The following is a 40,483-nucleotide window of genomic DNA, read 5'->3' on the forward strand; positions in this document are numbered from 1 at the left end:
GATCGCCGGTTAGTGGACCAGCCCCGCGCGCTGGGCGAAGGTGCGTACGCCCGCGCGGTCGCTGAAGCCCCCGGACTCGATCCGCAGCCCGCTGCGGCGGTCGGCGTACAACAGCGTCGCCGCCGGTCCGACCCCGACGAACACCGGCGTATCGGCCAGCGAGGTGGCGCCCCCGGACCGCCACCGCGCGATGGTGTCCGCCGCCTGCAGCGCGGACTCGACCTGCACCGTCAGGGTCAGGGCGCGACCGTCGGTGATGCCGCCCGCCAGCAGCGGCGAATTCGCCTCGACGACACAGCTTTCGGCGCCCGCGGCGCCGCCGGAACGGCAGGTCGAGGCATTCCGCAGCGATTCCGGCAACGACTTCGGATTCCCACCGGAGATGCCGGTCCCGGGATCGGGCAGCCCGTTGAAGGACGGCGGGGCGAAATCGCACGAGCGGAATATGAAGATCGCCAGCACCAGCAGGACGCCCAGGATGATCGACGCCGTCTTCCACGACATCGAGTCGAGGCGCTCAGCGAGGTGTTCCGCGCCGAGGGCCGTGCGCTCCGCTCGCTTCGCGACCCGGCCCGCATCCTCCGCGACGTGCTCGGCACCGGTGAGCGCCCGCTTCGCGGTCCGCTCCGCGGACTTCTCCATCGCCGAGAGCGCGGTGTGGGCGGGATGCTCCGGGTGGGGACTCGTCGGAGACGAGCTCGCGACCGGAGCCGGACTCGCCGCCGGGAGCGGTGCGCCGCAGTGTGCGCACTGCGACTCCGCGCCGCCGTTGCGGTGCGAACAGTACTGGCAGATCAGCGGCGTCACTGTCCGGTGATCACAATCGAGGAGATGGCGGTGGTGTTGACGGACGGATCGCCCTTCGACTCGAGGATGGTCAGCGTGATCTTGGAGGCGCTCACCGCCGGTGAAAGATCGGTGACCACCAGGCTGCGCTGATCCAGGGTCTGCTGGGTGTAGGTGCTCGAATTGGAATCGTTGAACTGGTAGGAGACCCTGCTGACCGTGCGGTACTTCTCCCACTGATCGGCGCCGTCGGAACCGACGCCGTCCCAGCCGGGCACGATGCCGATCGAATCCACCTTGTAGTTCTTGCCGAGATCGATGGTCAGCACCTGGCCGTCGAGCTTGTAGGCCCGCACACACGACCAGGCCTTCCCCGCCTGCCCGGCGAAGGCGTCCATCGGGTCGGTGCTGCCCGACGGGCAGTGCGCTCGTGCGGACTTCACCTGGATCACCTGCCCGGCCGCGTCCGCCTTGGACGGCTGCGGCGAGGGCGGCGCGGCGGCCACCGGCGTCACGACCACCGGCTGGTCGGACCCCTTCTCCTTGCCGCCAGTGGTGACCAGCACCAGCACCAGCAGCACCGCCAGCACTCCGGCGGCGGCCAGCGCCACCTTCGGCTTGCGTAACTGGATCAGGACATCGTTGGCGACACCGGCCGCCCCGGCCGGTCGCTGCTCCTGCGCCGGTTTCGCCCGCTCCGGTTCCGGCTCCGACTGCTCCGCCTTGGGCGGCGTGGACAGCCGATTACCGGCCGTCTCGGCGAAGTCCGAGGTGAATTCGATGCCCCCGGACCGACTGTCGGGCGACTGCCCGTTCAGCAGCGCCATGATCCGGTCGCTGGCCTTCGGGCCGCCGCTGGGACGGCGCGGGACCGACACCGGCTCGGAAACCGGGCCGCCGGTTACCGGCTCGCTCAGCTCCACACGGGTCGAGGCGACTTCGGGATCCGGCTCGGCCGCCGTCGGGGCGGACTGACCGAACGAGGGGTCGGACAGCAGGGCGTCCAGGACAGCGCCCCGGTGGCGGAGAAACACGTCCTCGTCCGGCATGGTCGGATGGTATCCGTCCAGGTCCGGGCACCGTCACGACGCTATTCCCGCTGCTGAGAAAGCCTAACCGGCACAGGACGATCCACACGCGGAGGCGGTCAGCGCCTGCTCTCGGCGGTGACGAAGTACTCGGGCGGGACGTCGAAGACCCGGGCCAGAGCGATGATCAGGTCCAGCCGGGGAATGGCCTCGCCGTGAATGAGCCGGTAGAGGCCCGACTGCGAGACCGGGACGTCCGGGTAGGCCAGTTCCAGGTGCTGCGCAAGCGAATACAGCGTCAGACCCCGCGTGGAGCCGTCCTCGGTGGACACCACCGACTCGGCGATCAAACCGGATAGTCGGCTCGAGAAGATCGCCGCCGCGGCTTGCCGGGGAGTCTGTGCGTCCTCACCGCCCTGATGCTGGAAGTCGCCGCCCTCCGACTGGGAATCCGCTACCACGTTGACCAACATTACCGTCTCGAATCTCCTAACCCACTCGACGGTCGCCGGGCGGTAGCGGCACCGTCGTCGCGACGGACTCGTAGGGCACCGAGACGCCGGATGGCGGCGGCTGGACCGGGGCATCGTAGTAGCGGGTCTCCCCGCGCGGCTCGATCAGATCCACCCGGACCGTGCGCATCGGGATATTGACGTCGACGGACGTCGCGCTGACCTGGTTGATGGCCAGATCGGCGGACCGCCGCCGCGGCGTACCCGGATCACTGATCGTCACCGTCGTATGCGCGGCGGAACCCTGCGGCGGCACCTGGTCGAAGACGGCGATCGTCGCGTGGTTGGAGGGCGGGGCCGCCGGGCCGCCGCCGTCCGGGTCGGAGGCCAGACGCAGCGAGTCCGTATCGCCGACCGCCGATACCAGCTGCGACCACCGGTGCGGCCGGGCCGAATGCACCTCGACATCCGCGCCGACGACCATGGCGCGCAGGACGATCTGCTGTGCCACAGGCAATTCCGCCTGTACGTCGACCGTGCGCCGCCTCGGGTTGTACCGCACCGGATCGAACAGCGGCAGCGCGAGCGTATGCCGCGGCTGCCCGCTGATGGTGCCGAGGATCTGCCCGTTGGGGCCGATGGCGATCGGCAGTTCCGCGAGCAGGTCGAGCGGCGCGACGTCGTTGCCGGTGTCATCGGGCGGCACGTCCTGCACCGATGTCCCCGTCGGCAGCGTCGCGAGGAGTGCGGTGGACTGTTTCCCACCCAGGCGGCGGAGGTAGTCGGGCGGATCGGTCATCGCCGCGGGGCCGACATAGCGCACTAGGCCGCGCGGCCCGAGCGCCCCGCCCGCCAGGCTCACCACCAGTGTGGTGCGGCCCCGGTTCCAGGCCCAGCAGTCGTCGAGCCCGGCGCCGGCCAGGCGGGTCCAGTCGATGGCGAAGCTGGTCACGAATCGCCCCGGGGTGGAGGGCTCGAGATGCCCCCACTTCTCCCGCAGGTCCGGCAGTTCCACGCCGGCGTGCAGCAATCGCATCGCGCCGCGAAACGCCTCCGCGGGCAACGCCTGTGCGGCGATACCGCGTTCGCGCAGCCGTCCGGCGATCCGATGCGCCGCGGTCGCGAGGGCCTTGGGCCCCGACACCTCGGCCGGGCCCCGGCGCGCCAGCGCGGACAGGTTGCGTTCCTGGTTCAGTCGGAGCACCAGCCAGGTCGACCGGTCGCCGACCACAGGATGTGAACCGATCAGCTGGTCGTAGAGCATGCTGTACCCGGTGCTCGGGCGGACCCGCTGGCCGGTGGTGACGATGTCGATGTCGACGGCGAGACCGAATTGGTCGAGCATCGGCAGCAGGTCGTCGAGCGGCACGATGTCCTCGGTGTAGACGGTCCGCTCGGCGATCACCGTGGGCAGGCCCAGGTCCGGGGCGAGCTGAACCATGGCCACCAGCGTCGATCCGGCCTCGTGGATACCGCAGACACCGGCGGCGACCGTCACGTCGCGCACCTCGGGCACCGCCGCGCGGGCCTGCGCACGGGCCTCCCGGCCGAACCGGAACTCGCCCCAGTCCAGCAGCCAGCGGACCGTGGTCCGGCCACCGACCCGGACGGTCACCGTGACCAGCAGCAGACCGACGATCGCCGGTCCGACCCAGAGCGGGGTGCGGGCCCACAGCCCGGCCACCACGAAGCTGCCGCCGATCACCACCGTGGCGACCGGACCGCGCTCGAGACTGCCGACTCGAATGCTGGGAAAGCTCACCCACGTCTCCCGATCCCATATTTCGCCCGACTGGCGATCACACCGAAGATCACGGCCGCCAGTATCACCGCCGTCGCGATCAGCGCCGGGCGCTGGTCCCGGGGACGCGCGGGCGGCTGCAGCTGCAACTCCGACGCCCGGAACAATCCGACCGGCGGCTTCGGCGGGGTCCGGTAGCTCAGTGCGGCCGCCGGATCGATCACCCCGGCGCCGACGGCGTTATCTATGCCCCGGGCCGGGGCGTGCGCGGAAGCCTGCAGGCGCGCACCGATTTCGGACGGGGTCTCGTTCGGGAACCGCGATCGCAACAGGGCGGCGACACCGCTGACGTAGGCCGCGGCGAAGGACGCGCCGCCGACCGGTACCAGCTTGCCGGGCTCGCCGATGCCGTTGATCAGTCCGCCGCCGCCCGGACCCACCGACTCGATGCCGGTGCCGGGCGCGGCCACCGAAACCCACGGCCCCGACAGCGAATCCGGCATCGGAGCACCGGTCGGCGTGGTGAACCCGACGGTCAGCACCTCGGGAGCGAACCACCCCGGCGCCGAAATCGTCTTGACCGCACCCCAATTGCGCGAATCGCGGGGGCGGCTCGGATCGATGGGCGGATTCTGTTCGCAGCCGGAGCTCCCGGTATTTCCGGCGCCCGCCACGATCAACGCGCCGCGGACGTGCACGGCGTGTCCGATGGCGGCCGACAGCATCGACTGGTCCAGGCCCGTGTCAGCCGGTACGCAGATCGGCAGCGCCACCGTGATGACCTGGGCGCCGAGATTGGCCGCGTGAGTGATCGCGCGGGCCAGCGTCCGGAGCTCGAGCGCCAGCCGCTGCGCCTGGTCGCTGCTGCCCGCACGTTCGGGACTGAACGCACCCGAGCGGTATCGGATGGAGATGATCTCGGAATCCGGTGCGACACCGGCGAATCCGTCACCGGCGTCCGGGGCGGCACCGATGATCCCGGCGATCAGCGTGCCGTGCGCGTCGCAGTCGGACAGGCCGTCGCCGCCGCTGGACACGTAGTCGCCGCCACCGGTGAGGTGGGGCAGGCGCGAACTGGGCGAGACACCGGTGTCGATCACCGCGACCTTCACCCCGGCGCCCCGGCTCAGCGCCCGCGTCCGGGTGAGATCCAGCGCGCGCTCGGGCGGAGGCGCCTGCGACAGATCGCTGTCGGGCAGCACGCCCACCGCGAGACAGCCCTTGTCCTGCTTGGTCGGCGCCTCCGGGCCGGGCGCGCCGTCCGGCGGCGCCGCACCGACGGCGACCTCCGGCGGTTCCAGCGCCGCGGCCGGCGCCGCGCCGGTGGCCAGCGCCAGCGTAGCCATCGCGACGGCCACGCCCCTGCCGAAACCCATCACAGAGCTCGCATCGCCGTGTAGATGCCCATCACCCAGCAGGCGATGATCGGCACGATGAGGATCAGCGCGTACTCGATCAGGTCGATGACCCGGCGGGTGACCGGTGACAGCCGTTTGCCCGGCAACCGCAGCGCCGCAACGCATCCCGCCCCCGCGGCCAGGGCCACCACCAGCGCGACCGCGAGCCGGGCATAGCCCGTGCCGTACGCGTCCACCAGCACGAACCCGATGCCCGCGACCGTGACCGCCGCCGCCGAGATCAGCGAGATCGCCTGCACCAGATCGGGGTACCAGCGCGCGCGCATCGCCAGGATCCCGGCCACGGCCGTGCCCATGACGATCTCGCGAATGCCGCCCGGCGCAGTCGCCACGGAGACGATCACCGACACCGACAGCAGCACCGATACCGCGGCGATCAGCCCGCGCAGACTGGTCACGGCCAACCGGGCCCGGCCCTCGATACCGGATTCGGCCAGGGCGCGCCGCTTTTCGGACTCCTGGGTCTCGGCCTGGTCGGGATCCGCCTCCCTGGCGGATTCGGCGTCGAAGATGTCGGCCAGGGTAGCCGGGGCCACCTCGTTGCCCGGGTCGGGCAGATCGGGCGGGCGGATCCGGGCGGAGACCACGGCCAGCCGCGGCGCCGCTGTGAGCAGGATGATGCCGACGAACACCGCGCCCCCGGCCACCTGCTCCAGGGATATGTCGAGGTAGGTCAGGGGCAGCACCACGGCGCAGACGACCACGCCGAGTACCGTCACCGCCATCAGCGTGGCGATCCCCAGCCTGGTCAGGCGCAGCATCGTCGCCGCGGCGACGGCGGCCACGACCGAGCCCGCAGCCACATTCGCCGCGGCGAACGGTCCGGGCTCACCGTAGGCCGGAGGCACCAGCATGGCGCCGCCCGCGAACAGCAGCGGCAGCGCCGTCAGGGCCAAGCCGAGGCAGATGCCCGGCGCGACACGCTTGCGTCCCGCGGACAACGCGGCGGCCCAGGCGATCGCGCCCAGCAACAGCGCGGGCAGCCCGCACCACAGCAGCGAGCCGGTCTCGGTCCACGACAGCGACAGCAGCGCCGCCGTGGCGGCCGCGCCGAAACCCAAGACCGCGAGGCCGACGATAACGGCTGTGCCACTGTCGAATTCGGCGAACTCCCGCTCGTTGATGCCCGCCAGCGCGTCGGTGATGTCCTCCACCACGGGCGTGAAGACCTCGGCCGATTCGATCACCGACAGCATCAGCACGGCGCCGTCGACGACGTCGTGATCGGCCAGACTGCGCCAGCGGGGAATCGGCGGCTCCCCGGGCCGGGCCAGGCTCCACTGACCCGTCGGCGGGACGAAATCCACCGTCTCGTCGTTGATCGCGCGCGACAGCACGCCCAGCAGATCGTCGATGAAGGTCTCGATCGTGAACTTGGTGGGCACCACCACGTCCACCTGGTAGCTGCCGACCATGACGGCGATTCGCGCCCGCGCCACCTCGGCGGACGGCTGCTGCGTCGGCGCCGCGGGCGGCGGGGCCGGGGCGAACGCGGTGCTCATCGCCACCCGCCGCGATCGCCGGGCGCGCCGCCGCCCGGATGACTCGGTATACCGTCGGCCAAGGCGGCGGCGAGTTCCTCGAAGGCGAGCAGCGTGTCCTTCTCGAGCAACCGCAGATCGATCTCACCGCCCTCGGCGAGGTGGGGGTCGTAGGGCACCACCTGGGTGGGCCGCTGGGCGCTCGCGAACAGCTTCTCGATCTGGTCGACCTCCACGGTGGGCTTGACCGGCTGATGATGCACGATGGCGACGATCGACTTGGCGATCAGGTGCTGCAAACCGTGCGAGTTCAGCCAATTCAGTGTCGCCACGGCCCCTTTCACGCCGCCGACGGTTGCCGGGGTGACCACCACGACCGCGTCGCTGGTGTGCAGCACGGCCCCCGTCACCGAATCCAGCACACCGGTGCCGCAGTCGACCATCACCAGATTGTAGTGGCGCCGCAGGATTTCCACCGCCGCCGCGTACTCGTGGCCCGACAACGCCGCGGTGGCTTCGGTGTTCCACGGAGACGCGAGCACGGCGAGGTCGGAATCGTTGATCGAGGTGAACGAATGCACCGCCGAGAACGCGTCGAGATTCTGTGACTGCGCCAGGTCTCGCAGGGTCAGGCCGTACGGATGCGGGGCGGTGCGCGAGGGCAGGTCGCCGAAATCCGGGTTGCCGTCGATGGCGACGACGCGGTCGGGCCGCAGGCTCGCGAAGGTGGAGCCGAGTGCGGCGGTCACCGTGGTGCGGCCGACGCCGCCCTTCACGCTGACGACCGCGATCTGATAGGTCGAGGTGAGCTGGCGGCGGATGCGGCCGCGCCGGTTCTCCACGCGCTGCTCGGCCGGGGACAGTCCCAGGTTGAAGCCCACCTTGTTGAGGGCGCCGCGCATACCGCTCTGGGACTTCAGCTGCGCGCGGCGGGCGGCCGCGATATCGGCCAACAGGTCCGCGGAGGTGAGTGCGGCGGGGAGCACCTCCACGCGCGGGTGGTCGTAGGAGGTGCGCTCGATGCGATCGGGCACCCAGGAGGTGGCCGGTTGTCCTGTCGCCCTGGTGGTTTCGGGACTGCTGTCGGCGGATCGCCACGGGGCCGCCGTGGTCTCGGACTGCGCCTCCGCCGATTGCCAGGTGGTGCCGGAGCCTTCGCTCGACGGGCGGGCCTGGGCGTAGGACTGGGCCTGAGCCTGGCCGGACTGCGCTTGGCCCGACTGCCCCGGAGCGGGCTGCCCATGGCCGGACTGGGCTCGGCCCGACTGCCCCTGGGCAGGCTGCCCCTGGCCGGACTGGGCCTGATACGGCTGGGCCTGGGCGGACGAGTACGAACGATCCTGCCGCTGAGACTGTGCGGCCTGGGATTCGGTGGATGCCTGGGACGGACCGGCGGCGTCCGAGGGGGTCTGCGCGGCAGGCCGTGGCGCCTGCGCGGTCGCCGAGGGCGGGCTCACGGCGCCGGAAGTGGCCGGTGGCCTGTCGGATCCGTTCGCCTCGGGTGGCCGCGGCGCGCCGATCACCGGCTCGCCGTGGTCGTAGCGTGGACCAGCCTGTGCCGCAGCCGATCCCGCGGCTGTGCCCTGCCCACCGGCTCCGGCCGACTCCACCTGCTCGGCGGGTGCGAAGAACGCGTCGTACCCACCCCGAGCCCGGACTGACTCGGCGGTATGACCGTTCGTACTCGGTGCTCGGTTCATTCCCTCATCCTCTCGACGAACCCAGCGAAAACTCAACCGGTGCGGGTGGTTTCGAACCAGCTGCGGCCGGGTAATAGCTCGACCAGCGCCGCGACGCCGGAACGGATGGCAGCATCGTCGCCCGGCGCGTAGGTCGACCAGATCTCGCCGTCCATCGCGACGCTGGGGGTCACGACGATCCGGCCCGACAGGGTGTCCAGCACGCTGAGGCACACCTCGGTCTGTGCCGAACCTCCGTCACGATGTTCGATCAGCAACACCTCCGCCCGCCGCGCCACCTCGTCCAGCACACGGGTGAGCACACCCGCGGTATGCGGCTGCGCGCCCATGTCCACCAGCGCCCGCCGCCGCTCGTCCGCGTCGGAGGGCACCTCCTGGAACTGCACCAGCGGCGCGGACATCGGCTCGAACCGCAGGGCCTGTCCGGGCCCGAGCGCGGCGGTCAGGGCGTCGGCCACCGTGTCGAGCTGCTGGCCCTGCTGGAACACCGACTGGATCACGACATGATCGTCCGAACGCACCGCGAGCACATGCGTGTCACCGGCACGGACCAGCGACATCCGCAGCATGCCCCGCGGTTCGCCGTCCAGGCCGTTGTCCAATACTCGCGCGACCAGTTCCGTATCCGGCCGGTACAGGCACTGCAGCCAATGCTCGACCACCGGATGGACCCGGCCGTTGTCGAGAACGCCCACCTCGGTGAGCTGTTCCGCGACAACGGCACGAACCCGATTCAGGTCGTCGAGGCGGTAGATATTCGGCAGCAGTGCCAGGACCGGCGGATAGGAGTCGATGCCGACCAGATGCTGAAGCAACAGGGCGGCATCGACATTCAGGTCGACTGCTACGGGATCGTCTTCCACACCTTCACCAGATACGTGTTTGTCGGGCGCATCCCGGCTGCTTCGGGTACAGGACCACGGAGCAGACCGGGCGCACGACCGCTTACGGACGGGTTTCAGGAATAGAACATCTTGCCGTTGCTCGTGTCCGTTTCCTTCATCAGACCGCCGGAACCGGCGACGGAGTTGATCGCGGACTTCACACTGTTGAGTGATCCGCCGTACTGATCCATCTTCGTCTGGAGATCATTCATGACGTCCTCGTACCCGGTCGCACCCGCACCCTGGAACTTGGTCATCAGGTCGTTCTTCAGGGTCCGCAGGCTCGCCAGATTATCTTCCATCGCGCCGAGAATGCCACCGAGCTGGCCCGCTTGATAATCGACGCCATTGAAATCGTATTTCATGTTCTTCAGTCCTTACTCACTCCGGATGTCGGGCAGTATCACCAGGAAGAGGTGTCTACCTTGAATTTCGCCGCGTCCTGCATCTGTCCGTCTGACCAACTCCCCTGGCCGCCGGTCCAGTTCTCCCCGGCCGCCTCCGACCTCAGGATCTGCTGCGCGCCCTGCAAGTCGTCCGCCTCGACCTTGACGCCAGCCTGGTTCAGATCAGTGATGATCTTGCTCAGCGTCCCGGCGAGAGCCTTACCCCGTTCATGGGCATTTCCGACGGTGGTGTAGATGGCGTCACCGGCACCCTTACTGACAACGGCCGCGCGCAGCTCATCCTGCACACCGACCAGGCTCTTGAGTTGACGTTCCAGTTCATCCAGTCGATCGCTGGTCTGCTGCGCCGAGCCCTTCAGCTCGTCGGGTTCACCAACATACATTTCGTATTCCTTTCATGAATGTCTTGCTTTCGACCTCGATGCACATCACCGAGGACGCTCCGATGTTGCCGGTACTGTGTCGTCCTCGAAATTTTCGATTACGCCGACCAGAACCGACATATCGGCATCGTCGTATTCGTCGCGGCGATCATTGTCCGCGTATTCGATAACACCGACGACGGGTGGTCTCTCCAGGACCGGCACCTCCTCATGTTCGCCAGGTATGAACACCTTGGACGGTTTGTTCTCATCGTCGCGCCGCCGCCGCATGCGCGCCGTGGGCGCGACCGCACCACGCGGAGGCGTCTTGCGCGCCATGGGCGCGGGCGCTGTCTGCACCGGCGCGCCGAATGCCTTGACGGCGCCCGGATTCCAGTTGGCAGGCATCCGGAAGCCGGTCGATCCGCCCGACATCGAGCCGAGTCCGCCGTTCGCCATTCCGAGCGACGCGACGAGACCTCCGCCGCCCAATCCGGCCAGTGTCGAGGAGTACGGCGAGGTCCCGTAGAACCCCGTGCCCTCGTCACCGAGATATTGCTCGCTGAAACCGCCGTCGACGACCGGATCGGTGACCCCGTCGGGAACGGAGGTCGTCGCTTCGTCCGGAGTGAGCGACTCGCCCTGGCCGGTGGGATCCACCGGATCAGGCTTGTCCGGACCGCCGGTGTCGCCGCCGCCGTTGTCCGAGCCGCCCCCGTTGTCCGAGCCCCCCCCATTGTCCGAACCGCCACCACTGTCCGAGCCACCACCACCCGAATCCGAACCGCCACCGCCGTACTCGGGTTTGGAGTTGAAATCCACCGACGAGCGAGACGGACCCGTATCGTATGTCGGCACAGAACCCGGCCCACCGTTCGCGATCGGCGGCGCCTCCGGTGAGGGCGGCAGGGCCGCCGCGATGGCGTTCGTTGCCGCCTGGTAGGCGTACATCGTGTTGGCGGCCTGCATCCACATCCCGTAGTACACCGCCTCATTGAGCGCGATAGCCGGGGTGTTCTGCCCCATCTGGTTGGTCGCGGTCAACGCGGCGAACGAGAGCCGGTTGGCGACGATCAATGCCAGTGGAGGCATGGCGGCCCGTGCGGCGGTGTTCACCCCCGCCGCTTCGGCGGCGAGAGCGGAAGTCTGGGTCGCCACGACGGACTGCTCGCGCAGCCACATCGCGTGCCTGCGAAAGGCGGACTTGGCTTTGGTCCCGGCCTCACTCTCCCAGGCAGGTTCCATCATGTTCGTCGAGCCGTCGGATCCGCCCGCCGCCGCGGCCAAGGCGTTGGCGATGGCTCCGTAGGCCGCGGCGGTACCCATCATGGGCGCCGGTCCCGGTCCGGAGTTCAAGCGCGCGGAATTCACCTCCGGCGGGAGCGCTCCGTAGGCGCCCGTCTCCGGCGCGGTGGACAGATTTTCCGCGATCTTGCCCAGTTCGTCCAACATGGCGGCGGCGACTTCCACCGCCTCGGTCAATGAATCCATGGTGCGATTCCTACCGAATCGTCAGGAGCCGAACACATCCTGCGCCGCGACCCCCGAACCTCCCAGGAGGTCGTTCTGAAGGTAGTTGTTACTGGACTCCGGCAGTTTCGCGTTGCCGTCGTCGAATCGTCCCATCCCACGCGTGACCGCCTGATGGCACTCGTTCTTCTGGGCTTTGAATGCGCTGGCGAGTTGCCTGCTCGCCGGGTCGGCTCCGGCGGCAACCGGCACACAGGCCGCCGACGCCGCAGACATCAGATCGGATAGCGTCCCCCGGACCGCGACGTTGCTCGAGTACGCAGCCAGGACTTGATCCGAAAAATGCTGGAGAGGCATGGAAGTCTCCTATCAACGGTGCGCCGACTCTTACATCGAGCCGGTACATCAAGAACGCTAAGGCATTCCCAACCTTGGGAACCAGGCCTCGCGAAGGGCCGCGCGGCGTTATCAGTCCTGGTCCGACAGCACGGCTGCCTGCACCAGATCCTTGCGCGAATGCAGTGGCTCGACGAGAATTCCACGCCCCTGCGGCTGCTTCGTCGGCTTGACATCGCCCACGAGCATGCCGTCCATTTTCGTGCCGTCCATGACGAATCCGGAACAGTTGAGATTCTTGATCTGCCCGAGCACATTGTCGTACAGCGCCATATCCGCCTGGGCGATACTGCGCGCCGCGATGACGTGCAGTCCGGTATCCCGGCCGTCGACGATGAGGTCCTTGAGCGGGTCCAGGGGGTTCATGGCGCCACGCTGCACCACCATGTGATAGTCGTCGACCACGACGAATATTTCCGGGCCATTCCACCACGAGCGCTCTTTGAGTTGCTGCGAGGTCACGCCGTCGGGTGGGCGGCGTGAGCGCATCTTGGCGGCGAAGGGCGGCAGTCCTTCGGCCAGATCGCGTTCGCTGGTCAGGTACCCGATCAACTGCTCCTGCGGAATGGCATCCATATGCTGGCGGCGGTAGTCGACCAGCAGTACCCGGGCTTGGTCCGGGTTGAACTGGGTCCGAATCGATTCCAGCAGCGCGGCGACCACCGTCGACTTTCCGCAGCCCGACGATCCCAGCACCATCAGGTGCGTGGAAACACCGAAATCGATGGCGGCGGTGGTGAGATCGGACTCCCGGACGCCGAAGGGCACCACCAGTCGCTGCGCGAGCGTCGTGGGTTCCGGTCGCACGGCGTGGATTTCGGCCAGCGTGATGCGGTCCGGCAGCAGCTTGACCTCGGGAGCCCTGCGGCCCTGATACGTCTGGCTCAACTGCTGAACGGTGGCCGCCAACCCCGCGGCGGCGGATTCGGCGTCGCTCACACCGTCCACGCGGGGCAGCGCGGTGAGCATGTGCAGCCCCTCGGTGGACAAGCAGCGCCCGGGACGGTTCGGCGGAACCGCCGCCACCACCGACCGGTGATTGTTGAACGTGGTGTCGGTGAGGTCGCCGAGCCGCATCTCGAGCCGGGTCTGCGTCATATCCTTCACCGTCGCGCGGATCGCCGCCCACCGCGAACTGGCGATCACCAGATGGATCCCGTAGTTCAGCCCCTGTACGGCAAGCGATTCCATCACCTGGAAGTACTCGTCGTAGTACGGTCCGTTGAGCGAGAATCCGATGTCCCAGCCATCGATGACGAAGAAGACGTCGCCGTGGTTGTCGCCGTAGGCTCTCAGCTCCGCCGATTCCTCCGGTGAGTTGCGGCGCCGGCGGAACTCACGCATCGTATCGATGCCGAGTTCGGTGAACAGCGACTGCCGGGCCGCCATCAGGTTGGTGATCAGGGCGAATGTCCGTCGCACCCGGTCACCTTCGCGTGCCGAGGCCACCGAGCCGACATGGGGGAGATTGCGCAGGCCCGAAAGCCCGCCGGTAAAGTCGAGGCAGTAGAACTGCACCTGTTCGGGGGTGTGCGTGAGCGCGGCCGAAATGATCAGCGTCTGCACGGCCGTCGACTTGCCCGACTGCGGCCCGCCGACGATGGCCATATGCCCGCCCGCCGCGGACATGTCCACCGACCACACGTCCTGCCGCTGCTGGTGCGGCTTGTCCACGATGGCCAGTGGAATCTGCAGGGCGCCCGCGGTGGCCTTGGCCGTCAGCCGGTCCAGGGTGGGCGGAACGTTCAGCGGCGGCAGCCACATCTTGTGCGCCCGCCGACCGTTCCCGGCCAGCTGCTGCAGCACGGTTTCCATCAGGGTCACCGGCTCGGCGCCGGACTCCGGCTCGGGCGCCGTCAGTTCGGGCTCGACAACAACCGGTTCGGTCCGGGTGTTGGCGATGTGCGCGGCCGTGAAACGCTGCGGCGGACGATAACCGCCACCGGCCCGGCGTGCGCGCTGGGCGCTGGCCGCGGATGCCTGTGCCGGGGCCGCGTATGCGGAACCGACATAGGACGCCTGGAACCGCTGCAGATCGCCCGCGCCGACTCGCAGGTAGCCCGAGCCCGGCTTCTTCGGCAGGTGGTAGGCGTCGGCCGTGCCGATGGCATCGCGGGAGTCACTGGTCTGGTTGGTGCGCAACGCGATTCGATACGACAGGTGCGCCTCGAGCTCACCCATCCGGTTGGCGGGCACCTTCTGCGAGGCCAGCAGCAGGTGGATGCGCAGCGAGCGGCCCAGGCGGCCGATGGCCACGAATAGCTTCGAGAAGCTCGGGTGCTGTTCGAGCAGTTCGGCGAACTCGTCGAGGATGATCAGCAGCGTGGGCAGCGGTGCCAGCCGGGCGCCCTGCTCGCGGGCCCGCTCGTAGTCGGCGACGCTGGCGAAATTGCCCGCGTCGCGCAGGATGCGCTGCCGCCGGGCCATTTCGCCGTTGATCACGTCTTCCATACGGGTGACGAGATCGGCCTCCTCCTCCATGTTGGTGACCACGGCGGTGACGTGATGCAACCGGTCGAACCCGAGAAACGTCGCGCCACCCTTGAAGTCGACCAGCAGCAGGTTCAACGTATCCGGCGAGTGTGTCGCGACGGCCGAAAGCACCAGGGTACGAAGGAATTCCGACTTGCCCGACCCGGTGGCGCCGATACACATGCCGTGCGGGCCCATGCCCTCCTCGGCCGACTCCTTGATATCGAGGTAGACCACCTGCCCGGTCGGATCGTGCCCGAACGGGATGTTCAGCCGCGCCCGGTCGCTGTCGCTGCGCCGCGGCCAGTACTGCTCCACCCGGATATTGCCCGGATCGGGAATCCCGACCATGTCCTCCCAGGACGTGCCGCCACTGGCCTGCTCGGCCGCGACCGCCTCCACCACCGTCGACAGGCGATACGGGGAGATTCCGCGCGCCAGCGCGGTCATCGCGGGGACCGACATGGTGTCCGACACCCCGACCAGCCGCGGTCCCCGCGAGGACACCTCGTGCAGGTGCCGATCCTCCGAGACCGTGAACATCAGCGCCCGGGGCAGATTCTGCTCGGCGGTACCCAGACGCAGCCAGGTACAGCCGTCGATACCCGAGATATCGCGCTCGCTGGCGGGACCGCCCACATCGACGATCAACAGATAGTGCGTGCGATCCAGGGTCGGCTGGCTGTTGGCCGAGAACGGCCCGCGGTTCAACCCCGCCAGCACCTTCGCCCGCAACTCGGCCACGGTGCGATAGACCATCCGCTCCGACCCGATCGCATCGGTATCGCTGGGATGCTGGGTATGCGGCAGCCATTTCAGCCACGACCAGTGCGGCGCATCGGGATCCGACAGCACCGCCGCCACCGCCACCTGATCCGGACCGTGCAGCACCACGATCTCGGCGACCATCGCCCGCACCAGCCCCGCCACCGCGTCGGCGTCACCGTCGAACCCGACCTGCGGCGCCGACAGCAGATTGATCGCCACCGGCATGCCGCCGACCGTCGAATAGGCCTTCGCGAACCGCGTCACCTCCACCACGCCGACCGGATCCAGATCCGACGTCGGCGCCGCCTCGGGCACGATCACCCGCACTTGATTCGCGATCCGGCCGCGGCCCACCCGCACCCGCAAGAACTGCGGGCTCGCTACCTGCACCTCCCACATCCGCTTCCCGCCGACCAGCCGCGCGATCTCGGCCGGGCCCGGATGGGTGTAGCGCAGGAAGGCATGCAATTCCGTCTCGGCCGTATGCACGGTCTTACGATTGTCGGCGATCGAACGCAGATAATCCTTGCGCTCCTCGTTCAAACTCGCGGCGCCACCGGAACTGTTGCCGCTCATCGCCCCGCCCATCATCCCGAACATCGAGAACACCATCATGGCGGGGAACATCAGCATCATCGGATTCACTGCTCCGCCGCCGTTGCGGAACATCATCACCATCATCCCGCCCATACCGGCCACCATGACCACGGGCAGAATCAACTTCCACCGCGACATAGGCACCGGATTGGGCAGCTCCGTCGGCGGCTGCAAGCGCAGCTCCGTGACCGCGGGAGCCTTCGGACCGCGCACCGTCCGGGCCGGGCGGACGAAACGGCGAGTCGTCGTCACGACGTCCCACCCTCCTTGGTCGGTAATCCGATGGCGCCCTTGTCGGTCGGGATGCCGTCGTGCTGGATGCGAGCGTCTCGCTGCGACAGCGTGGGCCCGGTCGCGAACAGCGATACCACGCTCCACGGCGCGGGTATCGGGGCGCGCAGCCCCAGTGAAGTCAGCGTCGAATCGGACGTGGCGCCGGGCGCGACATCGATGCCGTAGCGCACCCCGCTGTCGGAGATCCAGAACAGCGACTCGCGGCGCGGCGAGCCGGGATCGTCCCCGGTCACCTGCACGAAACGACCGGCGGACAGCAGCGCCGCGTCGGCGGTCGCACCGCGCGAGGTCGAGGCCGTCACCAGATCGACGGCCCGGTTCTGCTGGTCGTCCGGTAGCGGCAGCTGCCGCCCGACCAGCAGATCCATGGTCGCGTTGGGGTCGTTGCCGCCGCGGGACCAGTGATAGCAGGTCACACCCGCACGCTCCGGGTCCACGAGTTCCACCCGGCGGGTCGGGTAGTCCGCCGTGCCCGGCCATGCGCCGGGTCGCAGATTCGCGGCGATCACATTCGGCCCGACCGTCGTGGTCCCCGTGGCGCCGCGCGAATCGGCATTGCGGATCATGGCGGCGAGCACGGGGCTGATCTGGACTACGCCCGACTCCGCCACCAGGTAGTAGGACAACCCCCGGTCCGGAGCGGAGGCGGTCAGCACCGATCCGATGGGCACCGCCATCCCCGAACTCAGCGTCGTGGTGCTCCCGGCGCCCGGGATATCCGGCACCCGCAGCGGCGGCGTTTCCGGGATCGCCTCGATCAGGCCCTTGGAGGCCGCGATCACCGGCGACGTCGGATCGATACCCAGCGCCAGGGTCACCGCCGAATCGGACAGGTTGATGCCCGCCCGCACGATGCCTTTGTCCTTGTCGCGGTAGACGAGCCAGGTGCTGGAGTCGGCACGCAGCAGCCGTGCCGCATTCTCACCGAGCGGTGCCGTGATATCGCCGTCGACGGTCAGCGGGCCGCCGATCGCGGTGGTGCGCACCGCCGATCCGGCCGTGGTCGGCAGGCCGGTCGCCTGATTCACCGGTGCGGCCGAACCGGTTCTCGTGGTGTCGCACACCGCCCACGACGAGTCGCGGCCACCGCTGTCGGTGATGCTGCCGGGCGCTCCCGGGATGCCGACCCACGGCCCGCGCGGAAATTTCGCCAGCTCGTCCCGCGAGACCGGCACCGGTTTATCGGGCTTCCCGGCGAGCAGCCGCGCCGAGGTGAGATTCAGGGCGGGATACATCCGGTTGTTCAGGCGCACGAACAGCGCGCCGGTGTCCTTCTCGGCGAGGATATCCGAATTGCCGACCTTCTTGGCGGGCTTGAAGAACGACAGGATCGCGGCGCCCGCGATGATCACGCACGCCAGCGCGATACCGATCGACAGCGCGGTCGAACGGCCGCGCTGCGGATCGTCGATCATCGACGCGTCGCGCCGCACCAGCGCGTGCTCGATACGGCGCAGGAGGAACCGCCACCCCGAAATCTGGTGTTTGGTCACCACCCGGAATCGCGCCACAGGCGTCAGCTCGTCGAGGCGGGCGCCAGCCCCGCCAATGCGGCGGAGATGTCGAAGGCGTCGACCGTCATCAGTTCCTCGTTCGTCATCGACGCCACATCCACGTTCTCCCGGGTGAACCGGTAGTCGCGCTCGGCCTCGGCGGCCTCGACGACATTGCGCACGAAGCGGCCGTTACCCGCCAGATCGATCAACCGGCGGCCGTTGCGCGTCTGCTCCGCCAACTGCTCACACCGGTCGTGCAGTACCTCGCGAGCCTGCTCGGACAGCACCGAATCCTTCTTGTGCGCAATATGGTCCGCGATCCGCACCAGTTCCTCGGCGCCGTAGCTGGAGAACCGGATCCGCTTGGTGAAGCGAGAGGCCAGGCCGTCGTTGGAGGCCAGGAAGCGGTCGATCTGGTCCTCGTACCCGGCGATGATCACGACCAGCTTGTCGCGATCGTTCTCCATGCGCGCCAGCAGGGTGTCGACGGCTTCCTTACCGAAGGCGTCACCGCCGGAAAGCCCTTCCTGGATCAGCGTGTACGCCTCATCGATGAACAGCACGCCGCCCAGCGCCGAGTCGATCAACGCATTGGTCTTGGGCGCGGTGTGGCCGAGGTGAGTGCCGACCATGTCGTTGCGCGAGACCTCGATGACCTCGGAGTTCTCGACGACACCCAGACCGGCGAAGATCTTGGCGATGACGCGCGCGATGGTCGTCTTACCGGTGCCGGGCGGACCCGAGAAGATCAGATGCTGCGACTTGGATTCCACGGCCAGCCCGCGCTTGGCGCGCACCTGGTCCATCAGCACGCCGGACTTGAGCCGGTCGACCTGCTCCTTGACCGAATCCATGCCGATCTGGGCCTGCAGCAGCTCGGATGCCTCGTTCAGCAGCGTTTCCCGCTCCTCGCGGGCCGCGGAGGCCGCGGCCTCGGCCGGGTCATCGCCGGACTTCGGATCCCACAGATCCGTGCGGGAGGCGATCAGCTCCGGCGTGGTGATCTCGAGCCGGTAGGTCTTGTCCTTGACCGCACGCTGCCACTCCTCGCGCTCCGGCCACAGGCCCGAACCCTGCAGCCCCTTGAGGATGCGGTCGGCGTTGTCGTGATCACCGTTGTGCCGCAACAGCATTCCCAGCAGGAAGTGCGCGTCGGCCCAAATGTAGGAGGTGTTGCCCGAGGAGCTGTCCTCGACGATGCGCTGGGCGCGCGGCAGGGCCTCGCCGAGCCGCCCCAGATGCGCCAGCGACTGGGCGGTCATCAACTCGGCCGCGATATCGAGCAGCCCGTCCTCGAGCGTCGGCTTCGCGGTGCGGGCGTCGATCACGTCGACCCATCGTTTCGTCCGGTAGTACAACGACATTCGGACGAAGTCGGCCACATCGTCGGGGGAGACCTGCGCGAGGATGGCGGCGGCCTCCTGCCACTCACCGCCCTCGGCATACGAGCAGGCCTGCGCGATCGCGATCTGATCGCGATCGGCCATGGCCACCCGCAGCCCGTACATCCCGATCTCGACCTGACACCACAGCGCGCGGTCGGACAGACCCGCCCGCTGCTGGTCGCGGTAGAGATTGTGCACGGACCGATAGGCCCCATATATCACTTCCGACGTGATCTCCCCCGCCATGGCGCGGCCCAGCCAGGCATCGCACATATCCGGATCGAGATCGGTGGCGGCCCGGAAGGCGGCCAGCGCATGCTCCGCATTGCGCACACCGCCCGCGACCAACCCCAAAGATTGAACACCTGTATAGAACGCGTCCTCGGCCGCTGACACCGACTTCCCTTCCGCCGCTCTCGCCTGCCCGAACCATAGACATTAGGGAGGAGCGGTGACGGCGGCCGATTCCCACCGTTGGGAAGACGTGACCGGAGACACCCCAGCATACGACGCTACCCAGGTGTCCGATATTGATCGCGCCGATTTCTGGCGATACCCTTCGCTTCCGGGCGCTTCCCTATCCCACACCTGCGGGCGCCCGTTGCGGCGGCCGGTCGGCAGCCCCCTCGCCGACCGGTCGCCTTCCCCCGGACACCTGCCGCCAGTCCCCTGAGCGTGCAACCTGCCATTCCCGGCGTGCCGAAACGCAGTGCCGGCACGCCGAAATACAGGACCGACACGCCGGAACGCAGGACTGGCACGCCGGAATACGGGACCGGGCACGCCGGGAGGACCGTGCAGGGCACTGACCAGCTTCTACCGAAATTGTTGGCTCGCTATTGAATGTACCGTCGTTTAGCGGTATAGTTGTTCTCGGTTCGGCAGTTCCTCATCCTGCCGAACCAACACCTCGGAGTGGCGGTCGGCGACCGTGATCCGGCCGTCGGCCGCCACGAGAGGACGGTTCTTTCCGAACCCCCGAGTCGTGCGGGATGCACCGGCCCCCTCACCGGTTGCCTCGCCCCGGCGACTCCCCAGGCGGCGGCCGGCGGAGGCCCGGCAGCCCCTCCGGTCGCTGCCTGGATCAGATCTTCCGACGCGGGCATACCCCTCGGGCACATCGGATTCCAGCGCACTCGGCGCTCACATCACACGCACCACCACGGCGTCGGGGGGCATGCGGGACCATTTCACGTGCGAGCCGGAGTAGGGCGCCTCGATCACCATGCCGTTGCCCGCCGCGAGTTGGACGTGTTCCGGCCCGCGGGAACTGAACGAACTGGCGGGGAATACCAGATCGCCGGGCCGCACATCGCTCGGGTGTACCCGCTCACCGCTGTAGATCTGGTCATAGGTGGTGCGGGGCAGCACCACCTGCCCGTCGGTCGCCTGGGCCACCGCGTACTGGGTCAGCCCGGAGCAGTCGAAGCCGCCGCCGGTAGGGCCCCCGGCACCGCCCCCGCCCCAGATGTAGGGCGCGCCGAGGTGGGCGCTGGCCGCGCTGACGGCCTTGCCACCGGCGGTCCCGTCCGACGGCACCGGGCGACGCGGCGGCCGACCGCTGCGCGAGCGAACCGACCCCGAGCGCGCCCTGCGTTTGCGGCGCGACACCGGCGTGACCCGGCCGCGCGTGCGCTGCGGTGTTCTCGGCGGCATGATCCGCGCCGCCTGCTGATGTGCCGCCGCGACATCGGAATTCACCTGCTTGGTGACATTCGTGAGGGTGCTCTGCGCGGAATCGAGCAACGCGGGACCGCTGAAGCGGGTGTCGCCGACCGTGGCGATCGCCTGCATCCTGGTCTGCAGATCGGCGATCTGATTGGAGACGTGGCCCCGGCCGTTCATCGTTCCATCACCCGAGGCCGAAACAGCCTGGTGCACAACGGAATCCCGGCTCGCATGCGCCTCCGCCGCGGCAACCTGCATGCCGCGGGCGCCGGAGTAGGCATCGGTCTTCGCGCCGACATGCTTGCTGATATCGGCCGAGATCGACGACGCCACCGTCGCCGCGGTGCCGGGGACCGGTTGCCCGTTGCCGTACAACCCGAGCAACGAGTTCAGGACCCCGTCGAGGTCAGCAGCCAGTTGCGGTGACATGGGGCCCGCCATCGCTGTTCATCGACTGCCTCTCGATCGGCCCGGACATTCGCACGCCGGCGCGCCTATCCCGAGTTCCTGGGATTCGGGAGTGAAGACGACTATGCGGCAACAACTCCGCAGGGCGAAACGCTTCCGCTTCCCAATCCCGGGAAGGCTCGACAATGGGGAAGAACTCGAGGGAGGCGGTGCCGGAGAATGGCCGAGGACGCAGCAGGGAGTAATCCCGCCAATCTTGCGGTGCTGCCGTTTTTCAGCGGGACCGGCAGTCCGGGGCTCGGCGTGCAGAGTGGCGAGATTGATTCCGTCGAGGATCCCGGCTTCCAGCATCCGATCGGTCCAGGCGAGCAGGCGGCCGGTCCCCTGTCGTTCAGCGCGGAATCCGGTAGTGAAGGGGCGATCAAGCGCAGGCAGAAGATCGCGCCCGGCGAGCCTGCTCCCACGAAACCCGGACACTATTGGGAAGTGCCGCTGGAACCGCCGCCCGGCGCATCGGCCGCGTTGCAGTCGTTCGTGAAGATGGCGGATACGGCGATACAAGCGGCCGTGAACCTGCTGGGCCGAGGGGTGCCGGTACCGCCACCGCCGGTCGACGACCTGTTGAAACCCGTGGTGATCGAGGCTCTCGGCAAGGGCCAAGCCACTGAGGACTACAAAGAAGCCCTCGCCGCGGTGGAGGCGAAGCAAACCTCCCTGCTGAGTTTCGACAGCCAGGTGGCGCAGACCGCGGTCCAGGTGGCGTCCGAAAAGGACGAGACCCTGCGCGCCATCAGGCAGATCGTCGCCGAGTTGCAATCCAAGCTGAAGGCCGCCGGTACGGGCAAGTTGAAGCCCGCGCAGGAAACCAAGCTGATGGCGCAGATCGCCGTCGCCGTGGAATCGGTGTACAAGAAGGTCGAGGCGGTCTACGAGAGCAACCAGAAATGGGCGGGCGGCAACGACGACAAGGGCGGCAGCGAGCAGGGGGGCAGCCAGGGCGGCGGCGCGGCCGGTGGCGGGGGCGCCGCCCCGGGCGCGGGCGGCGGCGGGGGCGGAATCGGCCAGCTCCTGCCCATGCTCGCGATGATGGTGCCGATGGGCATCATGTCGCTGGCGCCGCTCGGCATGCAACTGCTGCAGCAGCATCAGGAACGGCAGGAGAGGGAGCGGGAGAAGGCCGAACAGCAGAAGGCGGAGCAGGCTCTCGCCACCGGTGCTCCCCCGGCCGACCCCAACGCCGCGGGAGTGGTTCCCGCTGGTGCTCCCGGCGCACCGGCTCCGGCGGCCCCCGCGACCGCTGCTCCGCCCGCCGCCTCCGCCGTCCCGGCCGCGAACACCCCGCCACCGGCGAGCCCGGCACCGAATGGTCCCGCCGTCACCGCGGCGGCGAGCCGGATGCGCAACACCACGGCACGTCCCGCGGTGACGCACCAGGAAACCGATTCGGACGCACCGGAATCCGACGATCCGGAACAGCCGCAGCCACAGCCGGAGGACATCGCGGTCGATGTGTGAGCGGGGCGCCGCGACCACGTGTGCGGCTCGCATAGCCGAGTTCCATACCGACTTCGGCGGTTTACGGTGTGCGACACCACAAGCCGTGCACCGGATGCCGTCCGCGTTTCCCGCCGCGCTGCTCGGCTCCGGCCGACCGTTGACACTGCGCGGCGCGGGGCATTCGTGCGATGGGCAGACCGTCACCGACGGCGAATTGCTGGTCACCTACGCACCGAAATCCGTAGCGGCACAGGTGCGGGAGCTCGACGCGGATCTGGTCGAGACGCCCGCCGGCATGAGCTGGTACGGCCTGGAACGGTACCTGAACAGCCGCGGCCGCTCGTTCCCGGTACTGCCCAATTACCTGCACATGTCGATCGGCGGCACGCTGTCTGTCGGCGGCATCGGGATCGACTCGATACGGCACGGGATGCAGGTCGATCACGTGGAACGAATCCAGCTGATCGACGGAACGGGCGCCAGCCGCTGGTGCTCACGAACCGAGCACCCGGAGCTGTTCCGATTCGCGCTCGGTGGGCTCGGCACGGTCGGGCTGATCGAACGCGCCGTGCTGCGCACGGTCCCCTATCGCCGGGATACCCACCTGCACAGAACGTTTCACGTCGATCTGGCCGAACTCGCCGAGCACACCGAGGCGGTCGCACGCCGCGACGACGTCGAGGTCTACTGGGCGATGCTGCGCCGCGGCCGAATCTTCTCCGTCAGTGGGCGGCGCGGGGGCGATCGGCAACGCTGTGACGGCGAGGACAGTGCGGTCGTCTCCGATCTGCCCTTCGACGGACACCCCGACACCGACCACGCGTCCGAGAGTTTCGACCGCGCACGCCTGTGGACCGACTACGTCGTCCCGGCCGGTCGGCTCGCGCCGATGCTGGCGGCCATCGAGGCAGAGCGTCGGCGATCGCCGTTGCGGCACATCCCGACGATGGTGTACCTGCTGATCGTGCGTCGGCCGCCCGGCCGTCCGTCGTTCGCCTTCGCGCCGATCGGCGATGCCCCTGTCTCGATCGGAGTCGGTATCTATGCCTCGATCGACGGCGACCCGGCCACCGCGGCCGCCGTTCGCGGCGTGTTCGGCGAACTCCTGCGGCTCTGTTGTGAATCGGGCGGGCGTCCTTACCTTTACGGGGTCACCGATTTCGAAGAGGATCTGGCCCAACGATTTTACGGGCGGGATCTGGACGAACTGGCACGGCTACGCTCGGTACACCGTGCGGAGCACATCAACGCTCAGCTCCCCCTCGTACGGGCTGCTACTGCGCACCGGGCCAGGTAGGGGTGCCGTACACATTCAGTTTGTCGACGCCGTTCTCGGCGGAGACACCCAGTCCGAACGCCGACCAACGCCAATCCGCCCCGTGTGATCTCGCTGTCTGCGCGAGCACGTCGATCGCGTGGGTGGTGCCGTGATGCTTTGCGGCGAGTTCGTTCACCACTCCGGTCACATCGTCGAATCGTCGCGTCGCCACCGAGAGCGCGAAGGACTGGACTCCTGCGGCACGCGAAAAACAGACGAAGAAGTCGTGGTCATGCAGGCGGGCCGGATCGACGCCACATCGGGTCAGCTCGGAGAGCGCTTCCCACGCCGGGTCGCCGAAATGGCGGACCAGCTTCATCGGCACGGCAGGGTCGCGGTTTCGCGAGGTCAGGTAGACCTTGTGATTGACTTCCCCGCGCACGTCCACCTCGAGCGCGACGACGGCGTATTTGAAAAGCTCGTCGTGCTCCGATACCGGCATCAACCCTGCGAAGCCCGGCCAACCTTCGCGGAGCCTTTCGATCCCACCCGGCACGATCGACGCACTGCCGTACAACTTGAGGCGGGCGACATGATGCGGTACCGCCGCATCATGGACGACCCCGATCCATGTCGCAAAGCGCACTCGCGCAGGGACTTCCGCGGGGTCTGGGTACAGTGTCGCGACAAACGACCGGAACCGATCGACAACGGTCTCGTCGCCATTCGGCAGCAAGCCGATGAGATCCCGGATCGCGGCGAGCTGAGCGTCGACGCGCGAGTCGAACCCCGTCGCTTGGGTCGCGGCCTCGGTGAGGTAGCGAATACCGGGCACATATTCCCCACGCCCACCGGCCACGCTCACCTCGAACGGCATACCGGACAGGGTCAGTCCGCTGGCACGGCCGCCGCTCGGCCCATGGGAAACCAGTTGCCCTCCGCAAGCACGCTCCACCGCGGTGCGGACGAGCGCCGGATCGCATGCCAGGTGCAACCGATCGGCCGCCGCGACCAAATAGTCTCCGGCGGCCGCGACCATCTTCTCGGTCACACTTGCTGGGTGCCGCTCGGTGCGGCGGACCCGACGGCCTGTGGGACCGACTGAGCGGCGCCGCTACTCGGAGGACGGAAGAAGCCTTCGAATCCTTCGCCTTGCACGACGGGAACCAGCCGCTGGCCCACGATCATGCGCGGCCCGGAACCGTCGACGACGACCAATGCGCTCTGATCTCCCCATTTCACGACATCACCGGTCTTCGGCCCATCCGTCGCCTTCGGCCAGGGATGCTCCGGCGAATCGGGCGGGGCAATTCCGGAATACGCTGCGTTCGCGTCGCTCCCGTTCGGGATTTGCATAGCTTTCTGCAGCGCCTCGGCGACCCCGGACGAAACCTGATGCGGTTCGACACCCTGCATCTTCAGGTCGACGGGCGCGTTCGGATTGGGGTTGGGCGGTGGCGTCGTACCCGCCGGGGCCGCCGTGCCGCCGGGTGGCGCTTCCACGGAAGCCTGCGCGGTTGCCGCGCCTGGCGAAGGCGATCCCGCCGTACCGGACTGCGGTTGATAAAGGGCACTGTCCGCGCCGCCGCTCTCCGGTTTCATCTGGCCGCCGCCCATCATCTGCCCGAACTGATTGCCCAGCGGACCCAGAGCACCGAGAGACGAGCCGAGGGCCGGTCCGAGCGCGCCCAACGGGTTGGCGGCCGGGTTGTTCGCGGCCTGCTGAACACCCTCGTTGTTCCCGGTAGCCGATTCCTTGATGTCGTCGATCGCCTGCTGGATGCTGTCGGTTCCCGTACCTGTCGTACCGTCGGAATCTTTGCCGCTACCGGAGGTCTCGTTCCCCGTGCCGGTCCCCGTAGAATCGCCGACTTGCTCGACTGCACCGTCCTCGGTGTTCGAACCGAGTTGCGCGAGAATCTCTTTCGTCTCGGCGTCGTCACCGGTGCCGGTGTCGTTGGGTGTCTGCTGACCGTTCCCGGTCGGCGCCTGCTGACCGTTCCCGGTCGGCGGCTGCTGGCCATTCCCGGTCGGCGGCTGCTGATTTCCAGTAGGCGGCTGCTGATTTCCAGTGGGCGGTTGCTGATTTTCGGTCGGCGTCTCCTTCTCCTTGGCGGGCGGTTTACTCTTGCCGTCGCTACCGTCCGGATCCGAGGCATCCACGGTACCGGACTTTTTCCGGACGTATTCGGCCGCTGCCGCGTACGCCTTGTCCCACTCTCCGGCGGCGATATCGATCGCCTTGAGGTACTTCTGTTCCGCCGCGGGAGTCAGCTCGAATTCGCCGGTATCCTTGTTCTTTTTGAACAGGGGGTGCTCAGCGCCCATAGGGAAGCTCTTATCGGGAAGGTAATCGAGGCCCTCGACATCTTTCTTCCCAGGCTTGTATATAAGATCGTTTCCATCATTACTCTTGGTGAGGGTACCGATATCCTCGTTCTTTCCGTCACCCTTCGGGAAGTTCCATTCGAGGAATTGTTTCAGCTCCTTGTACACACCGGTCAGCGTGCCGAAGAGCTCCTTCCCTTTATCGTTGGATTCGAAGATGTTCTTATCGACCTCCCCCTTCCATTTCGCACGCTCGTCCTGGAGTTGCTTCAAATGATCCGTGAGGCCCGAATGGTTTTCACGTAGCTGCGACACGCCCTCCGCATTGTCGATCAGAGTGCTGTCCAGAAGTCCGGAGAAATCGGTCTCCTTCAGCGGTTTGCCCGTCCCCAGGGTATCGATAGACATCTGCATCGCATACCGCGTGTCCTTGACCGCTTTATCGAGCAAACTGTCCTTCTTGGTTCCCACCGGTGGCCACAGCTCGATACGGTAAAGATGGTCGCCTTCGTCCGCCGAATCAAAGCCTCGCGGAATCGTCGCGAACTTGATTTCAGCGTCCTTTCCTTCCGCGGCCTGCTTCTCCTTGATATACTCGCTATTAGGGTCTCCGGACCACACCGCGTTAGCGAGTTTCTGATACTTCATGTCGGTCCGGAGATCCCAGTCATTCATATCAGTGGTGAAATCGTCACGGACCATATCTTGTCTCGTGTCCGACTTCAGCTTGCCCAGGACCTCTGTCAATTCCGCAGAATTCAGCTTCTCGAGCTTGTCCATCGCCTGTTTGGCTTGATCGGAACTGAAGAAGTCGTTGTCCCAGGTTCGGTGATGAATTTCGTGAATCTCATTGACAGTCTTATCGACCTTGTCCTTATCGACCTCAACCATCAGACTCTCCTCTGCTCAACGGAGCCGTCGGCTCCCGCCGTAGCCTTCGACAACTCGGCGACGAGCGGAGGCGCTCCACCGATAGGACCGGCACTGATGGCGCCACCACTGGGCGACGCCGGGACCGAGACGGCACGCGCCGCGTCCGGCAACTGCGGATGCTCCGCGATCTGGCCGTAGGCATAGAGCACATCGCGCAGCCGGCGCCGGTCGGGCTCGCCCGCGGCGAGCAACTGCAGAATTTCATCCGCACGGCGCTCGAATGCCCTGTCGCGCAAAGATTCCGGCCCTGCTCCGCGGCCACCGGCGGCGATCTCCTCCCACCATGGCGCCGGAACGGGGAGGTCGGCGTGCAATGCGTCGATGATCCGCTGCCGCCGGGCACGCTGTGCCGTGGTGCCCGATCCGACCGCGGTGACGGCGCGGCGGACCTGCGTATCCGCCGAGCGCGCCAGCTCGAGACAGACCGCGCGGAGTTCCGATTCGGGCACCTCCGCCGCACGCCGCAGCGAATCCTCCGAGCCGCCCATCTCGAGCCGGTCCGATAGACCGATGCCAGGTGCGGAGAGATCGACCGTGCACTCGGCCGCGCGCACGTTCCCCTCGGTCGCGACGTCGTCACCGAGGGCGACACGCACGGTGTCGGAGACAGCCGACGACGATGCCAAGGCGCTGGGACGGCCGATCCCCAGCCGCCCTGCCACCAATCCGAATGCCGTCAGAATGCGGGCCGGGTCCGGATTGCCCTCGAAATCCGCCACCAGCTCTCGGCCCTGGGCGCCGAGCGGAGCATCCCACCGCCAGGGGACGAAGACCTCGGACGGCAGGAACAATCCCGGGGGGAGCCAGCCGCGGCCCTCGGTCGAGGTCACCAGTACCAACGGCCCCTCCGCGCCGCGCAGAACTCCGACTCCCCAGCCCAGGCCCGGGTGCGAGTTCCCTACTGCGGCAAGAATCGCGGCGAGTAGCGTGCGCGCGAGTTCCAAATCGTGATCGGCCCCGTCGCCCACCACCAGAGGGGGTAGCGACGTGCGATTTCCGGCCGTGGCTGTCGCCGAGAAGAATGGACCGGCCGATAGCGGCCGGGGTGGCGTGGGGCCGGTCCCCCCGCCGCCGGCCATCGCGGTCGGTGGTAGCGCGCCGGACAGCGGCGCACCGACGATGGGGGTAGCGCCCGCGGAATCGCCTACCGGCCCGGCGGAATTGTCCGCGACGGACACGGGAGCTGGGGCGGCGGAACCATCGACGGTGCCGGATCCCGATGCGTCGGTCATCGGGGCCGAGGTCACGGGGGGCGCGGATCCGTCCGCCGCGACACCTTGGTCGAATGTTCCGGCAGGTGGCGACGAGGTCGCGGAGACCGGTGATGTCAGGTCCGGCCGACCGGTCACGCCCGGCGCATCGGGCTCCCCGGGTGTGCCGATCTGCTGCCGCCCCGGCTGCGTGCCGTCCACGGGCGGCGGCGTCTCACGGGTGGCACCCGGCGGCGCCGTGGGATCGATGCCACCGTGTGGTCCCGACCCCCCGGGGGCGAACTTCTCAGGACTACCCGAGTTGGAGACCCGGCTCCCGCCGGAGTCGTCGTTCGCTTCGAGTGCCTCTGCCGATTCGAGCAGCTTGTCCCGAGTCTGTTCATGATCGCGGGCCAGACGTTCGGCCTTCCGGTGCCGCCGGTCGTAGTATTCCCGCGCGGCCACCACCATCGGCCCGCCGAAGGGCCCGCTGCTGGCCTCCAAATCGTCGAGCCACCCGTGCGGGATTTCGCCCCACTTCCGGATGTCCGCTGCGCGCCGTTCATGCTGCCCGGCCATTTCGCGCAGCTGATCCGGCTCGATGCTCATGTAGTTCGGCATACTCTGCCCATCGTCACGCCCGGCATCTCGAGATCATTCTCTCGCCTCCCCGAAGTTGGGAACCGGATTCGGATCGTTCCCGGCACGCCACTCGTCCACGATTTCCGAGATCGGCCGCGGCAGAATGCCGGGGTCGTTCATGGTGATGTCGTACTGCCTGCGTGCGTCCTGCGTGCTCTCGACGATGGCCGCCATGATGTCGGCGACCAGTTCGTCGTTGTCGAGCCGGTCGCACGTACCGGGGGCCAGATACAGATCCCGCAACCGCCCGTAGGAATCGACCTCGGGAATGACCAAGCCGCTCGGAGACGGGCGGCGCGCCACGATGGCGTCGGCGCGTTCGCGCACCTCCGCGAGTCGATGCCGCAACTCCCGCGTCACGCTGATCGCGAGCTGTACCTCGGGATGGAGTTCTCTCACTGGTCCTCACTCATCCATACAGAACGCACGGGCTCGCACCGGACATGTCGTCAGGACCGGTCGATGGTGTCGGGACCCGCACTCGGCGGCGGCGTCTGCGGCGCGGCCACCGCATTGGGCGGCGGGCCGCCCGTGACGGTGGGGGCCGATACTTGTCCCGGGGTGGCCGCCGGGCGAGCCACCCGCGTGTCCTCGGCCACCGATACCGCGGCCGGAGCCTCCTCGAACCGAGGATGTTTCACGATCTGTTCGTGCGCGTATACCGCGTCCCGCAGCTGCTGCCGGGTGGACTCCTCGCCCAGCAGCATGACCAATTCGTTGCAGCGGCGCTCGAAGACAACAGCGCGCAGGCCCGCGGTCTCCTCGTCGACGCGCAGATCTCCGAGTTCGACGCGGCCGACGTCGACGCGCTGCGACAGCATCGAGGCGGCCAACATGTCGTCGGCGTCGCGCAATTCGTCCCACCAGGACGCCGGGATATCGCGTCCGGCCTGGACGGCGGCCAGGATTCGATCGCGCAACCCACGCGAATTCTCGACATCGGGATCGGTGGCGGCGCCGCGACGCACCTTCGCGTGCGCGTCCACCGCCAGCTCCACACACCGCTCACGCACCTGCGAATCCGGTACGGCCGAGACGTGTTCCAACGATTCCACGGAACCCACCAGGCCGAGCCGGTCGGCCGTGTCGGGAGTGAACACCCGCAGGTCGACGTCGTAGGCGGGTCCGACCAATCCCTCCATCGGGACGTTGGTGAAGCGAGAGCGCAGCCCGCCGTCGATCGGCCCGGACGACACCAGCGCCGACAGGCTGGCATTGGCCTTCGCGCCCCACGCCAGGCCGAATTCCGCCAGCACGCGCGCGGGGTCCGCGACTCCCTCCCACGGCGATCCCGCGTCTCCGGACTCGCCCGCCAGGAACTCGTCCCACACCCACGGGGTGGAGACCTCACGCGGCAGGAACAGCTCGGCGGGCATCCAGCCGCGGCCTTCGTTCGAGGTGATGAATACGCCCGTACCCGCGGGGCCGCGCATGACGGCCACCGCCCAGTGCAGGCCCAGGACGGACGAATCCACCGCGGCGAGCACCGCGCTCAGCAGTGTGCGGGCTATCACCAGGTCGTCGTCGACCGCGTCGCCGACCACGTAGGCGGGCTCGGCTTCCTTCTCCTTCGCCGCGGAGACGGCGGCCGCGAACGGTGTCGGTATCGGCATCGGCGTCGGCGGCTGGTCGGTGCGACCGGTCGCGCCGGTCGGCGGCTGGGTCGTTCCGCGGTCGTCGGCCGATCCGGCAACGGGACCAGCGGGCCCTCCCGGGCCTGCGGTCACACCGGGCGGAACGACTCCGCCAGCACCCGTCGCGGTCGCCCCGGCGCCGGGTGCGGCCGATACGCCGCCGGGGCCCGCGGCGCTCCCCACCGGGGCGCCGCCGGCCACTCCGGTCGGCTGGCCTCCCGCTCCCGCCGTATCGGACGGGTCCGCGCCGTTGACACCCGGTGCGGAGCCGTTCGGTGTGGAACCACCCGGTGTGACGCCGACCGGAGTCTGACCGTCCGGGGTGCCGACATCGCCGGGCGGCCTGCCGGTGACGGGCGAATCGCCCGGGGTGATCGTCGGTCGAGGCTGCGTCGACGGCATCTGCGAATCCGGTCGCCCGTTGACGTCTTCACCCGCGCGCGAGACCTGCCTGGCGGCGTTGTCATCCGCCTCTTCGAAGTCGTTCGCGGCCTTGCGCAGCGAATCGCCGGTCCTTCTATGCTGTGCGGCGAGTGCGTATCCGGCGTTCTTTCGCGCGTTGTAGTAATCGTCGAGCGCTCGCTTGACCGGAGACGCGATCGCGCCGTAGCTGTCGATGAAGCTGTCGAGCCAGGCCTGCGGCGGTTCAGCCCAAGCCTCCGTGTCGGCGGCGACCCGATAGTGCTGTTCCGCCAATTCACGCAGGACGTCTGGGTCGATATCCATGCTGTCTGGCATGCGCGGGCCGATCCTTTCCCACCATCAACGTCGGGACTATTGTCAGCCCTTCCCAACAGTGAGAATGCGGGTCAACTGGGATTACCCGTCCGCTCAACGCGTCGGAGGCGCGGTGACGGTCGAGCGGCGCGACGGTCCCTCCGGCGGCGGCGCGGGGGCCGCCTGGCCGAACGACGGGTGATCCACCAACTGCCCGTGCGCGTAGACGGCATCGCGAAGCAGTTGCCGGGTCGGCTCTCCCGCCAGTATCGACACCAGTTCGTTGCAGCGCCGTTCGAATGTCATCGCCCGCAGGGCCGACAGGTCCGCGGCGGCGGGATTCTCCGAACGCAGTTCTCCGAGGGGAATTCGCGAGACATCCGTCCTCAGCGACAGCATCGACGCCGCCAGCAGGTCGTCACAATCGCGCAGTTCTTCCCACCACTGCGCGGGGACGTCACGCCCCTGCCGGAATGCCTGAAGTATCTGTTCCCGGAGGGCGGCGCTGCCCATCGACGCCGTCACACTCGAACCCAGTCGCGCCAGCCGCAAATGCGCACTCGCCGCGAGGTCCGCGCACCGGCCGCGGATCTGCCCGACGGGAACGCCGCGGACCCGATCCAGCAGCTGCGGTGCACCGACCAGTTCCAGTCGGTCCACCAAACCCGTTGCCGGAGCGGAGAATTGCATCGTCGGATCGGCCCCCACCGACCCCAGGGTCGATACGTTCGCCAACTGGCGCCCGAGGCCCTCGTCGATCGGCTGAGAGGAGACCAGTGCGGACAATCGGACCCCCGATTTGCCACCCCACGCCAGCGCGAACTCCGCCAGCACCCGCGCGGGGTCGGCGACGCCCTCCCAGCCCGCGCCCTCCGAGACCGACCACACCCACGGGGTCGACAGTTCCCGTGGCAGGAACAGCCCCGACGGCAGCCACCCGCGACCCTCGTTCGAGGTCACGAAGGCGCTGACGCCGTCGGAACTCCGCATCACCGCCACCGCCCACGCGGGCCCGACGACCGGGGCGGCCGCCAGCAGGCTGCTCAGCAGCGTCCGAGCGAGCACCAGATCCCCGTCCACGCGCTCACCGATCATGAAACTCGGTGCGGCGGCCGAGATCATCGCGGCGCCCACCGCATCCCGCACCAGCCCGTCGCTGCCGTGCTTGTCCTCGGAATCGCCTGGCTCCGTTGGTTTTTCACTACCGGCCGAGCCGGGCTGCTGGTCCTGCCGGATCGGCGGCGGGCCCTTGACCGGTGGGACCGCGCCCGCGGGCGCCGTGACACCGGCCGCAGGACCCGGGCCGAGCGGCCCCGGCGCCGCCGAAACCTTCGGCGCCGATACCGGGAACCGCGAGTCGGCGGCCGGTGGCGTCGTGGCGCTCACCTGCCCCGGCGACGGCGGTGGAGTAGCGGCGGCGGGCCCCGCCGACATCACGGGCTGGGGCAGCACGGTCGGTTGTTGTGCGGCGATCGCCTGTGCCGCGGCCAGCGCGCTGAAGGGGGCACCCACGCCCGGTTCGTCGGCCTCGGATTCCGAGGAACCCGCGTCGCGGCCCGATCGGGCCGCCGCACCGAAGTCTGCCTGTTCATCGAGCGAATCACCGGAATCCTCAGGCGATTCCGAATGCGTCGAGGCGTTGTCCACCGACCCGGCGACCGCCGGTTTCGAGGGTGCCGATCCGGCCTCCGTCGACCCCGGGGCCGCCCCAGCCGCCACCGATTCGCCCGGCTGCGGCGCTCCGCCCGCGATCGATTGCCCCGCCGGGTCCCCCGGCGCGGAACCGACCACCGACGTCGACGGTGGTGGCGCCCCGGGCGCGCCGGGTTCCGATGGATTCGCGGGCAGCGGCCCCGCTTCGAGCCGGCCCGGGTGAAGTTGGCCATCCGGCGGCCCGCCCGGGAACAGTCCGTCGGCAAAGCCGGGCGGGAGATGAACAAGGGGGAGATTGTGTCCCAGCCGCTCCACAAGCCTTTCCAGGCCGCGCAATTCGGGGATGGACGGGACGTAGCCCTCGCCCGGGAGACGAAGATTCGGCGGTAGCAGCCCCGGCGGCAGCTGCCGATAGGGACCGCCCTGCCGATACGGGCCGTCGTGGTGTTCGCGGGGACGGTGATCCGGCCCCGGATGCACCGGATCCCACGGCCCCGGCTGTCCCAGCAGCCGGGCGAGCAGATCCAGCTCCGGCAGCCCCTGCGGACTGATGTCCCCGAGTGCGCGGGCGACCGTCTCGGCGACCTCCGCCCTCGCCCGCTCGAGGATCCCCGCTACCCGTTCGCGATCCGCGGCCGCCTCGGCCTTCTCCGCCTCCTCGGAATCGTCCTCCGAGGAGTCCTCGCTGTAGACCTGGCGGATCTTGCGGGTGGCCTGATCGACGATATCGAGGATCCGATTGCGCGTGCGGTATACCGAATCGGAAATGCGGCCGAAGGTATCGGCAGCGGCGACCAGGGCATCGACGAATCGATGCAGGCTGCCCTCCTGGGCCAGCATCTCTTCCTTGATCGGTTCCAGCCCGGCACTGGACCGTGAGCCCTCCTCGAAGGCCCGCCGGGCACGCTCTGCCTCGTACGGATCCAGAGCGGCGGCGCCATCGCGGGCGACCCGCTCCAGTCTGCCCCACTCCCGGGGCGAGATCTCCGGCCACTTGTCACCGACAATGGCCTTCCAGTACGGACTCGTGCGCTCCGGCTCCATAGGCGATCAGGCCGACTCGGACCGCTGCACGCGCGCACCTCCGGCGATATCCGTATCGCGGTAACCGTTGTTGGTGCGGACGGTGCGCACGTAGGTGTTCCCGGCGTCCTTGTCCCGTTCGGCTATCCATCGATCGATCCACCCGGTGACCAGATCGCATACCTGGGCGTGCCGATGGTCGAGAGTCGATTGCGGACGGGTCGTCAGGACCAGGTCCCGGTTCACCGATCCGGCGCCCCCGGTGAACGAGCAGTGGGCGGTATGCCGGTGTCCCGCGGTAATATTCAGGTCGTCCGGATCATCGATATCCAACTTGTCGAATCCCACGTCGACTCCTGTCTCGCGATGAAGGGGTTCAGCGAGGTCCGCCGAGTTCGGCGATCTCCGTTGCCCGGTAAGACGATTCGGTAGGCAGATCGAACGAGTCGATGGTGTAGGGACGGGTGCCGTTGGCCTCCATCTCCGCGCGCAGCCCGACCCGGGACTTCATATGCGCCAGGCGGGCAAGCCGGACGATCTCGGTGGCCAGCCACTGGTCACCGTTGTCGCGGGCCTCGTCGGTGATGTGCAGCCCCACGATCTCGCCGTCGCGGTCGCAGGCGACGCCGAGGCTGTGATCGAGGGTGAACACCTCATAGGTCATGGCGCGCCAGTCCGGCGCCGGAGACTCCTCGTCCTCGAGGTAGTCCGCTGCTTGTGGTTCTGTCATCGGATACTCCTAAAATGTTGCGGCAGCGCCGGATTCGTACTGCGGCGAAAGAGGTTCGGCGAGTCGCTCGGCGAGTGCGTTCCACGCGCTGTCGTCGATCGTCATGACCTGACGCAGCTGCCAGAATCGGGCGCCCAGATACAACTCGCCGGTGCCGTCGGGAGCGATGTCGATATGGTCGGGCCCGTCCGCTTCGGCGTTGAGCGCGACCGTGGTGATCGGCGGAACCAGATCGTCGACGTTGATGATGGTCCCCGTGCCGCCGGGAATGAAACTGCGCCGGAAGCGATCCCCCGCCTCGATAGCCATCTCGGTGCCGTTGGTGGTGAGTGTGATCTCGGGATTCAACAGCAACTGCGTCACCCACGAGCGCGCCGCGAGTTCCGGTCGGTCGGCGTTGATCGAAATGGTGAGGGTATTGGCCAGATCCACCACCAGCACGGCGTTGGCCTGCGTGACGCCGACGATCACCAGCCGCCCGGGGGTTCCCGTGGGAAAGGGCAGGTCGTCGGCCGCGAGAGTGGTGACGTCCGACCCGCCCCCGGCGCCGGCGACCGGATGCGCGGCCACCGTACCGGTCGCGACATCGATGGTGTACGCGACGACCGGGTCCGCGGCCCGCCCGGCCACACCGGACAGCCGGATCAGACCCTCGTTGTGTAGCCACCGAACGGTGTCGGCGACCGTGACGCCGTCGTCGGCACTCACGACGCCGACTCCGAGGCCGCCGCGGCAGGTTCGGTCTCGAGCGGGTCGTTCCACGGATCCGAATCCATCAACTGCTCGTACTGGCGGGCGGCGTCGGCGGTGCTGTCCCGGACCGCGGCCATGATCTCGGCGACCAGTTCATCGCATTCGAGCCGGTCGGCGGTCCCCGGGGCGATGTAGAGGTCGGTGAGCCTGCCCATGGCATCGATCTCGGGGATCACCGCCCCGCTCGGCGACGGCCTGCGCGCCCGGATCGCATCGATCTTCTCGCGCAGATCGGCGATGCGATGCCGCAGGTCACGGGCGGCGTCCAGGGCCGCCTGCACGTCGGGGTGCATATCACTCATGCGGAACCTCCGGATTGGGTCGGTGCCTGATTGGCCTGGGACGGCGTCGGCGGCGTCACCGTCGGCGCGATCGTCGGTTTCTCGCCGATCACCGGATCGGTGTGCGGGGTGTCGTCGACGTACATGAGCCGGTCCGGGTGCCAGGCGACCACGCGGTTGCGTTCGTTGTTCCCGCCACCCGCGCCGCCCATGCCCGGCGCCATCGGCATATACGGCATCATCGGCGATCCCATTCCCGCACCGCGCCCGGCCGCGGCCGCCGACGACGAGGACAGCGGTTCGATCACCGGGGTGCGCGGCGCACCGGCGGGACCGCTGCTCGCGCTCCCGGTGCTGCCGACCATCGGCATCGGCCCGACCGTTACCGCATCGCTCCCCGAGCCCATCGCGGCGGTGATATCGCCGATCGGGGCAGCGCCACCGGCCGATCCGCCCCCACCGCCGCCGTAACCTCCGAGGCCGTAGTCGTCGTACCCGCCGTACTCCTCGAGCGCCTCGGTGGAATCTCCCAGGCCCTCCTGTCCCAGTCCCGACATGCCCGAGGATGCCAGCGAGCTCACCATCGACGGCAGCATGGACGCGAGGGCCTGCATGATCTGATCGGATTCGCCGCCGCCCCCCGAGCTCTCGCCCTGTCCGCTCTTCCCGTTGACGGTGCCCTCGTAGCCCGCGACCGTCTCCGCCGATCGCGCGTTCTGCTCCTGGGTCTTGGCCAGCGCTTCCTGGATGCCGATCTGGTCCTTGGACCGCATCGCCTTCACCAGCTGCTTGCGGGCGGCGATGATCTCCTCGGGGGTGGGGTGCTTGGCCTTGGCGGTGCTGAACGCGTCGGCGTAGTCGTCGATGCCGCCGGCCAGCTTGCCCAGGGCGGTGCCCAGCTGATCCAGCATGCTGTGGTGTCGTTTCATATGCTTCGCGGCCTCGGAACCGACCGGCACCCAGTGCTGCATGGCCTGCGACGCGGCGTTCACGCTGGAGAGCGCGGCCTGATGCGAACCGCCGAGGTAGCTGCGGATGTCCTGAGCGAATTTGCTCGCGGGGCCGGGCCCCGGACCGGCGCGCAGCTGCTGCGCGAATTGCAGAGGGTCGACCGAGGCTCCCGCCGCGGGCATCTGGAACGACGGCGGCTGCTGAAAGACCGGCTCGCCGACATCCGGCACCGGGTTGTCCAACAGCTCCGCGCCACTGCCGTTCACCTTCCGCGCACCCTCGTCATCGGCGGCTGTGTAATCGGCGGCGGAGGCCCCGACCTTGTGCGCGGTCTTGCGCACTTCGTTCAGCAAGCCGGACAAGCCGTTGAACAGATCGGCCGCCTGCTTGTTCAGTTTCGGCACGTGCTGGGCCGAGATCGGATCGGAGCCCGCGGGCAGCACCCATCCCGACGGCCGCGCGTTACCGGTGGCGTTCGCCAGCTCGGCCAGCGTCGATGCCACCTTGGCGATATCCGTCGGTTCGACTTGTAGCGCCACACCTGCCTCCTCTCACCGCGCCCTGATCAGATCGGCCCCGACACGGCGGCCTGCACCGTCTGATCTCCGGTGGGTGCACCGGGTTCGCCACCGGAGCTCTCCGATCCGGCGGCATCGACGCCACGCGGATGCAGGAACCCGGCGAATCCGCCGAACTCGCCCGTCTTGTCGGACATGGTGTTCATATCCTCGGAGCGGAGTTGCTTCAGCTGACCGGCGATGATCGCTTCCATCGGCAGACCGGCCGCCGCGTCGCCGGCGCCAGCGGCGGCGGCCATATCGCCGCCCCCGCCGTCCTGACCGTTGCCGAACACGACCACGATCGCCGAGCGGTTCTTGTCCCACATCGCGACGTCGCCCGTCTTGGCCTGCGACGGATCGACCCGATCGCCGATCTGTTTCGAATCGGTCCACTTCGCCGGGGTGTTGGCGTAGGCGGCCTGCGCGTCCGTGCCCTGGGTGTTGGCGAACGCCACGTCCAGGCCCTGCGCGACGACCAGCGGGACCTTCTGCGTACGCCCGTCGGGGAAGGAGTAGTCCACCAGGCCGTCGGCCCCGGGAACACGCGGCGGCGGACCACCCGGGGGCGGTGCGGCTGCGTTGTTGGGCGGCGCGCCGTTCTGGGCGGCGTGCGCGGCCGGAGCGGCCTGCGCGGGCTGCGGTGTCGTGGATGCCTGTACGGCCGCCGGCTGCTGCGCCCGGCGCTGCTGCTCCATCTCCTGACGGCGGCGGTCGAGATCCCGGTCGGCCATCTCGCGCCGCATCTGTTCCTGCTGCGAGTACGGATTCATGCCCATGCCGTTCATGCCGTTCATGCCGAACGGGCTCATACCGAACGGGCTCATGCCGCCGAGGGGGTTCATGCCGCCCATGCCCCCCATGCCCGAGTCCATCGGTGAGGGCGTCTGGGCCGCGGGGGTACCGGCTTTCGCCTCGTCCTTGATCTGGTTGATCGCGTCGTCCAGGGATTTGGAGGGATCGGTCGATGGATCTTTGCCGAGACCGAGCCCGCCGCTGTCGTTCTGCCCGGGCTTACTGTCGGGACTACTGCCGTCGGGCAGCCCGGTGTCGATCGGCTTGAAGGTGGAATCGCCGGCGCTGCCGCCGCCACCGCCGGGGTTCTGATTCTGGCCCAACGAAGGCGGATCCCACGACTTCTGCCCGCCATTGGGGTTGCCGGATCCCAGTTGATCTTTCAGCTTCTTGTTCTCGTCTTGCAGGGTCTTTATCGACGCATTGGCATTCTTGAGTTCTGTCTCGAGCTGGTTCAGCTTCTTGGCTTCGTCGGTGACGCCTTCGCCGTTCCTCCCCTGCGCCTTGTCCGCACCCGCGGTCGTCTTGGCGCACTCCTCCAGCCGCTTCGCGACATAACCTTGGATATGCGCGTCCATGGACAGGCCTTGCGGGAGGGTAATCGCATCGTCGTTCAGGCCGTGGATAAGGCCTTCGAGGTCCCTCTGGAATTTTTTTCGGGCCTCCTCGGTTTCCTTGACCTTCTTGGCCACCGCCAAAACGGACTCCTGCATATTGCGGTAGGCCGTGGCAAGCTTCGAAACGATCGCCCCGTATTGAGCAGCTGTCTCGGAATTTCTCAGGTCGTTCAGCTTCGCTGGGTCGACCTGCCTCAGCTCATCGCTCTTGGGAAGGCCGGATATCTCGCCGGAGCCCAGCAGACCCCAGTCCTTACTGACCATCTCGAGCAGCTTGTGGTCGACTAGTTTCTTCGTGGCCTGGGAGATCTGGAACTGCTTCAGGTCGTGCGGGTATCCGTAGCCGGCATCGTCCGGAACCTCCAAGACGGGCATATCCGGTAGGTTAGCCACAAAAACCCCCGCCGATACTCTCTATCATACGGTTTCCAGCGGCCATTGCGAATAACCGTCCTTGTAACTTCCGACAGTCGGCGACATATTTTCTTTCCCCGCCTGCTTCGCCGCCTCTTTATCGAACGGAATTTTCTGGCCATCCTGACCGGCGGGCCGAGTCGGCATACTCGCAGGAATCGGCGTAGTACCGCCGGTGGGGTTGATCCCGCTGGAGACCAGCATGGTACCCAGACCGGCGCCTGCGGCATCGGACCGAGTCGATGACATGAGGAACCGGCCCATTCGGGCCATCTTGCCGGGGTCGTCGCCTCCGAGGCCCCCCATCCTCTTGTTGAAATCACCACCCACGGCCGTCTTCAGCCTCGCATTCAGCGCGCTCCTGGCGCCATCGCCGAGCTTCGAGCTGACCGCGCGAGCCAGTCCCGCTCCACCGAACCCGGCGAGCGCACCCATGGCCGCCGCCTCCCCCACCTCGGACCACGATCCACCCCGGATCCCGGCCACGGCCGCACCGATCAATCCGCCTCCGATGGTGGTGACGATCTTGCCGCCGGGAATGAGTGCGGTGAGGCCGGCGACCGCCCCGCCGGCGACGAAGTTCAACGCCCCGTCCCCGAGGTCACTCCAGAAACCCATGGATCCGCCTGCCTTCCTCGTCACCGGAGCGGAGGGCATGACATACCCGCACATTCCTCCGCTTCGTCGAGTTCATTGTCGGGGATTCCCAGCAATGGGAACCAGCGTGACCAGCACAGCGGTCAGGATTATGGTCGGGAGACCTGGACGAGTTGTCGTGGGAGCCACGATGTTTCCCGTAGCGGAGGATCGAGGCAGGCGGGAGGACCGGTAGCTGTGACCAGTCCACCGATGTGGCAGATGGGACTGGACCCGGAGCCCATCCCCGAGGCCGACGGCACCGCACAGGAGCCGGTGACGCCCTGGTCGGGCAAGGACCCGAAGCGGAAGCCCGGGGGCGGCGTCCCGGCGATCCCCGGCCCGAATGCGCCCGGGGCGGGTCCACTGGGTGCGCCGGAACCGCCTGCCGCCCCGAAAACACCGCAGTCCGGTCAGAACGGCTCCGGCCAGGGCACAGCGGCTCTCGCTCCGCCACCCGCGCCGCCGGTGGGCCAGGTGGCGCCTCCTGGCCAGGCGCAGGCCGCGCCCGCGACCGCTCCGCCCGCGGCACCCGCCGCGCCACCCCCGGCCCCGGCGCCCGCCGCGGAGCCGGAGCCTGCGCCGCTGGTGGAGCCCGACATGGTCTCCAGTCTGGCTCCGGCCGCGTTGCAGGCGGGTGCGATGGCGGCGAGCATGCTGC

The 40,483-nt window shown here is 68.3% G+C and carries 31 protein-coding genes and 1 pseudogene; 3 read left to right on the forward strand and 29 right to left on the reverse strand.

The window, feature by feature from the left end:
• Positions 1 to 9: 9 nt before the first annotated feature.
• The 16 genes from ACYVLQ_RS06990 to ACYVLQ_RS07065 all read right to left on the reverse strand — a co-directional run bounded on the left by ACYVLQ_RS06990 (position 10) and on the right by ACYVLQ_RS07065 (position 21,234).
• Positions 10 to 642, reverse strand: coding sequence for a hypothetical protein (locus ACYVLQ_RS06990; RefSeq protein ID WP_460696560.1), 633 nt, complete (start codon positions 640 to 642; stop codon positions 10 to 12).
• 161 nt (positions 643 to 803) lie between these two features.
• The gene (locus tag ACYVLQ_RS06995; protein WP_460696561.1) at positions 804 to 1,835 is read right to left on the reverse strand and encodes a hypothetical protein; all 1,032 of its coding nucleotides are present in this window, start codon (positions 1,833 to 1,835) and stop codon (positions 804 to 806) included.
• Positions 1,836 to 1,933: 98 nt separating this feature from the next.
• Positions 1,934 to 2,287, reverse strand: coding sequence for a helix-turn-helix domain-containing protein (locus ACYVLQ_RS07000; protein ID WP_460696562.1), 354 nt, complete (start codon positions 2,285 to 2,287; stop codon positions 1,934 to 1,936).
• Between the two features lie 16 nt (positions 2,288 to 2,303).
• Entirely contained in the window at positions 2,304 to 4,028 is a 1,725-nt protein-coding gene (eccE, locus tag ACYVLQ_RS07005; RefSeq protein ID WP_460696563.1) for a type VII secretion protein EccE, read from the reverse strand.
• Positions 4,025 to 5,383, reverse strand: a complete 1,359-nt coding sequence (mycP, locus tag ACYVLQ_RS07010) for a type VII secretion-associated serine protease mycosin (protein WP_460696564.1) — start codon at positions 5,381 to 5,383, stop codon at positions 4,025 to 4,027. Before mycP ends, eccE begins: the two co-directional genes overlap by 4 nt.
• The gene (gene eccD / locus ACYVLQ_RS07015) at positions 5,383 to 6,927 is read right to left on the reverse strand and encodes a type VII secretion integral membrane protein EccD (protein ID WP_460696565.1); all 1,545 of its coding nucleotides are present in this window, start codon (positions 6,925 to 6,927) and stop codon (positions 5,383 to 5,385) included. The genes mycP and eccD overlap by 1 nt, the downstream gene beginning before the upstream one ends.
• A complete protein-coding gene (locus tag ACYVLQ_RS07020; RefSeq protein WP_460696566.1) occupies positions 6,924 to 8,606 on the reverse strand; it encodes a MinD/ParA family ATP-binding protein in 1,683 nt (560 codons plus the stop codon). The genes eccD and ACYVLQ_RS07020 overlap by 4 nt, the downstream gene beginning before the upstream one ends.
• 32 nt (positions 8,607 to 8,638) lie before the next feature.
• Positions 8,639 to 9,469 (reverse strand): ESX secretion-associated protein EspG, encoded by an 831-nt coding sequence (locus ACYVLQ_RS07025; protein ID WP_460696567.1) that lies wholly within the window; start codon positions 9,467 to 9,469, stop codon positions 8,639 to 8,641.
• Positions 9,470 to 9,564: 95 nt separating this feature from the next.
• Positions 9,565 to 9,855 (reverse strand): WXG100 family type VII secretion target, encoded by a 291-nt coding sequence (locus tag ACYVLQ_RS07030; RefSeq protein ID WP_460696568.1) that lies wholly within the window; start codon positions 9,853 to 9,855, stop codon positions 9,565 to 9,567.
• A 38-nt stretch (positions 9,856 to 9,893) separates the two neighbouring features.
• Complete coding sequence (locus ACYVLQ_RS07035) at positions 9,894 to 10,280, reverse strand: hypothetical protein (RefSeq protein WP_460696569.1); 387 nt, start codon at positions 10,278 to 10,280, stop codon at positions 9,894 to 9,896.
• Positions 10,281 to 10,325: 45 nt separating this feature from the next.
• Entirely contained in the window at positions 10,326 to 11,750 is a 1,425-nt protein-coding gene (locus ACYVLQ_RS07040; RefSeq protein ID WP_460696570.1) for a PPE family protein, read from the reverse strand.
• Positions 11,751 to 11,771: 21 nt separating this feature from the next.
• Complete coding sequence (locus ACYVLQ_RS07045) at positions 11,772 to 12,086, reverse strand: PE domain-containing protein (RefSeq protein WP_460696571.1); 315 nt, start codon at positions 12,084 to 12,086, stop codon at positions 11,772 to 11,774.
• Between the two features lie 111 nt (positions 12,087 to 12,197).
• Entirely contained in the window at positions 12,198 to 16,214 is a 4,017-nt protein-coding gene (gene eccCa, locus ACYVLQ_RS07050) for a type VII secretion protein EccCa (RefSeq protein ID WP_460696572.1), read from the reverse strand.
• Positions 16,211 to 17,767, reverse strand: coding sequence for a type VII secretion protein EccB (gene eccB / locus ACYVLQ_RS07055; protein ID WP_460696573.1), 1,557 nt, complete (start codon positions 17,765 to 17,767; stop codon positions 16,211 to 16,213). The genes eccCa and eccB overlap by 4 nt, the downstream gene beginning before the upstream one ends.
• Before the next feature lie 5 nt (positions 17,768 to 17,772).
• The gene (gene eccA / locus ACYVLQ_RS07060) at positions 17,773 to 19,491 is read right to left on the reverse strand and encodes a type VII secretion AAA-ATPase EccA (RefSeq protein ID WP_460696574.1); all 1,719 of its coding nucleotides are present in this window, start codon (positions 19,489 to 19,491) and stop codon (positions 17,773 to 17,775) included.
• A 789-nt stretch (positions 19,492 to 20,280) separates the two neighbouring features.
• Complete coding sequence (locus ACYVLQ_RS07065; RefSeq protein WP_460696575.1) at positions 20,281 to 21,234, reverse strand: C40 family peptidase; 954 nt, start codon at positions 21,232 to 21,234, stop codon at positions 20,281 to 20,283.
• Positions 21,235 to 21,432: 198 nt separating this feature from the next.
• Between ACYVLQ_RS07065 and ACYVLQ_RS07070 the strand changes: the two genes are divergently transcribed.
• Together ACYVLQ_RS07070 and ACYVLQ_RS07075 are read left to right on the forward strand one after the other, a co-directional pair.
• Positions 21,433 to 22,728 (forward strand): hypothetical protein, encoded by a 1,296-nt coding sequence (locus tag ACYVLQ_RS07070; RefSeq protein WP_460696576.1) that lies wholly within the window; start codon positions 21,433 to 21,435, stop codon positions 22,726 to 22,728.
• A gap of 94 nt (positions 22,729 to 22,822) precedes the next feature.
• A complete protein-coding gene (locus tag ACYVLQ_RS07075; RefSeq protein ID WP_460696577.1) occupies positions 22,823 to 24,007 on the forward strand; it encodes an FAD-binding oxidoreductase in 1,185 nt (394 codons plus the stop codon).
• Here ACYVLQ_RS07075 and ACYVLQ_RS07080 read toward each other — a convergent pair.
• From ACYVLQ_RS07080 to ACYVLQ_RS07140, 13 genes are all read right to left on the reverse strand, one after another.
• On the reverse strand, positions 23,985 to 25,019 hold the full coding sequence (locus ACYVLQ_RS07080; protein ID WP_460696578.1) for a hypothetical protein: 1,035 nt from the start codon (positions 25,017 to 25,019) through the stop codon (positions 23,985 to 23,987). The genes ACYVLQ_RS07075 and ACYVLQ_RS07080 overlap by 23 nt on opposite strands.
• Complete coding sequence (locus tag ACYVLQ_RS07085; RefSeq protein WP_460696579.1) at positions 25,016 to 27,187, reverse strand: hypothetical protein; 2,172 nt, start codon at positions 27,185 to 27,187, stop codon at positions 25,016 to 25,018. Before ACYVLQ_RS07085 ends, ACYVLQ_RS07080 begins: the two co-directional genes overlap by 4 nt.
• Positions 27,187 to 29,028 carry a type VII secretion target gene (locus tag ACYVLQ_RS07090; protein WP_460696580.1) on the reverse strand — a complete coding sequence of 614 codons (1,842 nt, stop codon included), beginning with the start codon at positions 29,026 to 29,028 and terminating at the stop codon, positions 27,187 to 27,189. The genes ACYVLQ_RS07085 and ACYVLQ_RS07090 overlap by 1 nt, the downstream gene beginning before the upstream one ends.
• A 45-nt stretch (positions 29,029 to 29,073) precedes the next feature.
• Positions 29,074 to 29,460 (reverse strand): hypothetical protein, encoded by a 387-nt coding sequence (locus tag ACYVLQ_RS07095; RefSeq protein ID WP_460696581.1) that lies wholly within the window; start codon positions 29,458 to 29,460, stop codon positions 29,074 to 29,076.
• Positions 29,461 to 29,510: 50 nt separating this feature from the next.
• On the reverse strand, positions 29,511 to 31,433 hold the full coding sequence (locus ACYVLQ_RS07100) for a type VII secretion target (RefSeq protein ID WP_460696582.1): 1,923 nt from the start codon (positions 31,431 to 31,433) through the stop codon (positions 29,511 to 29,513).
• Between the two features lie 93 nt (positions 31,434 to 31,526).
• Entirely contained in the window at positions 31,527 to 34,109 is a 2,583-nt protein-coding gene (locus ACYVLQ_RS07105) for a hypothetical protein (protein WP_460696583.1), read from the reverse strand.
• A gap of 6 nt (positions 34,110 to 34,115) precedes the next feature.
• Positions 34,116 to 34,436 carry a hypothetical protein gene (locus ACYVLQ_RS07110; RefSeq protein WP_460696584.1) on the reverse strand — a complete coding sequence of 107 codons (321 nt, stop codon included), beginning with the start codon at positions 34,434 to 34,436 and terminating at the stop codon, positions 34,116 to 34,118.
• 28 nt (positions 34,437 to 34,464) lie between these two features.
• On the reverse strand, positions 34,465 to 34,818 hold the full coding sequence (locus ACYVLQ_RS07115) for a hypothetical protein (protein WP_460696585.1): 354 nt from the start codon (positions 34,816 to 34,818) through the stop codon (positions 34,465 to 34,467).
• Positions 34,819 to 34,827: 9 nt separating this feature from the next.
• The gene (locus tag ACYVLQ_RS07120) at positions 34,828 to 35,526 is read right to left on the reverse strand and encodes a hypothetical protein (protein WP_460696586.1); all 699 of its coding nucleotides are present in this window, start codon (positions 35,524 to 35,526) and stop codon (positions 34,828 to 34,830) included.
• A complete protein-coding gene (locus tag ACYVLQ_RS07125; RefSeq protein WP_460696587.1) occupies positions 35,523 to 35,873 on the reverse strand; it encodes a YbaB/EbfC family nucleoid-associated protein in 351 nt (116 codons plus the stop codon). Before ACYVLQ_RS07125 ends, ACYVLQ_RS07120 begins: the two co-directional genes overlap by 4 nt.
• Positions 35,870 to 37,342: a PPE domain-containing protein gene (locus ACYVLQ_RS07130; protein WP_460696588.1), complete on the reverse strand. Its 1,473-nt coding sequence runs from the start codon at positions 37,340 to 37,342 to the stop codon at positions 35,870 to 35,872. The genes ACYVLQ_RS07125 and ACYVLQ_RS07130 overlap by 4 nt, the downstream gene beginning before the upstream one ends.
• Positions 37,343 to 37,368: 26 nt before the next feature.
• The gene (locus ACYVLQ_RS07135; RefSeq protein WP_460696589.1) at positions 37,369 to 39,147 is read right to left on the reverse strand and encodes a hypothetical protein; all 1,779 of its coding nucleotides are present in this window, start codon (positions 39,145 to 39,147) and stop codon (positions 37,369 to 37,371) included.
• A 42-nt stretch (positions 39,148 to 39,189) separates the two neighbouring features.
• A complete protein-coding gene (locus ACYVLQ_RS07140; RefSeq protein WP_460696590.1) occupies positions 39,190 to 39,804 on the reverse strand; it encodes a hypothetical protein in 615 nt (204 codons plus the stop codon).
• A gap of 216 nt (positions 39,805 to 40,020) precedes the next feature.
• Between ACYVLQ_RS07140 and ACYVLQ_RS07145 the strand changes: the two are divergent.
• Positions 40,021 to 40,483 (forward strand): annotated as a pseudogene (locus ACYVLQ_RS07145) (hypothetical protein); the annotation flags it as partial.

The sequence above is a fragment of the Nocardia thraciensis genome, assembly GCF_054782435.1.

Coding starts and splice junctions, on each gene's coding strand:
- ACYVLQ_RS07090 (WP_460696580.1), bottom strand. CDS start 29,028: ATGAGCATCGAGCCGGATCAGCTGCGCGAAATGGCCGGGCAGCATGAA.
- mycP (WP_460696564.1), bottom strand. CDS start 5,383: ATGGGTTTCGGCAGGGGCGTGGCCGTCGCGATGGCTACGCTGGCGCTG.
- ACYVLQ_RS07040 (WP_460696570.1), bottom strand. CDS start 11,750: ATGGATTCATTGACCGAGGCGGTGGAAGTCGCCGCCGCCATGTTGGAC.
- ACYVLQ_RS07075 (WP_460696577.1), top strand. CDS start 22,823: ATGCCGTCCGCGTTTCCCGCCGCGCTGCTCGGCTCCGGCCGACCGTTG.
- ACYVLQ_RS06990 (WP_460696560.1), bottom strand. CDS start 642: ATGGAGAAGTCCGCGGAGCGGACCGCGAAGCGGGCGCTCACCGGTGCC.
- ACYVLQ_RS07140 (WP_460696590.1), bottom strand. CDS start 39,804: ATGGGTTTCTGGAGTGACCTCGGGGACGGGGCGTTGAACTTCGTCGCC.
- ACYVLQ_RS07115 (WP_460696585.1), bottom strand. CDS start 34,818: ATGACAGAACCACAAGCAGCGGACTACCTCGAGGACGAGGAGTCTCCG.
- ACYVLQ_RS07135 (WP_460696589.1), bottom strand. CDS start 39,147: ATGCCCGTCTTGGAGGTTCCGGACGATGCCGGCTACGGATACCCGCAC.
- ACYVLQ_RS07045 (WP_460696571.1), bottom strand. CDS start 12,086: ATGCCTCTCCAGCATTTTTCGGATCAAGTCCTGGCTGCGTACTCGAGC.
- ACYVLQ_RS07070 (WP_460696576.1), top strand. CDS start 21,433: ATGGCCGAGGACGCAGCAGGGAGTAATCCCGCCAATCTTGCGGTGCTG.
- ACYVLQ_RS06995 (WP_460696561.1), bottom strand. CDS start 1,835: ATGCCGGACGAGGACGTGTTTCTCCGCCACCGGGGCGCTGTCCTGGAC.
- ACYVLQ_RS07000 (WP_460696562.1), bottom strand. CDS start 2,287: ATGTTGGTCAACGTGGTAGCGGATTCCCAGTCGGAGGGCGGCGACTTC.
- ACYVLQ_RS07065 (WP_460696575.1), bottom strand. CDS start 21,234: ATGTCACCGCAACTGGCTGCTGACCTCGACGGGGTCCTGAACTCGTTG.
- ACYVLQ_RS07085 (WP_460696579.1), bottom strand. CDS start 27,187: ATGGTTGAGGTCGATAAGGACAAGGTCGATAAGACTGTCAATGAGATT.
- ACYVLQ_RS07030 (WP_460696568.1), bottom strand. CDS start 9,855: ATGAAATACGATTTCAATGGCGTCGATTATCAAGCGGGCCAGCTCGGT.
- ACYVLQ_RS07035 (WP_460696569.1), bottom strand. CDS start 10,280: ATGTATGTTGGTGAACCCGACGAGCTGAAGGGCTCGGCGCAGCAGACC.
- ACYVLQ_RS07125 (WP_460696587.1), bottom strand. CDS start 35,873: ATGAGTGATATGCACCCCGACGTGCAGGCGGCCCTGGACGCCGCCCGT.
- ACYVLQ_RS07020 (WP_460696566.1), bottom strand. CDS start 8,606: ATGAACCGAGCACCGAGTACGAACGGTCATACCGCCGAGTCAGTCCGG.
- ACYVLQ_RS07100 (WP_460696582.1), bottom strand. CDS start 31,433: ATGCCAGACAGCATGGATATCGACCCAGACGTCCTGCGTGAATTGGCG.
- ACYVLQ_RS07105 (WP_460696583.1), bottom strand. CDS start 34,109: ATGGAGCCGGAGCGCACGAGTCCGTACTGGAAGGCCATTGTCGGTGAC.
- eccD (WP_460696565.1), bottom strand. CDS start 6,927: ATGAGCACCGCGTTCGCCCCGGCCCCGCCGCCCGCGGCGCCGACGCAG.